Origin of the sequence: Nocardia asteroides, assembly GCF_021183625.1 — a bacterium.
In the GTDB taxonomy this organism is placed as follows: Bacteria; Actinomycetota; Actinomycetes; order Mycobacteriales; family Mycobacteriaceae; genus Nocardia; species Nocardia asteroides_A.
Window position 1 is genome coordinate 6054377 of record NZ_CP089214.1, and the last position, 56191, is coordinate 6110567.

The window sequence follows — 56191 nt, forward strand, 5'->3', positions numbered from 1 at the left end:
GATCACCCGCGGCGCCGACGCCCCCGAGCTCGACCCCGCCGAACCGGTGCGCAACACCGTCGACTCCTTCGACATCACCACCGTCTTCAACGGCCTGCGCCCGCTGCTGAACGAGGCCGACCCCGAGGTCTACAACCGATTCCTCAGCAACGTCGTCGCCCTGATCGACGGCACCGGCGACGACCCCGCGCCGCTGCTCCGCGACGTCGCCGCGCTGGCCTCCTACGCCGCCGACCGCACCGCCGTGATCAGCACCATCGTCGCCGACCTCGACCAGCTCGGCCAGCGGCTGCGCGGGCGCTCGGCGAACCTGGAGAACATCCTGCGGGTCTTCCACTCCATCTTCATGCCGGTCTCCAGCCGGATGGCGGAGTTCCTCACCCTGATGGACAAGGGCTCGGTGGAGATGAGCGAGGTGGTACGCACCGCCGACGCGCTCGCGCTGCTGCTGCTCGGCGCCCGCGACTCCTCCGACTCGCTCACCGAGCGGATGCGGCTCGCCATCCCGGACAGCACCGCCGCGGTGCGCTCGCTGTGGCTGCTGCCCGGGCTGCTGGAGTCGCTGAACGCGCTCATCCCGGCCGAGGAGCCGGGCCGGGGGTGCGCGCACGGCGCCTTCCCGGTGCCGGTCGACGCGACCGTGCTGCTGCACGGCCGGGCCCTCACCGTCTGCGCGGGGGCACCGCGATGACCGTCCGCGAGGGAGGAGCGCCATGACATTCGGCGCCGAACAGGCGACGCCGCGCGCCCAGCTGGTCTGGGCGCTGCTCGGGGTCGTCGCGCTGACCATCGGCTTCGGGACCGTCGGGGTGCTGTACCTGCACCCGCCCGGCGCGGTCGTGCAGCACCTCTCGCTGCCGGAGAGCGGCGGGCTGAAACCCGGCGACGGGGTGCGGATCGCGGGGATCCCGGTGGGCCGGGTGCTCGCGGTGCGGCTGGCCGACGCGCACGTGGACGTCGCCTTCGAGGTCGACGCGGGGCAGCGGCTCGGCGACGCCACCGCGGTCGACGTGCGCATGCTGACCCCCGTCGGCGGGCTCTACCTTGCCCTGCTGCCCGCGGGCGACGGGGTGCTGCGCGGCGCCATCCCGGCCGAGCGGGCGCGGCTGCCGTTCGTGGTGAACGACCTGCTGCCGGAGACGGCCCGGGTCACCGGCCGGGCCGACACCGCCGCGCTGCGGGCCACCCTGGAGGGGTCGGCGGCCGCGCTCACCGGGGCGCCCGGCGCGGTGCGCGAGTCCGTCACCGCGCTCGGCACGGTGGTCGGGGCGCTCGCCGAGCAGCGGACCCAGGTGCAGGAGCTGCTCGCGCTCTCCAACGAGTACCTGGCCACCGTGCACGACAACGAGCAGCTGGCCACCGAGGTGATCCGCGCCTACGCGATTCTCGGCCCGCAGATCGTGGCGGCCCGCGCCGAGGTGGAGATCTTCGCCGACAAGGTGACCGCCGTGGTCGGGCTGCTCTTCGACTTCCTCAGCGGGCCCTACGCCGAAAAGCTGGAGCCGCTGTTCTTCCCGCTCGAGCAGAGCCGCGACCTGAGCGGGCAGCTGCTCGCCGACACCGACCGCATGATCGACGCGCTCACCGGTACGCTGCGGCAGCTCGCCGCGGTGGCCGGGCCGGAGGGGACCGCGCTCATCGACCAGAGCGGGCTCACCGTCCAGCGGCCGGACGTGTGCCTGCCGGTGCCGGGAGCGGGGTGCTGACATGGGCGTGCGGACGGGACTCGGGGTCGTGCTGGTCGCCGCGGTGGCCGCGACCGGCGCCGCGCTCGGCGCCGGCTGGGGCGGCGGCGCGACCAGGGCGGTGTGCGCCGAGTTCGACACCACCTACGGGCTGTACGAGGGCGCGGCGGTGACCATCCGCGGGGTCCCGGTGGGGTCGGTGGCGGCGCTGGAGCCCGCGGGCGACCGGGTCCGGGTGCGGATGCGGATCGCGGAACGGAGGCTCCCCGCCGAGGTGCGGGCCGTCGTGGTGAACGCCTCGCTGCTCACCGACCGGCGGGTCGAGCTGGCGAACGCCGACTACGCGGGCGGGGCGCTGCTGCCGGAGCAGCGCTGTATCGCGAAGGAGCGCACCGAGACTCCGCTGAGCGTCTCGGCCGCGCTGCGCTCGTTCACCGGGCTGCTCGACGAGATGACCAGGCCGGGGCCGGACGGGGTGCCGCCGCTGCAGGCGGTGCTGGCCGGGGCGGACCGGGAGCTCGGCGGGCTCGGGCCGCAGCTGCGCGACCAGTTGCGGGCGCTGGCCGAGCTCACCTCGTCGCCGGAGGTGTTCATGGGCGAACTCGGCGCTGTGCTGGACAACTCCGCCGAGCTGACCACCTTCCTGACCAGGGAGTGGGGCGACATCACCACCACGCTCACCACCTTCGGGCCCGGGCTGGAGCTGCTGGAGAGCAGTTTGGTGATCGTCAAGACGATGGTGGGGAAGCTTGCGCTCGCCGTCGAGCCGATGGATCGGCTGTTCAACCAGCACTTCCCGTACCTGATGGAGCTGCTCGAATCGTCGATTCCGGCGGTGACGCTGGCTCGGGTGCGGGCCGAGGAGTCGCGGGATGTGCTGGACACCGTGCCGGGAGTGCTGGCGATGCTGCGCGCCATGGTCGGGGTGGCCGGGGTCGAGGTCGGGTATCGGGGGCCGGGGGTCGTGGTCGCCGGTGATCCGGCGCGGCTCTGTGCCGGGGTGCCGGAGTGCACGGCGCTCTCCGCGGCGGCGGCGCGCATGCCGCTGCCGCAGGCGGTACTCGCCGCGGTGGGGGGTGCGCGATGACCGGCACGGGTTCCGGGATGTCGCTGCGGCGGGCGGGGATCGCGGCGCACCGGAACCGCGGCGGCGGCTCGCCCGATGGGCACCGCTCGCGGGGGTTCCCACGCACGATCGGTGTGCTGGTCGCGGTGATCGTGGCGCTGCTCGCGGGGTGCGGGTTCGACCCGTCGGACCACGCGCTGCCGGGGACCGGCGTCGACGGGCCGAGCTACCGGCTGAACCTGGAGTTCGAGTCGCTGCTCAGCCTGCCCGCGGGGGCGGTGGTGCGCAGCGACGGCGCCGAGGTCGGCACGCTGCGCGGGATCGAACTCGCCCCGCACGCGGCGATCGCCCGCATCGAGGTGCGCGCGGACGCCCGCTTCCCCCGCGGCACCCGCGCCGAACTGCGCCAGACCACCGTGCTCGGCGACATCTACCTGGCACTGCTCCCACCCGTCGACGGCGGGGCCGAGCCTCTGCGCGACGGCGACACGATCCCGCTCCGCGACACCGATCCCGGCCCCCAGCTGGAGCAGATCCTGGACCGGATGGCCGTGTTCGTCAACGGCGGCAGCCTCACCCGCATGCAGGACGCGATCGACCAGCTCAACGCCGCGCTGCCCGCCGACCCGGCCGAGACCGGCGAACTCGGCGGGCTGCTCGCGGCCGACCTCGGCACCACCGCCGACCACCTCCCCGACCTGGAGCGCATGCTCGCCGCCGCCGACGCCACCACCCGGCGGCTGCACGACATGCGCGACGAGATCGGGTTCCTGTTCTCCGAGACCGCGAAGCGCAGGCTCGGCCGGGTGCCCGAGTTCATGACCGCGGTGCTCAACGTCGTCATCGACGTCAACACCCTCACCACCGGCCTGGACTGGACCATTCCCCGGCTGCCGAACCTCAACGTCGCCCTGGAGCAGACCGCGGGGCTGCTCCGCGAACCCTCCGCCGACCCGCGGGTCTGGGCGGGCAGCGGGGCGCTGCTCCCCGAGCTGCTGTCCGGCAGGGTGATTCCGTTCCTGACCGACCCCGCGATCGACGTCCGCACCCTTCGTATCGAGGGCAACCCCGAGCTCGACGCCGCGGTGCTGCTCCGGCTGATCGGAGCCGCGCCGTGACCCGCATCCCCGCCTGGCTCTCCGGGCTCGTGCTGACCGTGGTGACCACGCTCGGCGGCGGCTACCTCGCCGTCGGCGTGCTCGGCCACGACCCGACCGTGCCGCGGCACCGCGCCGAGGTGCGGATGGCGCACGCCGCCGGGCTGCGCACCGGGTCGGAGGTGGTGTACCGCGGGGTCGACATCGGGGCCGTGCGGTTCGTGGAGAGCGTGCGCGACGGGGTCCGGGTGGGGATCGAGTACGACGCCGGGTACCGGATTCCCGCCGACAGCGCGCTCGCCGTCGAGAACCTCTCCGCGCTCGGCGAACCGGTCTTCGCCTTCCTGCCCGGCGCCGACACCGGCCGCTACCTCGCCGACGGCGCGCGGCTCACCGGCGCCGTCGAGACGCCGACCGCGGTACCGGAGCTGCTCGCGGGCACCTCCACCCTGCTCGACCAGGTCGACTCGGCCGCGGTGCGCAGGCTGGTCGAGACCTTCGCCGTCGCGGTCGACGGCGCGGGCGCGGTGACGCCCGCGCTGGCCCGCGCCGCCGACCTGCTGGCGGGGACGCTGGCCAGGCACCAGGCATCGCTGGAGATCGTGCTGCGCGACGTCATGCGGCTCGTGCCCGAGCTCGGCTGGGTCAAGCCGGTGCTCACCGCGGCGCCGCCGCAGCTCGACCGGTTCGGGGCGACGCTCGGCGTCTCCTACGAGTACCTGTTCGAGGGATCGGTGCTGCTCCGGGGGGAGGAGGTGCTCGGCTCCTGGCGCGCCGAGGAGGCGCAGCTCGTCGACTTCCTGCGCCGCTTCGCCCCCGAGCTCGGCGCGCTCGGCGTCGCCCTGCGCCCCGTCACCACCGCCATCGGCCCCGCCCTCGGCGCCGTCGACATGGCGACCCTCCTCGACCAGGCCCTCACCTCCCTCCCCGGTGACCGCCTCCGCATCACCCTCACCCAGCCCGCTCCCGAAGGACCCAGATGAGCCCCGACCCCCCCGACCCGGCCCGAGCCGACCCGCGCGACGCAGACACGAAGCGTGGGGAGTCCGGTGCGTCCGACACACGCACAACCACGTCGAGCGGCGCGGCAGCGCCAGGCGACATCAGCGCCGAGTCGGCAGCGACCCCGCGTCGACGAGTCCCGCTGAGCACAGTGCTGACGGCCATCGCCACCGCGGCGGCGATTGCCTTCGGAACCCTCTGGGCAACAGACGAATCCGCGCGAGAACTGGCAGATCTGCGAGCCACCCTCGCGACGGACTCCGAAGCGGAACAGGCCGCGTCCCGCTACGCCCTGAACGTCTCCGAGGTCCACCCCACCGACATCGAGAGCTGGCGCACCCAACTGCAGAAGGAGGTCAGCCAGGACCTCGCCCCGAAACTCTCGGCGGCAGTGGACGTCGTCGGCCCCTGGCTCACCCAGATGGAGTACACCTCCACCGCGAAAGTCCTGGCAGCCAAGGTGAGCGGCAGAGAGCAGAACCTCTACACGGTCCAGGTCTTCGTGGACATGACCTCGAAGAGCCGCCAAACCCCCGACGGCGTCACAGCCACCGCCGCCTACACCATCACCCTCGACCGCGACGCGAACTGGACCATCACCGACGTCGGCGGCGTCACCCCCGCACTACCCCGTGGAAAGTAGGAGAACGACCATGACCACAGCCGGTCCCCAGCAGAGCCCCGTCGCCTCGGTGACCCCGATCCACGACGACGACGAGATCGAACTGATCTCCCCGGACTCGCTGACCGCGGAGATGGTCGGCCACTGGACCTACCTCATGATGGAGGCCGCCGCCTTCGCCATGCAGGGGCTGCACCCCGTCATCCGCGACGTCACCGACAGGTACTCGGTCGCCCGCACCGACCCGATGGGCCGCGCGATCCGCTCGGTCGACTCGGTGCTGCGCTGGACCTACGGCGGCCAGGAGGCCATCGCCGAGGGCAGGCGGCTGCGCTCCCTGCACGAACCGCTGCGCATGCGCAACGCCGAGGGCAAGCAGATCAGCGCGCTGAATCCCGGTGCGTACCAGTGGGTCATCGCGACCGCCTACGCCACGACGGCGAAGGCGGGCCCGCTGCTGCTCGGCAGGCACTTCACCGCCGACGAACTGGACGGGCTGCTCGCCGACAACATCAAGATCGCGCGCATCCTGCAGGTGCCGATGAAGGGCTACCCGCAGACCCGCGCCGAGTTCGACACCTACTACGAGCACATGGTCACCGAGGTGCTGAACGCCACCGACCTGCAGCGCCGCGAATACGCCGAGCTCCGCACCGGCGATCTGGAGCAGCTGCGCAGGCTGCCCTTCCCGCTGAACCGGGTCGCCAGGGCCGCGCTCAGCCCGATGCTGCGCTTCAACTACCTGTCGCTGGCCGGGCTGCTCGACCCCCGGCTGCGCGACATGATGGGGCTGACCTGGAGCGACGAGGAGCAGCGCACGCTGGAGCGGATCTACGCGGTGATCCGCCTCGCCTACCGGGTGCTGCCCGAGCGGCTCACCTACTTCCCGATCGCCTACCACGCGCGCCAACACCACCGGGCGATCCAGAAGATGAAGGTGCGCGAGCTGAAGTCGGCCGCCTACAAGGTGCGGCCGAAGCAGGTCTAGCCGGCGCCGGGGTGCGGGAAGAGCAGCGGCGCGAGATACCGCCGGGCGAACTCCCGCGCCGCGTCCGCGTCGGAGAGCGGGAGCACCCCGTGCGGGTTGGAGATGATCGACATGGTGAGCCGGACGAAGAGCTCGGCCACCACGTGCGCGTCGAACCGGCCCAGCTCGCCGCGCTCCTGCCAATACTCGATGTACTGCGCGAACAGCACCCGCCCCTGCTCGATGAACTCGTCGCCGGTGAGGAAGTCGGCGAGCTCACCCGCCGCCGAGGAAACCCGCAGGCTGCGGGTGAGCAGCCGGGGCGCCGTCGCCTCGGTGACGTAGGCGGCGAAGATCTCGGCCAGCCCGCTCACCGGGCCCGCGGAATCCCGCAGCGCCTGCACCACGATCACCCCGACCCGCTGCGACTCCGCCATCAGCGCGTACCTGACCAGCGCGGACTTCGTGCCGAAGCGCCGGTAGACGGTGGCGACGCCGACCCCGGCGCCCTCGGCGATCCGCACCATCGTCGTCTCCTCGAAGCCGACCTCGGCGAAGCAGTCGCGCGCGGCGTCCACGATGCGCCGCGACTTCGGGTCCAGCGCGGAGAGCGCGGCCCAGGAGCGGGCCACGGCGGCGAGCGCCGCCTCGTCCTCGTCGGTGACCGGGACCTCCGGGCTGGCCTTCATCGCCGGAAGCCTACCGGCCGGGCAGGCTCCGGCGGCGCGACCACGATGAGACGGTCTGCCCACCAGCTTCTCACAGTGATAGTCTGAAGGCGTTGAACTATCACACGGTGCCGTACGCGGCCCAGGATCGCCGACGGGGGATTCCATGACGACGAACGCAACGGTGCCCGTTGTCCGGGGCGGCGGGAGCGCGCCATCGGCGCCCCTGGTCCGCCCGGAGATGCTGGCCGAGTTCCGCAAGCACACCGGCAGCGTGCTCTCCGGCGTCTTCGGCGGCGCCGCATTCGACCAGGTGGCGCTGGTGCCGGTCGCCGCCGCGGTCGACCGCACCGGCCGGTTCGCCGAGAACTTCCTCGATCGCGGGATGCGCAGCGGCCTCTCGGCGCTGCTCTCCTTCTGGGGCGACCCGGTCGACCGGCAGGCCGAGGCGGACTGGCTCAAGGAGCGGCACCGCGACGTGCGCGGCCGGGGCCAGGGCGACTACGCCGACACCCGGTACAGCGCGCTCAACCCGCAGACCTGGATCTGGGTCGGGATCAGCGGAATGTTCCTCTCGCTCAACACCTTCACCCCGTGCACCGGGCACGTGCTGCGGCCCGCGGAGCAGGAGGCCGCCTACCAGCTCGTGCGGGAGAGTTTCCGCGGGCTGGAGCTGGCCGCGGCCGGCGGCAAGCTGCCGCCCGACCTGGCCTCGGCCGAGCAGTACTACGAGCACATGGTCGAGCACGAGCTGGCGGCCAGCCCGTTCCTGGTGCGGCAGTTCGCCGGGCTGACCAGGCTGCCGCTGCCGACGCTCGGGATCTCGCCCGCCGCGCGCGCCGCGCTCACCCCGCTCTGGCTGCTGGCCCGGCCGCTGGTCGGGCACGTGATCCAGGTGTGCTCGGCGCAGGTCATGCACCCCGAGGTGCGGCGCATGGTCGGCTTCGAGCTGCTGCCGACCCACGACCGGGAGTTCGCGCTCTACCGCTGGGTGCTGCGCACCGCGTGGCGCCTCCTGCCCGACCGCTCCAAGCTGGTCCCGCTCGCCTACAACCGGTTGCAGTACGAGAAGCTCGTCGCCGTGCACCGGCGGTACGCCCTCGATTCCTTCGCGCCGCCGCCGGAACGCTCCGGCGGGTGCCCGATGTAGCGATAGTGAGGCTCGTGATGTCTATCAAACCGCCCGGGGAGCGCGGGGCGGCGCAGCCCGGTATGCCGGGCCGCATCACCTCCACCGCCGCCGCGGCCCGCCGCTTCAGCGGCCTCGACGGCGAACAGGCCGCACTCGACGAGGGCGCCTCGGCCGCACCTGGGGCTACCCCCGCGCCGCCCGCTTCGCCACCGTCGTCGCCGTCACCGACGGACTCGATCGCGTGCTCCCCGAACGCATCCGCTACCCGCTCTCGTCCCGCACGGAACGAACTACCTGAACCCGGCGAACTCGGGGTTGTGGTCCGCGCGTGGGTCAGCTGCTCGCCGCGCCGGCGAACGGCGTCCCCCCGGCCACCCCGACCGGCCGATTCGGATGCCGCCACAACCCTTTTCGCTCGAGCACCGGCAGCACCCCCTCGCCGAACCAGTACGCCTCCTCGAGGTGCGGATACCCGGAGAGGATGAAGTGGTCGATGCCGAGCGCGGCGTACTCCGCGAGCCGCTCGGCGACCTCCTCGTGCGAGCCGACGAGGGCGGTCCCGGCGCCGCCGCGGACCAGTCCGACGCCGGCCCAGAGGTTGGGCGCGATCTCCAGCCGGTCACTGCTGCCGCCGTGCAGCTCGAGCATCCGCCGCTGCCCCTCGGACTCGCTGCGGCGCAGGTTCGCCTGCACCCGCTCGATATCGGCGGGATCGATCCCGGCGAGCAGCCGATCGGCTTCGGCCCAGGCGGCTTCGGCGGTGTCCCGGCTGATGACGTGGATGCGCAACCCGAAGTCGAGGACCCGGTTCTCGGCGGCGGCGAGCCCGCGGATCCAGTCGAGCTTGGCGGCGACCGCGGCCGGTGGCTCACCCCAGGTCAAGTAGGTGTCGGAGTAGCGGGCGGCGATCGGCCCCGCGGGCTGGGAGGAGCCGCCGAAGAAGACGGGTGGGAGGGGGTCGGGGCGGTTGGCGAGCAGGGCGCCCTCGACGCGGAGGTGTTCGCCGGTGAAGGTGAGCGGCTCGGTGCCGGTCCAGAGCGAGCGCACGATGTGCAGGAACTCGCCGGTGCGGGCGTAGCGCTGCTCCTTGTCCAGGAAGTCGCCGTAGGCGCGCTGCTCGTGCTGCTCACCGCCGGTGACGACGTTGAGCAGCAGCCGCCCCTCGGAGTGCCGCTGGAAGGTGGCCGACATCTGCGCGGCCAGCGTCGGGCTGACCAGCCCGGGGCGGAAGGCGACCAGGAACTTCAGCGTGCGGGTGGTCTCGACCAGCATGGCGGTGGTGAGCCAGGCGTCCTCGCACCAGGCGCCGGTGGGGGTGAGCACCGCCTCGAAGCCGTTGTCCTCGGCGGCGGCGCCGATCTGGTTGAGGTAGCGCAGGCTGGCGGGCCGGTCACCGGACATGAAGGTGCCGTGGCCGCCCGCGACGAGGCCGCGGGAGTCGCCGTAGGTCGGCAGGAACCAGTGGAAGGACAGGCTCATGGGTTGCAGTCTCGCCGGGGGCGCGGCGCGGGCGCACGGGTTGCGCTCAGCGGGGTTTTTTCGAAACCGAGCTAGACGTAACTCTGAATAACACGTACCCTCGGTCACCAGCACCCGGCCGAGGGAGTTCGGGGCGGATGGAGCGGAACGCATGACGCGACACGTCGATGTCCTGATCGTCGGCGCCGGGCTCTCCGGCATCGGGGTGGCGAGCCACCTGGTGCGCGAGGGCGCCGGCCGCAGCTTCCTGATCCTGGAGCGGCGCGCCGCCATCGGCGGCACCTGGGACCTCTTCCGGTACCCGGGCATCCGCTCGGACTCGGACATGTACACCTTCGGCTACGGCTTCCGCCCCTGGAACGGCACCAAGGTGCTGGCCGACGGCCCGAACATCCGCAGCTACATCTCCGACACCGCGCGCGAGCACGGCATCACCGAGCACATCCGGTTCGGCCGCAAGGTGGTGGCGGCGCGCTGGTCGAGCGCGGAGGCGCGCTGGACGGTCGAGGCGGTGGACGAGGCGACCGGCGCGGTCGAGGTCGTCACCGCGAACTTCCTGGCAGGAGCCACCGGCTACTACGACTACGACCGCGGCTTCCGCCCGCACCTCCCCGGCGAGGAGCAGTTCACCGGCCGCTTCGTGCACCCGCAGCACTGGCCCGACGACCTCGACGTGGCGGGCAAGCGGGTGGTGGTGATCGGCAGCGGCGCCACCGCCATCACGCTGGTGCCCGCGCTGGCCGCGCGCGGCGCCCGGGTGACCATGCTGCAGCGCTCGCCCACCTACATCACCGCGCTGCCCGCCGACGACCCGGTCGCGGTCGCGCTGAAGAAGGCCAGGGTGCCGGATCGGATCGCCTACCGGGCCGGGCGGGCCCGCAATATCGCGCTGCAGCGCGCGAGCTACCAGCTCTCCCGCCGCAGCCCGGCGCTGGCGAAGAAACTGCTGCTCACGGCGGTGCGCGCGCAGGTAGGCAAGGACCTGGACATGCGGCACTTCACGCCGAACTACGACCCGTGGGACCAGCGGCTCTGCGTGGTCCCGAACGGCGACCTGTTCCGCGTGCTGCGCAGCGGCGAAGCCGAGATCGTCACCGACCGGATCGAGACCTTCACCCCGACCGGGATCCGGCTCGCCTCCGGCGCGGAGCTCGCGGCCGACATCGTGGTCACCGCGACCGGGCTCACCGTGCAGATGCTCGGCGGCGCCGCGCTCGAGGTGGACGGCGAGCCGGTGGTGGTGCGCGACCGCGTGGTCTACAAGGGCGCCATGCTGGACGGGGTGCCGAACTTCCTCATGGTGCTCGGCTACACCAACGCCTCCTGGACGCTCAAGGCCGACCTGGCCGCCGAGTACTTCTGCCGCGTGCTCGGCCACATGGACGAGCACGGCTACCGGACCGTGGTCCCGGTGGCGCGCGCGGGCGACCGCTCGCCGCACTCGATCATGGGCGCCGCGCTGACCTCCGGCTACATCGCGCGCGGCGACGCGGTGATGCCGCGGCAGGGCACGCGGGGGCCGTGGAAGGTGATCAACGACTACTTCCGGGATCGGGCGTTCCTGCGCACCGGGCCGGTGGACGACGGGGTGCTGGAGTTCAGCCGGGTGCAGTCGGTGCGCCGCGCGAAGGCGCCGGTGAGCTGAGCCGGGCCCGCGCCGACGAGGGGTCGGTGCGGGTGCCCGCGTCTCCCGTTACACACTGTCCGCATGCGCGTGGTGGTGGCGAACAGGGGCGAAATCGCGGTCCGGATCCTGCGGACCGCGCGGGACCGGGGCTACGAGACCGTGGTGCTGCACACCGCGGCGGAGCGCGGCGGGCTGCCGGTGCGGCTGGCGGACCGTGCGGTCGAGCTGCCGGGGAGCGGGGCCGCCGGGTACCTGGACATCGCCGCGGTGACCGCGGCCGCGGCTACCGCGGGGCCGGGGGCGCTGGTGCACCCGGGGTACGGATTCCTCAGTGAGAACGCCGAATTCGCGGCCTCCTGCGCGGCGGCGGGGCTGACCTTCGTCGGCCCGGCGCCCGCCGCGCTGCGCACCTTCGGGGCCAAGCCCGCGGCGCGTGCTGCCGCCGCGGCGGCCGGGGTTCCGGTGGTGCCCGCCACCGAGGCCGGGGCCGACGTAGATGCGGTGGCACGGTTCCTGGCGGGGCACCCCGATGGCGTGATGCTCAAGGCGGTCGCCGGGGGTGGCGGCCGCGGGATGCGGGTGGTGCGCGCGGCCGACGAGATCGCCGAGGCGTACGCGCGGTGCGCGGCCGAGGCGGCGGCGGGGTTCGGCGACGGCACGCTCTACGCGGAGGCGCTGCTGAGCGCGGTGCGGCACATCGAGGTGCAGGTGGTCGGCGACGGTGCGCGGGCCGTCGCGCTGGGGGAGCGGGACTGTTCGGTGCAGCGGCAGCGGCAGAAGCTGGTCGAGATGGCGCCCGCCGTACTGCCCGACGGGCTGCGGGCCCGGCTGCACGCCGCCGCGGTGCGGGTGGCGGCGGGGTGCCGGGGTGTGCTCACCGTCGAGTTCCTGGTGGCGGGGGCGGAGTACTACTTCCTCGAGGTGAATCCGCGGCTGCAGGTGGAGCACACCGTCACCGAGGAGGTGTTCGGGGTGGACCTGGTCGGGGTGCAGTTCGACCTGGCGCTCGGGGCGGAGCTGGACAAGCTGGAGTTGCCGGAGCGGGGGCGCGGGTTCGCGGTGCAGGCGCGGGTCAACGCGGAGTGGATCACCGCGGCCGGGGCGGTGCTGCCCGGAACCGGGGTGCTGGAGCAGTTCGCGCCGCCGACCGGCGCCGGGGTCAGGGTGGATACCGCCGCCGGGCCGGGGCAGCGGGTGGCGGCCACCTTCGACCCCCTGCTCGCGAAGGTGATCGCGCGCGGGGCGACCAGGGACGCGGCACTGCGGCGCTGCGCCGACGCGCTCGGCGAGACGGTGATCGCCGGGCCGGAGACGAACCTCGCGCTGCTGGGCGCCGTCCTCGCCCGGCTCGCCGGGGTCGAGCCGGTGGACACCGGGTGGTTCGAGCGGAATCTCGCCGCGCTGCTCGCCGAAGCGGGGGAGCGCGAGCAATCGCGCACGGCCGCGGCGTCCGGCAACGCCGGAACCTCCGGTGCGGTGGCCGCGATCAGCGGCGCCGCGTGCGACGGCGCCGCGTGCGACGGCGGTGCGGGCGGCTCGACCGCGCGCGGGGAAGGGCCGGACGCGCCGGGGACGGCACCCGGCGACGACACCCCGACCCTCCGTTCCCCGATGGGCGGCACCGTCGTCTCCCTCCCCGATCCTGGCACCATCGTCCCGCCCGGCGGCGAGCTCGCGGTGCTCGAGGCGATGAAGATGCAGCACGTCCTGCGCGCCGAGACCGCCGTGCGGATCACCGAGCTGCGCACCGCGCCGGGCGCGGTGGTCGACCGGGGAACCCCGCTGCTCACCTGGGCCCCCGAGTCCACCGTCGACCACCACACCGAGACCGCCGAACTCGACCTCGACACCATCCGCCCCGACCTCGCCGATGTCCGGGCCAGACAGCACCGCACCACCGACGCCGCCCGCCCGGACGCCGTCGCCAAGCGCCGCGGGCTGAACCGCCGCACCGCCCGCGAGAACCTCGCCGACCTGGTCGACCCGGACAGCTTCGTCGAGTACGGCGCCCTCGCCGTCGCCGCCCAGCGCCTCCGCCGCAGCGCCGATGAGCTCATCGCGAACACCCCGGCCGACGGCCTGATCGCCGGCCTCGCCACCGTCAACGCCGACCGCTACGGCGCCGAGCGCACCGCGGCGGTGGTGCTCTCCTACGACTACACCGTGCTCGCGGGCACCCAGGGCATGCGCAACCACGCCAAGACCGACCGCATGCTGCACCTGGCCGCCGAGCGGAACCTGCCGGTGGTCTTCTTCACCGAGGGCGGCGGCGGCAGGCCGGGCGACACCGACCACGGCGGCATCTCCGGCCTCGACGTCACCACCTTCCACGCCATGGGCGCGCTCTCCGGGAAGGTGCCGCTGGTCGGCATCGTCTCCGGCCGCTGCTTCGCGGGCAACGCCGCGCTGCTCGGCATGTGCGACGTGGTGATCGCGACCCCGGACGCCAATATCGGCATGGGCGGCCCGGCCATGATCGAGGGCGGCGGGCTCGGGGTGTTCACCCCGGAGGAGATCGGGCCGGTCTCGGTGCAGCGCCGCAACGGGGTGGTGCACCTGGTCGCCACCGACGAGGCCGGCGCGGTGCGGCTGGCGCGGCGCTACCTGGCCTACTTCCAGGGCGCCGACGCCGAGTGGGCGGCGCCGGACCCGCGGCTCGCCCGGCACGTGGTGCCGGAGAACCGGCTGCGCGCCTTCGACATCCGCGCGGCACTGGATTCGGTGGCCGATGTCGGCTCGGTGCTTGAGCTGCGCCGGGACTGGGCGCCCGGCGTGGTCACCGCGCTCGCCCGGTTCGATGGCGTCCCCTTCGGTGTGATCGCCAACGACTGCACGCACCTCGGCGGCGCCATCGACGCGCCGGAGGCGGACAAGCTCTCGATGTTCCTGCGGCTGTGCCAGGCGCACCGGCTGCCGATCGTCTCGCTCTGCGACACGCCCGGCTTCATGGTCGGGCCGGAGGCGGAGAAGCAGGCGACCGTCACCCGGTTCAGCAGGCTGTTCGTCGACGCCGCCGCGCTCACCGTCCCGTTCGGCACCGTCATCGTGCGCAAGGGGTACGGGCTGGGGGCGCAGGCGATGGCGGCGGGGTCGTTCCGCTCGCCGCGGTTCGTGATCGCCTGGCCGACCGGCGAGATCGGCGGCATGGGGCTGGAGGGCGCGGTCCGCCTCGGCTTCGCCAAGGAGCTGGCCGCGCTCGCGGACCCCGAGCAGCGCCGCCAGGCGTACGAGAACCTGGTCGCCGCCGCCTACGAGCACGGCAAGGCGCTCACCGCGGCCACCGTCTTGGAACTGGACGACGTCATCGACCCCGCCGACACCCGCCGCTGGATCCGCACCCTGCGCTGACCGCCGACCGGTGCCGGGACCGCGGCCGAAACCCGGCATGGAGGCCCCGGGCGGCGTCCGCACGCCCGCGCCGCCGACACCCGGCCGCGGCTCCGCGCCGGGTGCGGAAAATTCTGCCAGGGTTGTCCGTGTGCGGGGATCGGCTCCGACGTCCCTGACGAGGCGGCACCACCGGGGCGCCGCACGATCGAGGAGAACGCCGTGAAGTACATGATCCTGAGCTACGCCTCGCAGCGCGACTACGACGAGATGGTCGGCAGGAGCGACGGCGCCGCGCCCGAGTGGTCACCGGAGGATTTCGCGAACATGGCCCAGTTCATGGGCGCCTTCAACGAGAAGCTGGCCGCATCCGGCGAGCTGGTGGAGACCCGCGGCCTGCTCGACCCGGCCCGCACCAGGCGGGTCGCGGCCGGGCCGAGCCCGGTGGTCACCGACGGCCCGTACGCGGAGACCGAGGAGGTGCTGGCCGGGTACTGGATCGTCGAGTGCGCGAGCTTCGACCGCGCCACCGCCATCGCCGCCGAGCTGAACGACTGCCCCGCGCCCGAGGCAGCGCGGGCCCGCGCCTACGCCGATGTCAGGCCGATCGCGGAAGACCACGCCGACCTCGGCTGATGTCCGTTCCGGAACCGGTGGGTGACCTGCTGCGCCGATGCGCGCCGCAGGTCCTCACCGCCCTGGTCCGCCGCTACGGCCACTTCGACGCCGCCGAGGACGCGGTGCAGGAGGCGCTGCTCGCCGCCGTCGTCGCCTGGCCGGAGTCCGGGGTGCCGGACGACCCGCGCGCCTGGCTCGTCGCGGTCGCCGCGCGCAAACTCATCGACGCCATGCGCAGCGACTCCGCCAGGGCGCGGCGCGAGGAGCTGCTCTCGCTCCGGACCGGGGCCGCGGCCGCGCAGGCGGTGCGCGACACCGACGACACCATCGAGCTGCTCTTCCTCTGCTGCCACCCGGCGCTCACCCCGGCCGACCGGATCGCGCTCACCCTGCGCGCCGTCGGCGGCCTCACCACCGCCGAGATCGCCCGCGCCTTCCTGGTCGCCGAGGCGACCATGGGCAAGCGCATCACCAGGGCCAAGCGAAAGATCGCCGGGATCGGCCTCGCCCCGCTCACCCCGGCCGAGCAGCCGGAGCGGCTCGCGGCGGTGCTGCACGTGCTCTACCTGATCTTCACCGAGGGGTACGCCGCCACCGCGGGCCCCGCGCTGCACCGCGCCGAGCTGAGCGCCGAGGCGATCCGGCTGGCCCGGCTGCTGCACCGCCTGCTGCCGGACGAGGCCGAGGTCACCGGGGTGCTCGCGCTCATGCTGCTCACCGACGCCAGGCGCGCCGCCCGCACCGGCCCCGGCGGCGAGCCGGTGCCGATGGCCGAGCAGGACCGCACCCGCTGGGACGCCGCCGCCATCGCCGAGGGCACCGCGCTGATCACCGCCGCGCTGCCGACCGGCGTCCCCGGCCCCTACCAGCTGCAGGCCGCCATCGCGGCGCTGCACGACGAGGCGCCGAGCGACGCCGCCACCGACTGGCCGCAGATCGAGCTGCTCTACCGCGAGCTGCGCGCCAGGGCGGACAATCCGGTCACCGCGCTGAACCACGCCGTCGCCGTCGCCATGGCGCGCGGCCCCGCGGCGGCGCTCCCGCTGGTGCTCGCCTGCGCGGCCGATCCGCGGTTGCGCGGCGATCATCGCCCGGACACGGTATTGGGCCATCTCTACGAGCGGCTGGGCCGCCGCGCGGAGGCCCGCGCGGCCTTCCGCCGGGCGGCCGCGCTGGCCCGCACCCTGCCCCGTGAACGATACCTGCTGGCCCGGGCCGCGCGGCTGGCCGAATCGGGCGAATAGGACCCGAAACGCCCGGAAATCCGGGACCGGGTACCTATCGGCATCCGCTGCGGTTATGGCCTGTCACAGACATGGCTCCGACGTCTATCGGGGCCCTTCCCGCCGTTGATACATTGCGCCAACCCATCGACCACACGGCATCATCGAGGACGCGACTTATGCTCGAACCGGTTAATTTCCGCGGCACCACCAGCGTGCAGGTGCTCATCCGGTTGGCCGAGGAACGCGGTATGCCCGCGACCGAGACCCTGGAAGGCACCGGCCTGCGCCCGCTCGCGGCGCTGGAAGCCGCGACGCCGGTCTCGGTCGCGCACGAACTGCGGATCGTCGCCAACGTCGTCTCCCGCTTCGGCCGCGAGCCGGGGCTCGGCATCGAGGCGGCGCGGCGGCGCCGGGTGCCGCTCTTCGGGCCCTGGGGGCTCGCCCTGCTCGGCAGCCGCTCGCTGCGCGAGATCGTCGCGGTGACCAGGTACCTCGACCGCACGGTCAGCTCCACCGCGCTCAGCCTGGAGACCGACGAGCGCGAGGCGCGCATCGTCTTCGACCCGTCGATCACCTCGCCGGTGGTCCGCGCCTTCCTGGCCGAGCGCTACCTGGCCGGGGTGCCCGCGGTGAGCCGGGCGCTCTTCGACCACGTCATCCCGGTCCGCCGGGTGACCTTCCGGCACCCGGGCCCGCGCGACACCGTCCGCTACCGCCGCACCTTCGGCGTCGAGCCGGTCTTCGGCGCAGGCGCCGACTCGCTGGTCTTCGACCGCGCGCACCTGGACATGCCGCTGCCCCGCCCGCACGACTGGGCCCGCGGGCTCTGCGAGCAGCTCTGCCGCGAACTGCTGAACCGGCGCCGGGTGCGCACCGGCGTCGCGGGCACCGTCCGCGACCTGCTGATCCGCGACCCGGCGCGGCTACCGGACCAGACCGCGGTGGCGGGCGCGCTCTTCATGAGCCCGCGCACCCTCTCGCGCAGGCTGAACGAGGAGGGCACCTCCTTCCGGGCGCTGCTCGACGAGGTCCGCGAGGTGGTCGCCGACGAGCTGCTCGCGCACACCCCGATGACCACCGAGCACCTCGCCACCCGGCTCGGCTACTCCGAGGCCGCCTCCTTCATCCGCGCCTTCCGGCGCTGGAAGGGCTGCCCGCCGCAGGAGTTCCGGGCGCGGCTGGAGCGGCCGTCGCCGCGGCTCGCCGTCGCGGGCTGACCCGCCGGGGTCACCCCGGCCGGGAAGCCGCCCTGCGCGGCGCGGACCGGTTCCTGCCGTACTATCGCGAGCAACCGGCCGGGGAGACGAAGGAGGACGGTGTGGACCCTCGTCCACTGCCAGCTGAGGCAGCCGCGGATGTCGCGGGCACACCACCAGCCCCGCCCGCGCGCCGCAGGGTCGCGCTGCCGCCGGAGAACGCCCCGGCGGAGCCGGTGGAAGAGCTGGATTCCGACGGCAATCCGGTGCGCTCCGACGCCGACCGGTTCGCCGCCGACCTCGGCGCCGTCGCGGTGATCACCGACCGCGGCATCACGCACGCGCGCAACGACGACGCGGTCTCCGCCGCGGTGGTGGAGGATCCGGCCACCGGCCGCCCGCTCGCCACCGTGATCGTGGTGAGCGACGGCGTCTCCAGCTCCGACGACCCGCAGGCCGCCTCCGGCGCCGCGGTGCGGGCCGGGCTGGAGGCCACCGTCGCGGTGCTGGAGGCCGGTGGCTCGGCCGCCGAGGCGGTGCCCGCCGGGCTGGAGGCGGCCGCGGCCGCGGTGCGCGCCGTCGGCGTCGACGTGGAGAACGCGCCGTCCTGCACCTTCGTCTCCGCGGTCGTGCACGCCGACGGGCCGGACGCGGTGCTGATCACCGTCGCCAATGTCGGTGACAGCCGGGCGTATTGGCTGCGCGCCGGGGTCGCGCCGAACAGTGCCGCGGTCGCCACCCAGCCGGAGCTCACCATCGTCACCGACGGCGGCGCCGCGCACGCGGTGCCCTCGCAGCGGCTCACCGTCGACGACTCCTGGGCGCAGGCCCTGGTCGACGCGGGCGCCATGGACGAGCAGGCCGCCATGCGCGACCCGCGCGCGCACACCCTGCTGCGCTGGCTCGGCGCCGACACCTCGCCGAGGCCGTGGGCCGACGACTGCGTCCGCACGCTCCGCACCCGCGGGCCCGGGGTGCTGCTGCTCTGCAGTGACGGGCTCTGGAACTACATCTCCGAACCGGAGGCGCTGGCCGCGCCCGCCACCGGCGCCGCGCCCGCCGACGCGGCCCGCGAACTCGTCGAGTTCGCGCTGCGCTGCGGCGGAAACGACAACATCACCGTCGCCCTGGCACCCGTCGCGGGCTGAATCACGCGCCGCGGCCCGAGCGGTGGTCGCGGTCGCGAAGCCGCTTACGCGGTTCGCGGGTCGGAAGTGGTCACGCGCCGCGTTCAGGCGGTTCGCGGGCCGGGAGTGGTCAAACGTGTTCCGCCGGTGCGGGAGCGGGGGTGGGGAGCGGGGTCAGGTCGCTGGTGGCGGGCCCTTCGAGCAGGGTTCCGTCGGCGGCGAAGCGGGAACCGTGCAGCGGGCAGTCCCAGGACTTCTCGGCGTCGTTCCAGCGCACGATCCCGTAGAGGTGCGGGCAGACCGCCGAGACCCGGTGCGTCGCACCGCCGGTGGTGCAGACCGCGGCCGGCCGCACGCCCCGGTGCTCGATCCGCCCCTCGCCCTCGGCGACCGGCTGCTCCGACCCGCCGCGCAGCGTGCGCAGCCACCCGGCGGTCAGCTGCGCCCCGACCTCGACGTTCGCCTTCGCCGCCGCGGGCAGCGCCTTCACCTCGTCGAGCCGCCAGCTGTCCAGCGCCGCGGCCCATTCCGGCAGGCCGCCGGAGATCCGGCCCGCGATCGCCAGCGCGGCGGCGACCCCGTTGGTCAGCCCCCACTTGGCGTAGCCGGTGCCGGTCAGGATGCGGTTGTCGCCGGGGAGCAGCGGCCCGGCGTAGGGCAGCTCGCCGACCGGCATGTAGTCCTGGGCCGACCAGGTGTGCAGCGGCACCGCGCCGGGGTACCAGCGCTTGGTCCAGTCGATCAGATCGTCCACAGCGGCCTGCTCGGAGCCGGTCCGCCCGACCGGGTGGCCGTTGCCGCCGACCAGCAGCAGGTCGCCGCGCGCGCTCGGCGTGTACCGCAGCGAGCGGGTCGGCTGACCCGCGCTCAGGAACATATCCCTGGTGATCGGGCCGTCCACCGCGAAGGCCGCCAGGTAGGAGCGCTGCGCGGTGAGCCGGGCGAAGAAGCCGCCGCGATCCAGGATCGGGATGCCGGTGGCCAGCACCACGGTGCCCGCCACCACCGAGCCGTGCTCGGTCTCGACCACCGTCTCGCCGTCCGCCCGGTGCACCCCGCGCACCCTGGTGTTCTCGAAGATCGGCGCGGCGGCCGCCTCCACGTCCACCGCGAGCGCGGCGAGCAGCTCCATCGGGTCGAGCTGCACCTGCCCGGCCAGCCGGACCGCGGCGCGCGCCGGGAACGGGACGTCGGGGTCGTCGACCAGCTCGGTCGGCAGCCCCGCCGCCGTTGCGATGGTGTGCTCGGCGGTGACCATGTCGACCTCGGCGGCGGTCGGCGCGTAGGTGTGCGCGTCGCGGTGCTCGATCCCGACCCCGGCGCCCGCGGAGTACGCGGTGACCCAGTCCAGCGCCGCGGAATTGGCGGCGACGTACTGCCGCACCGTCTCCGGCGAGTGCTTGCGCGCGATCTGCTGCAGCCGGGTGCCCTGCAGCAGGCTCACCTTGCCGGTGGTGCCGCCCGTGGTGCCCGCGCCCACCCGGCCCGCCTCCAGCACCGCGACGCTCGCCCCGGAGCGGGCCAGCACCAGCGCGGTGACCAGGCCGGTGAGCCCGGCGCCGACCACCACCGTGTCGAAGCGCAGCCCGGGGGTCAGCCGGAGCCGGGCGGGCGTGCGGGTTTCCTGCAACCACAAGGACGTCATGGACGCGAGATAGCCGATGCGGCCGAATCCAATCGTCCTGATTCGGCTCGGCACACCCGGGTAAGCGATTCATGTCCGCGAAGTAGTCGATATGTCGGAGGTTGAGCTTCATGACCGAAAACAAGAGTGGACCCCGCGAGGGAATCGAGGGCGCCGTCGAAGGCGCCAAGGGTGCCGTCAAGGAGGCCGCGGGCTCCCTCGTCGGCCACAACGACCTGCGTGACGAGGGACGGGCCCAGCAGGACAAGGCCGACTCGCAGCGGGAAGCCGCCGAGAAGGAGGCCGCCGCCGAGAAGTCGCGCGCGGAGGCCGATCTCGACGAGCAGAAGCAGAAGGCGTATCAGCAGGGGCAGTAGGTCGCGCTGAACGTGCCGAGCGGGCGCCGGGTCGGACCCGGCGCCCGTTCTCGCGTGTGCCCGGCGAGGGGTGAGCCGCTCAGTGGGTTGCGGCGGTCAGGTGGGTACGGGCGGCGGTCAGCACATCGTCGATCGTGATCGCCAGGAGTCCCGGGGTGGGGGCCGGGCCGTGCGGGTCGGCGATCTCGCCGGACCAGAGCGCGGTGTGCTGCGGGCGGTCGGGGGGCGGGCCCCACCAGGCGGGGGGATTGGGGCCGAAGATCAGGACCGAGCGGGTGCCGTAGGCGGTGGCGAGGTGGCCGACGCCGGTGTCGTTGGTCACGACCAGGGCGGCGCCGGCGACGAGGGCCGCCAGGCCGGCGAGATCGTCGCGGCCCGCGCGGACGGCGTCCGGCGGGAGGTCGGCGCCCACCTCCTCGGCGAGCGCGCGCTCGGCGGCGCTGCCGGTGACCACGACCCGCAGACCGTGCGCGGAGAGTGCGCGGACGACCGCGGCGAACCGCGCGGGCGGCCAGCGGCGCGCCCCGGAGCTACCGCCCGGGTGCACCACGACGCAGCCGGGCACGGGGGACGCTCCAGGCGATTCCAGTGCGAGCGCGCTCGGATCGCAGGGGATTCCGGCCCGCTCGAGCAGCAGGCACCAGCGCCGCACCTCGTGCTCGCCCGCATCCCAGTCCGGGCCGTCGATCCGGGGCCGATCCGGATGACGGTGCGTCACCAGCCTCTCCGGCGCAGGCGCGAGCAGGTCATCGATGCTCCGCGGCCCGCTACCGTGCAGATTCACGGCCAGCGCGGGGGGCGGCCCCGGCCAGCGCAGCGCGCCGAGCCCGGTGGTCGGGTGCACCTCGTCCACACCGCCGGTGAGCTCGGCGAGCGGCCGCAGCCAGGCAGGCGCGGCGAGCACCAGCCGATCACCGGGGTAGGCCGCCCGCAACCCCTTCAGCGCGGGAACGGCGGTGAGCAGATCGCCGAGTCCGAGCGCGCGCAGCGCGAGCACGGTCCCCACGTCAGCCCGCCACCCGGCCCGCCACCGGATCGACGGTCACCCCGACGGCCGCGGCCGCCCCGGCGCCGACGAACTCCGCCGCCGCCCGCACCGCCGCCCGCACCGCCGCGGCGGGGTCGGCCCCGCCGGCCAGCGCGGTGGTCGCGGCGGCGGCGAACCGATCACCGGCCCCGCAGGTGTCGGCGCCGGCCGCCGCGCGGTCCGGCTCCGCCAGCGGGACGGCCCGCACCCCGTCGGCATCGCCGAGCAGCGCCCCCTCCGGCCCGAGCGTCACCGCGACGGCTCGCGCCGCCCACATTCGCAGCAGCTCACGCACCATCCCGCCGGGTTCGGCTTCGCCGGTGCGCGCCGCCGCCTCCGCGCGATTGGGCGTCGCCAGCGTCACCCCGGGAATCGGCGCGGGCCCGCGCGGGTGCGGATCCCACACGATCGGGACGCGCCCGGCCAGCTCGGTGAGCACCGACCGGATCTCCGGGTGCGCCGCGACCCCGCGCCCGTAATCCGCCACCAGCACCGCCCCGGCCCGGCGCAGCGCCGCGCGGGCCTCGGCGGTGAGCGGCGAGCCGGGCACCCGGCCGTCGCCGTGGTCGAGGCGGGTGATCGGCACCGGCTCCGGCCCGCCGCGCCCGGTGCCGCCTGCCCACGGGCCGGTGGCGCGCACCCGTTCCTTGCAGGGGGTTCCACCGCGCAGCGGCAGCGGGAGCACCCGGACCGCGCCGTCGAGCAGCTCCAGCAGCCGGGCGCCGCCCTCGTCGGCGCCGATGCCGCCGAGCAGCAGCACCTCGCCCGCGTCCCCGGCGGCGAGCAGCGCGGCGAGCCCGGCGCCGCCGGGGCGGTAGCTGCGGGAGACGATGTCCACCACGGGAACCGGCGCGTCCGGGCAGCACCGCTCGGCGCGGCCGTCCACATCGATGTCGAGCAGGATGTCCCCGACCACCACCACCGGGCCGCTCACCCGAGCGCCGCATCCAGTGCGCGGCACAGCGAGTGCACGAGCAGCAGGTGCATCTCCTGGACCGTGGAGGTGGACTCCGCCTCGACCGCGAGCGCGTCGTCACAGAGCGCGGCAAGCGGATTGGGCGCCGGGCCGGTCAGCGCCCAGGTGAGCATGCCGACCTCCTTCGCCGCCTTGGCGGCCGCCACCACGTTCGCGCTGGATCCGCTGGTGGAGAGGACGACGAGGACGTCGCCGGGGCGGCCGTGCGCGCGGACCTGCCTGGCGAACATCTCGTCGATGCCGTAGTCGTTCACGATCGCGGTGATGCTGGAGGTCTCGGCGTGCAGCGCCAGCGCCGAGAGCGGCCTCCGCTCGCCCTCGAAGCGCCCGACCAGCTCCGCGGTGAGATGCTGCGCCTCCGCGGCGCTGCCGCCGTTGCCGCAGGCGAGCAGCCTGCCGTCGCGCTCGTAGAGCTCGGCGAGCTGTTCGCCCCAGCGCCGGAGCCGGTCCGCGGCCTGCCCGCCGTTGCGGGTCAGCGCCGCGCCGAGCGCGTCGAAGTGCCGCAGCAGGACGGCGCTCGATGCGGCGGTGTCGGTGTCCGTGCGGAGTTCGGTCACGGCTCGTCCCTTCCGGGTCGGTCGGCCGGCCGCGCGCCGGAGAGCGCGACGGCAACGGCTTCGGTGATATCGGTTGCCACGCGGGCCTTCTCGCGGGCCCGCTCGATCTCCTCCGGCCTGGTGACGGCGGTCGGCACCAGGACAGCCCGCGCTCCGGCGGCGAGCGCGGCGTCCACGTCGGCGCCGATGTCGCCGATCACGACGCAGCGCTCGGCAACGGTGCCGAGCGCGGCCGCGGCGGCCAGGATCATCCCCGGCCGCGGCTTGCGGCAGCCGCAGCCGTCGGCCGGGCCGTGCGGGCAGATCTGCCAGGTGTCGAAGGGGCCGAGCAGCTCGTCCACCCTGGCGACGACGGCGGCGAGCTGGTCGGCGGAGATCAGCCCGCGCGCCACCCCCGACTGGTTCGAGACCACGCCGACCCGGATTCCGGCGGCCCGCAGCAGCTCGAGCTGCGCGGCCGCTCCCGGCACCGGGCGCACCAGCGCGGGGTCGGCGAGGTAGGGCACGTCGACGATGAGCGTGTCGTCGCGGTCGAAGAGCACCGCGTCCGGGGGACGTCGCTGTCCGGTCCGGTCGGCCGTCGTCATCGCCGCTCCCTCCTGTCCGAGCCCGTGGGAAACCCTCCGGGCCGTTCCGGCACGCGGCGTCGTTGCCGCAGGTGCGGGCGGGTGCCGCGGGAGGTGTTCCGACCGCGTTGTGCCCACGCCCGGAACACCGAAACTTCTTCTTCGCCCGCCCCCGCACGCGTCGTTTGACCCGGTGCCGAGCGGGCAGAGCGCGGGGGACGCCGACCGCGAACACGAGGAGAGCGACCATGGCCGACACCGTCGGAGACCTGATCCTGCGCCGCCTGGGGGAGTGGGGGGTGCGCCAGGTCTTCGCCTACCCCGGCGACGGCATCAACGGCCTGCTCGCCGCCTGGGAGCGGGCCGACGACCCGCCCGCCTTCGTGCAGACCAGGCACGAGGAGATGGCGGCCTTCGCGGCCGTCGGCTACGCCAAGTTCGCCGACCGGGTCGGGGTCTGCGCCGCCACCGGCGGGCCCGGCGCCATCCACCTGCTGAACGGGCTCTACGATGCCGCGCTCGACCACGTCCCCGTGGTCGCGCTGGTCGGCCACACCGACCGCACCGCGCTCGGCGGCTCGCACCAGCAGGAGGTCGACCTGCCCGCCGCCTTCGCCGACGTCTGCGCCTACGCCCCGCTCTGCACCGTGCCGGAGCAGCTGCCCGCGCTGCTCGACCGCGCGGTGCGGACGGCGCTCGGGCAGCGTGCGCCGACCGCGGTGATCATTCCCAGCGACGTGTTCGGCGCGGAGTACAGCCCGCCGGAGCACGCCCCGAAGCACGTGCCGTCCAGCCTCGGGCTCGGCACCGCGACGCTCGTGCCCGACCCCGCCGACCTGCGCCGTGCCGCCGACATCCTGAACAGCGGCGAGCGGGTGGCGATCCTGGCCGGGCAGGGCGCGCGCGGCTGCGCCGATGAGCTGGAGCGGATCGCCGACCTGCTCGGCGCCGGCGTGGCGAAGGCGCTGCTCGGCAAGGACGTGGTGGCCGATACCGAGCCGTGGGTCACCGGGTCGCTCGGGCTGCTCGGCACCACCGCGAGCCACCACCTCATGCGCGGCGCCGACACGCTGCTGACCGTCGGCTCCAGCTTCCCCTATGCGGAGTACCTGCCGGAGTTCGGCGCGGCGCGCGGGGTCCAGATCGACCGGGACGCCGGGTCGATCGGGTTGCGCTACCCGTACGAGCTCAATGTCGTCGGCGACGCCAAGGCCGCGCTCGGGGCGCTCATCCCGCTGCTCGAGCGCAAGACCGACCGCTCGTGGCGGGAGCACATCGAGGGCGAGGTGGCGCACTGGTGGCAACTCGCCGGTGAGCTCGCCGAGCTGGATGCCGATCCGGTGAACCCGATGCGGATCGTGCACGAACTCTCCCGGCAGCTTCCGGCGGACGCCGTCGTCACGGCGGATTCCGGTACCGCCACCGACTGGTACGCGCGGCACCTGCGCTTCCACGGAGCGGTGCGCGGTTCGGTCTCCGGCACGCTGGCCAGCATGGGGTGCGCGGTGCCGTATGCCATCGGGGCCAAGTGGGCGTTCCCGGACCGGCCGGTGATCGCGCTGGTCGGAGATGGGGCCATGCAGATGAACGGGCTGGCCGAGCTCATCACGATCGCCAGGTACCACTCGCGCTGGACCGACCCGCGGATGGTGATCGCCGTGCTGCACAACAACGATCTGGCGCAGGTCACCTGGGAGTTGCGCGGGATGCACGGCGCGCCGCGCTTCCCGGACTCCCAGGCGCTGCCCGACGTCGACTACGCGGCCTTCGCCCGCGGGCTCGGGCTCGGCGGGATCGGGGTCGACACCCCCGAGGCGCTCGCCCCCGCCTGGGCCGAGGGGCTGGCGGCCGATCGGCCCGTCCTGCTCGACATCCGCTGTGACCCGAACGTCGCGCCGATCCCGCCGCGGGCCGGGGTCGACCAGATCCGCTCGCTGGCCTCCGCACTGCTCCGCGGGGACGAGGACGCTCGCGCGGTCGTCACCCACGGGGTGAAGCAGAAGGCGCGGCAGTACGTCTCCAAGCTGACGCCCGGCGCCTGACCCCGCGGGCCGGGCGACCGAGCCGTTCGCCGGGCACCCGCCCGCCGAAAGAGTGCGAGGGGGTGGACGCGCGGCGTCCACCCCCTCGCGACACCGCCTCGTGGCGGCTCGGCTACCTCGGAGCGAGAATCCCGCCGAGATCCGCGTCGCGGATGGGCGTCGCGGCATTCGCCTGCGCCCGGCACATGAGATCGATCGCCCCGATGGCGGCATCGACGGTCGTCGCCTCGGGCGCGGAGCCGCGATCGTCCTCCAGGTACTTGGTGACGGTCGTCCGCTTGTCCTCGGTGGACTGCGCGATGTAGTCGTTGCAGGGGGTATCCCCGCCGCGATTCACCGCCTCCTCCACCTGGTCGCAGCCCGCGCCGCCGAGCGCCGCCGCGGTGACGAGGAACGCGATGCCCGCGATCCGGGGCAGCCGGTGCCGAATACTGGTGTGCCGCATGGTGTCCTCGCGAGGGTCAGTTGCCGAAGCCGACCAGGCCGGATGCCAGGTCGGAGATGCCGAGCGCGTCCAGCGCCCGCTGCCGGACGTCGGGGCAGGTCTTGGCGGTGATGGTGTCCACCACCGAGCGGTCCCGCACCACGATGTCGTTCAGCCCGCCGTTGCGGGCCGCCCAGCCCTGCACGGTGGTGTTGTAGGAGAGCCTGGCGCCGGTGCCGCCCTGCGCGGCCCACCCCTCGATCTCGGGGGCGAGCGTGTCGCAGAGGTCGCGCTCGGCGCTCGCGGTGATGGTGTCGGTGTCCGGCACCTCCGCGGTCGTGCCGTCGGCGGGCGGCGGGAAGGTGAGCGTGATGGAGCCGCCGCCGGTCGCGGTGGCCGGTACCGGGTCGACGTCGGGGCCGTCGCCGGAGCAGCCGGCGAGCAGCAGCGCACCCGCCACCGCGAGCGAGCAGAAGTGCAGCGAACGCATGGAGCCGTCCCGTCAGTGCCCGCCGGGATCGGTCAGGTTGCGCCCCTCGAGGGCCTTCACCCGCCGATGCTCCAGCACGATCAGCCCCGCACCGACGACGAGGCAGACGCCGCAGGCGATGCCCGCGATGACCGCCCAGCCCTCGAAGCCGTAACCGGCGGCGACCAGGGTCAGCCCGACCAGCACGATGCCGAGCCCGACCAGGATCATCCCCGGCCAGTTGCGCGCGTCCTCCAGCGCTTCACCCGCGTGCTGCCTGGTGGTGCGCGAGCCGTCCGGGAAGCTGTGCCCGGAGACCGGAACTTCCCGCCTCTCGCCGGGTGTGTTCGGGGCGCTCATATCGAGGTCCTTTCTGCCACGTCGAATGGGGGCCCTCCGGTGATACCCGGCGGCATCGCGGTCAATCGTGCGAGCCGCCGGACCGCCCCGACCACCGCGTCGTCGGTGATGCCGTCCAGGCAGGGGTGGCCGGGCACCGGGCACTCCCGCGCCCGCGTCCCGCGGCAGCCCGCGTGCTGGTCGCCGAGCAGCACCGTCGGCACCCCGTACGGCGCCCAGCGCCGGGCCGGGACCACCGGCGCGAACAGCGAGACCACCGGCGTGCCGACCGCAGCCGCCAGGTGCGCGGGCCCGGTGTTCGGCGCCACCACCACCGCCGCGTCGCGCAGCACGGCGGCCAGCCCGCGCAGGTCGGTGGCGCCGCCGAGATCGGTGCCGCCGCCCGCGGCCGCCGCGGCGGTGAGCCCGCGCTCACCCGGCCCGCCGGTGACCAGCACCCGGTACCCGGCGGCGGTGAGCGCCGCGACGATCGCGGCGCTGCGCTCCGGCGACGGCCGCCGCGCCGGGACCGCGGCCCCGGGGTGGTAGACCACGTAGCCGGGGCCGCCGGTCAGCTCGGTGACGTCCGGCAAATCGGCCCGCACCCGCAGCCGGTCGTCCGCCACCGGGAACCCCGCCGCGGCCGCCAGCGAGAGCGCGCGCAGCGGCTCGGGGACGTCGTCGCGCACCCGGTGCCGCAGATCGAGCAGCGAGCCGGGGTAGTCGTCGCTGATCGCGCCGATCCGCGGCACGCCGGCCAGGCGGAGCAGCAGCGCGAGCGGCAGCGGCGACTGGTGGAAGGAGGTGAAGATCAGCGCCTCGTCGACCCGGGCGGCGCGCACCCGCTCGATCAGCTCGTGCACGTCGGGCGCGCAGAGCGGCGGCGGATCGAGCTCCACCCAGACCGCGCGGAAGCGAAGCAGGTCGTCGACCCCGGGCAGCAGCTCGGCCGCCGCGGCGCCGTTCGGCCCGGCCAGGAAGGTCACCCGCCGCGCCGCGCTCGCCACCGCGCGGACCGCGGGCCCGGTGAGCAGCACGTCACCCGCGCTGTCCAGCCGGGCGAGGAGCACGTGCCCGGTCACCGGGCCGCCTGCGCGAGCAGCGTCTGCCAGCGCCGGACGAAGGCGTCGATGCCGAAGTTGGTCTCCGCCCAGTGCCGCGCCACCTTCCCGGAGAGCGCGGCGAAGATCGGCTCCGCGACGAACTGCCTGATGCCGTCGGCCAGGATCTCCGGATCGGTGGAGACGACGCCCGCCTCCGGCGGGATGGCGGCCGCCGCCTCGGTGGTGCCGACCGCGACCACCGGCATCCCCAGGTACATCGCCTCCAGCACGGAGAGCCCGAGCGAGGTCCAGCGCGGGGTGTGCAGGAAGACCCGGCGCTCGGCGAGTTCGGCGTGCAGCCGCTCGGTCCGGTGGTCGCCGCGGCCGCTGACCCGCTCCGGCGGGCAGCCGAGCGCGGTGTGCAGCCCGTCGGTGCCCATGCCGAAGACGTCGATCGGCGCGGCCGCGGAGAGCGGGGCCAGCAGGTCGGTTCCGGTGATCCGGCCGCGCCGCACCGGCTCGTTGATGCAGGTGGCCGCGTGCGGGATGGTGCCGGTGTAGCGGTGGCCGGGGTCCGGGATGCCGTGCGGCACAACGGCGGTGGGGGCGCGGCCGCAGTCCCACATGAGCCGGTTGAAGTCGGTGACGTGCACCACCGGGATGTCCGAGCGCTCGGCCAGCGGGTGCCGGCTGGTGGCGGCGTGCTCGCGCGGGGTGTTGTGCTCGACGTAGAGCGCGGGCAGTTCGCGCCCCGGTGGCCGGCCGGTCCACTCGGCGGTCAGCCCGATCTCTTCGGGGCGCTGCAGGATCACCACGTCGATCGGCTGCTCCCGCAGGTCGGCGGGGGCGACCTCGACCGCGCGCTCCGGCCACGGCCGGCCACAGCGGCCGAGTGCCCACTGCCCGAGCGCGGGGTCGGTCGGCAGCAGCGAGGTATGGGGGCCCTGCACGAACGAGGTCGTCCAGGAGCCGTGCACGTGCCAGACGAGAACGTTCAGCGGGGCACCGGTACCGCGTGGGTGTTCCGTTGTCGCAGCATCCATGGCGCCGTTGTGCCCGGCGCCGCGCGCGCGAAACCGGTGCTCGTTCGGCCCGCCGCCGGGGCCGGGGTCACGGTCGGCTCAGCCCGTGGCCGCGCTGCGGGCGGTGCCCGCCGCGGCGGGTTCGCGCAGGTCGTAGAGGGCGTAGGCGGTGCGGATCACCGGCTGCGCGACATTGCGCACCCGGATGCCGCCCGGCGTCGTCCCGCGCTCGATGCCCGCGTGCGCGTGGCCGTGCAGCGCCAGCGCGACCCCCGCCTCGTCGATCACCTCGCCGAGCAGGTACGAGCCGAGGAAGGGGTAGATCTCCCGGGGCTCGCCGTGCAGGGTGTCGCTGATCGGGGAGTAGTGCGTGAGCGCCACCGTCGTGTCCGCCTCCAGCCCGGCCAGCGCGGTGCGCAGCGTCTCCGCCAGGTGCACGGTGTGCCCGGCGAAGTCGCGCATCTCGCGCTCGCCGAAGGCGCTGGCGCACTTGCCCGCGAAGCCGCCGCCGAAGCCCTTGGTGCCTGCGATCCCGAGCGTGCGGCCGCCGACCTCGACGGTGGTCGCGGTGCCCTCCAGCACCGTGATGCCGTGCTCGGTGAGCACCGCGGTGATCTCGTGCTCCTGATCGCTGTGGTGGTCGTGGTTACCGAGCACGGCGATCACCGGGACGCCGAGCTCGGCGAACTCGGCTGCGACCACCCGGCCCTCCTCGACGGTGCCGTGCCTGGTGAGGTCGCCCGCCAGCAGCAGCACGTCGGCGCGCTCCGGCAGCCCGGCCAGCACCGGGCGCAGCGTTCCGCCCGACTCGGCCCCGAGGTGGACATCGCCGACCGCCGCGATCCGCATGACGCTCAACCCCTTTCGGCGGGTTCGAGGGTCTCGGCGCCGTCCGGGGCGGCCGGGAGCAGCACCCTGATGTCGTTGTGCACGGTCGCCTCCGGCAGCTGCTCACGGATCACCGCCTCGATCATGTCGCGGCACTCGGCGCTGCTCACCTCGCCGCCGAGCACCACCACCTCGCCGCGGATCGTGACGCCGATGCCGAGCTCCGCGGTGCGCGGATCCTCGGCGAGCGCCCGGCGCAGATGCGCCACCGTGTACTGCGGTCGTTCCATGTCAGCTCACCTTTCTGGTCGCGGTTATCCCGAGATCGTCGATCAGCCCGAGGAAGGCCCGCGCATAGGGCGAGTGCTCGGTCTGCTCCCGCACCGCCGCCCAGTCCACCTGTTCGCGCAGGTCGCGGGCGATGTGCAGGAGCGGGCTCAGGTCGAGCCGGTGCGCGTCGAAGACCAGCAGCTTGTCGACCATGAGGTCGGTGCCGCCGACCACCGGCGCCACGGTGGGGCCGATCCGCATCGGGGTGGCGCGGTCGAGCAGCTCGTCGGTGACCTCGCGGCAGTTGGGCCGGAAGATCAGATCGATCAGGGTGTCGCCGTCGTAGACCTTCATCAGCCAGTCCTCGGCGGGCTCGCAGGCGCGCAGCCCGCTCTGCACCAGCGTGGTCACCGCCCGGCCGACATCATCCGGCTTGAGGAAGAGGTCGACATCGTGGTCCGAGGCCGGGCCGCCGCGCGCGTACACCGCGCAGCCGCCCGCCACCGCGAACCGGATGTCGGTGACCGACAAGGCACTCACCGCGCGGGTGAGCGCGTGCAGTAGTTGCTCGATCGTCGGGGCCATGCCGCCGCACTACCCGTGGCGTTCCCGGTTAACCGCGCGGGTGAGCGGGGTACCCGGGCGGTAGCGGAAGGAGGCCATCGTGCCGAAGACGAACGCCGAGGGCAAGGTGAAGAAGTCGGAGCTGCCCAGCACCGTGCGGCGCTCCCCGGCGAAGGCGCAGCGCACCTTCGCCGAGGCGCACGATTCCGCGCTGGAGAGCTACGACGGCGACGAATCGCGCGCGTACCGGGTGGGGTACAGCGCGCTCAAACACAGCTACGAGAAGGTCGGCGACCACTGGGAGGCCAAGGAGCAGCGCGGCCCGTCGGACGAACACGCCGAGCGCCGCGGGCTGAACACCGGCGGTGCGACCGCCGAGGGCGTGAACGCCAATGCCACCAAGAAACACCTGCTGGAGGTGGCGGGGCGGCTCGGCATCACCGGCCGCTGGCGGATGCGCAAGGACGAACTGGTCGACGCCGTCCAGCGCGCGAACCGGCGGGCCACCGCGGCGGCGCGCGAGTAGCGCCGCCGCGGGCCGGGTCACGGCCAGGAGGTCTCCGTGGAGGCGCAGACCACGAGTTCGCGCAGCTCGGAGCCCTCCGGCCGGGTCATGGCGTACAGGATGGTGTCCGCCACGTTCGCCGGGTCGTTGAGCTTCGCGTCCGGGCCCGGCTTGTACTGCTCCGGCCGGTCGTCGAAGAACGCGGTCCGCATGCCGCCGGGAATCAGCAGCGTCACCCCGATCTCCCCCGCCGTCTCCGCCGCGAGCGCCCTGGTGAATCCGACGACGCCGAACTTCGAGGCGCAGTAGGCGGTGGCGTCGGAGAGCGCGCGCAGCCCGAGCGTGGAGGCCACCGTCACCACCCGCCCGTGCGTGGCGCGCAGCGCGGGTAGCGCCGCCCGCACCACCGCCGCGGTGCCGAGCAGGTTCACCTTGATCACCCGCTCCCAGGTCTCGGTGTCCAGGTCGGCGAGGGTGCCGCAGGCGTCGGTGCCCGCCGCGGTGACCACGCCGTCCAACCGGCCGCCCGCCCGACGCACCAGCGCCTCGACCGCGCTCGCCGCGTCGCCGCTGTCGGCGAGGTCGGCGTACTCCCAGGCCAGCTCGGTGTCGTCCGGCTTGTCCCGGTCGATGATCAGCGGGGTGCCGCCCGCGGCGAGCACGGCCCGCGCGGTGGCGGCGCCGAGCCCTGAGGCTCCGCCGGTGATCAGGACTGTGCCGGGCGAACGGGGGGTGGAGTCGGGCATGAGTTCTCCTCTCGAGGGGTGGGTCAACCGGTGGGGGAGGCGATGTCGGCGGCGGCGCGTGCGGGCACGGCGGCGCGGTACGCGGCGGCGGTGCGCTCGGCCACCCGGTCCCAGCCGTAGCCGTCGCGGGCGCGGCGCAGCCCGGCCGCGCCCTGTCGTTCGCGCAGCGCCGGGTCGGCGAGCAGGGTGCGCAGCGCGCCCGCCAGCGCGAGCGGGTCGCGCGGCGGAATCAGCCGGCCGGTCACGCCGTCCACCACGGTGTCGAGCAGCCCGCCGACCGCGCTCGCCACCACCGGCCTGCCGCAGGCCATGGCCTCCACCGGGACGATGCCGAACGGCTCGTACCAGGGCGTGCAGAGCACCGCGTCGGCCGAGCGCAGCAGCGCGGGCATCTCGGCGCGGTCGACGGTGCCCGCGAAGCGCACCCGGTCGGCGACGCCGTACTCCGCGGCGACCGCGCGCAGCCGGGCCGGCTCGGCCTCGCCCGCCTCGTCCGGTGCGCCGCCCGCGATCACCAGCTCGGTCTCCGGCAGCTCCTGCAGCGCCATGATCGCGGTGTCGAAGCCCTTGCGCCGGACCATCCGGCCCACCGAGACCAGCCGGTGCCGCGCGCCGCGCGCCGCGACCGGGCCGTCCGGGCCGAAGGCGCCGAGATCGACCCCGCACGGCACCACCGAGGTGCGGAACCGCGGCACCCCCATCCTGGCCAGCTCGGTCACCTCGTCGGTGCAGGTGGCGATGATCCCGGTGGCCCTGGTCGCGACCCGGCGCTCCAGCCGGATCCGGGTGCGCGGGCTGGTGTCGGCGAGCCCCTGGTAGCGGCGCTTGACCGTCCCGAGCGCGTGGAAGGTGAGCAGCACCGGCAGGTCGAGCGGCCGGGCCGCGGAATCCGCCGCGATGCCCGACATCCAGAAGTGCGCGTGCACCAGCTCGGGGCGCTCGTCGGCCCAGTGGTCCGCCAGGAATCGGGCGAAGTCGCCGAGGTGCGGCAGGATGTCGTCCTTGGGGATCCGCTCCGCCGGGCCCGCCGGCACGTGCACCACGCGATACCCCGCCCCGGCGACGGTGCTCTCCGGCAGCTCCGGAGCGTCGCGGCGGGTGTAGACGGTCACCTCGTGCCCCTGCCGGGTCAACGCCGCCGACAGCTCCGCGACGTGCACGTTCTGGCCGCCCGCGTCCACCCCGCCGAGCGCGGCGAGCGGGCTCGCGTGTTCGGAAACCATCGCGATCTTCATGCGCTGCTCCGTATCTGCTCGGGCCGGTAAGCCGATGATTCGGCGCCGTACTTCCCGGGCTTCTCGGAGCGAAACTGCTAGAACTGCAGAACCACCGTGGTCACCGCGGCGATCAGGAAGACCGCGACCAGCACCACCCCGAGAATGATGGCGACGACCCCGGTGATCGGGAAGTGATGCCTGGTCGCGGGCTCGGGGGCGGAGAGCCCCGAGGTCTGCGGGGTGTCCGGCGGGGTGTCGCCCGGCCGGACCCCGCCGCCGGGCTCCAGATCGGGGACGCGGGCCGGATCGGGATCCATCGAGGCCATGAGTGCTCCTATTCGGGGTTGCCGGGATTGCCGGTGTTGCGCGCGGTGCCGGGACGCTGCCCGCGGCGCCTGCGCACCAGCAGGACAGCGCCGACGATCAGCGCGATCGCGAGTATCACCAGGAGTTCCATGCGACGCGGCTACCCGTCGCCCGCGCGCCGAATCCGGCCGGTAACGAGCGGCTACATTCCGCGGACGTGGGCGCGGAGCACGTGCCAGACTGGGCCCCTGGTTGAGTTCACAGCCGTGACCACCGCTCCCCACCGGGAGGTCGCTCATGTCCGCAGTAGATGTTCCGCCCCGCCGACGACGCTGGGAGCCCCGGGTACACCGGATGGCCGACTGCCTGGTGGTGCGGGTCGAGGGCGAACTCGACGCCGCCGGATACCCCGAGTTCAGCTCGGTGCTGGAGCGCGCGGTGCGCACCGGCGGCCGCTGCGTCGTCGTCGACCTGCGGCCGACCCGGTTCCTCAGTCTCCGCGCGGCGACCATGCTCGGCTCGGTCAAGCAGCGCAGCTCGGGCAGCGGCTCCGAGCTGCGGCTGGTGGCGGGCCGGGCCGACGTGGAGCGGGCGCTCGAGGTCACCGGCGTGCGGCCGCTGTTCCGCCCCTACACCTCCATGCGCGACGCGCTCGCGGGCTGAACCGCGCCGGACCGCGGCGGTAGCGCCGATAATCGTGCGGTGACGGAAGGCAGGCCGGTACCGCCCGCGGCGGCGGCGGATCGGGTGATCGGCGGGGGAGCGCGGCAGCACGTCGGCAGCTTCCGGTTCTGGTTCGCGACCCAGGCGTGGGAGTGGTCCGACGAGGTCGCGGTGATGCACGGCTACCCGCCGGGCACCCCGGCGCCGGACACCGAGCGGCTGCTCACGCACAAGCACCCGGACGACCGCGAACAGGTCGCCGACCGGCTGGCCAGGTCCATCGCGCACGGCGAGCCGTTCTGCAGCAGCCACCGGATCGTCGACACCGGGGGTGAGGTGCACCACGTCATCGTGGTGGCCGACCGGGTCACCGGCGACGGCGGCGCGGTGCTCGGCACCGCGGGCTACTACGTCGACGTCACCGGCACCCTCGCCGTGCACCGCCGCGAGACGCTGGACGAGCAGCTGCCCGAGCTCTACGCCGCCCGCGCGGTGATCGAGCAGGCCAAGGGCGCGCTCATGCTGGTCTACGGGGTGAGCCCGGAGCAGGCGTTCCGGGTGCTGAGCTGGCGCTCCCAGGAGACCAACGTCAAACTGCGCACGCTGGCGACCCGGCTGATCGCCGACTTCGGCACGCTCTCCCCGTTCTCCGCGGGCGCCCGCGGCCGCTTCGACCACCTGCTGCTCACCGCGCACGAGCGCGTCGAGGAGGAGTGACCGACGGTTTCGCCTGGGTGGCAACGGGTAAGCGATCGGTGATCACCGGGTGGCGAGGTGCGGGCGGTGTGCGGGCCGCACCGCCACCCGGTTCCCCTTATACGTGTACGTGGACCGATGCCGGAGCGGGATGCCGGGTGCGGTCGGGTAGCGTGGCCGCTCGGTCGGCCTCGAGAACAAGGTGGTGGTGGGCAATGGGGGAAAAGACTCCCCGATCCTCGACGGATACGACGACGATCGGGGTGCGCGTCCCGGCATCGCTCGAGCAGCTGACCATGCTGCGGGCGCTCGCCGAGACGGTGGCCCTCATCGCTGATTTCGCCATCGACGAGGTCACCGACATCCGGCTCGCGCTGGACGAGGTGGCCACGTCGCTGATCATGGACGCCGTTCCCGGCTCCGACCTGGACTGCGAGTTCAGCTACGAGGCGGGCCGGATGTTCGTCCGGGTGCGGGCCACCGCGGCCGCCGAGGGCGGCATCGGCGAGTCCGGCTTCGGCTGGCACATCGTGCGCACCCTCACCGAATCCATCTCGTCGGCGCAGGCGCCGTTCGACAGCGCGCGCTCCGGCTACCCGACCGAGGTCGACTTCACCTGGGTCCGCGGCGCCGATGGCGGCTGAGCCGGGCTCCGGCCGGAGATCCGGCGGCTACGAGAACACCGAGCCGCTCTTCGAGGAGATCGCCGCGCTCGGCCCCGACGCGGAGCCGCGCCGCCAGGCGCTGCGCGCGCAGCTCATCGCGACCTGCCTGCCGCTGGCCGAGCACATCGCGCGCAAATTCTCCGGCCGCGGCGAGAACTTCGACGACCTGCTGCAGGTGGCGCGGCTCGGGCTGGTCCAAGCGGTGGACCGCTACGACGTGAGCCGCGGCTCGTCCTTCCTGTCCTTCGCGGTGCCGACCGTCATGGGCGAGGTGCGCAGGCACTTCCGGGACAACACCTGGTCGGTACGGGTGCCGCGGCGCACCAAGGAGATTCAGCTGAGCATCGGCGGCACCGTCGAGGGGCTCTCGCAGAAACTCGGGCGGATGCCGCGGGCGCGGGAGATCGCCGACGAACTCGGGGTCGATGTCGTCGAGGTGACGCAGGCGTTGATCGCGAGCAACGCCTACCAGTCCCAGTCGCTGGATGCCGTCGCGGCCGAAGGGGATTCGGACAACGCACCGCTGCCGCTACTGGCCAGGCTCGGCGCCGAGGAGCCCTCGTACCACCTGATCGAGGACTTCATGGCGGTGCGGCCGCTGATCGAGAAGCTGCCGGAGCGCGAGCGCGCGGTGCTGGTCATGCGGTTCTTCGAGAACCGGACGCAGTCGCAGATCGCCGAGCAGCTGGGGGTCTCGCAGATGCACGTCTCGCGGATTCTCGCCAAGACGCTCGCCGGGCTGCGGGACGAGGTCTTCAAGGACGACGAGGTTTTCAAGGACTGAGCCCGCGTCCCGCCGCGGCTACACCGGGTTCGGTGGGGCGGGGGCCGGTGCCGGGCCGGGGACCGGCGGGAGCGGGCTCGGGATCGGGGCGGGACCGGGTGGTGCGGGAGCCGGGACCGGCTCGGGGGCGGGAATCGGGTCCGGCGCGGGGATCGGCGGGACCGGCGCGGGGTCGGGGACCGGCTCGGGTGCGGGCGCGGGCGGGACGGGATCGCGCCCCGGCCCCGGCGGCGCGGGATCGGGTGCGGGAGCGGGCGGTATCGGGTCGGACCCGGTGGGACCCTGCGGGAACGAGCTCACGGCGACGTCCTCCTCACTGACCGGGCGCGGGGCCCGGACTCGATGCACCCCGGTTGGCTACCCGGTCCGGGTCGGCCGAATCGCCCACCGCCGCGCATCGCCGGTTTGCTCCCCGAGCGGCTCGGGTACCGGGACTGAGTGGGGAGAGCGGTCCCCGCGCCCCCTGGGCCGCACACAGCGAGGAGGTCGCCTTGGACGATCGACCCCGGCCGGGAACCCGCGCCCCGGCCGACCACCCGCAGCGGATCACCTCCCCCGAGCAGCGCCAGGAGCGGCCGGGGCGCACCATGATCACCACCGACCACCGGGTGATCCGCTCCTGGGCCGAGCGCCGCGGCGCCCGCCCCGCCACCATGCCGGGCAGCGTCCTCGACGGCGTGCTCGGCGTGCTGCGCTTCGACTTCCCCGGCTACGGCGGCGCCGTGCTGCAGCGCGTCGGCTGGGACGAGTGGTTCGCCACCTTCGACGAGCGCGGCCTGACCTTCCTCTTCCAGGAGCAGCGCCCGGACGGCAGCACGAGCAACTTCAACCGCCTCGAGCACTCGGCCCCCTGGCTCCGGTGACGCCCGCGCACGGGCTCGGCCCGGTTCTGCCGCCCTTCGACGGCGTCCGCCGGATCGCGGTGCTGCGCGGCGGCGGCCTCGGCGACCTCCTCTTCGCCGTACCCGCCCTGCACGCGCTGCGCGCCGCCTACCCCGCCGCGACCCTGCTGCTGCTCGGCACCCCGCTGCACGCCGCGCTGCTGCGCGACCGGCCGAGCCCGGTGGACGAGGTGGTCACGCTGCCGCCGCACCCGGACGGCCGCCCCGACGCCGACCGGGGGTTCCTGGCCCGCGCCTGCCGGGAGCCGATCGACCTCGGCGTCCAGCTGCACGGCGGCGGCGCGTGGTCCAACCCGTTCGTGCTCGCGCTGCGGCCCCGCTACTCGGTCGGCCCGCGCACGCCGAAGGCGGCGGCGCTCACCCGGAGCCTGCCGTTCCGGTACCACCAGCACGAGGTGCTGCGCGCGCTGGAGGTCGCCGGGCTGGCCGGCGCCCCGCCGGTGCTGCTGCAGCCGGAGGTCGCCGTCACCGAGGCCGATCGGCGAGCCGCCGCCGCGGTGCTCGGCGAGCTACCCGGGCCGGTGCTCGCCATCCATCCCGGCGCCAGCGACCCGCGGCGGCGCTGGCCCGCGGCGCGCTTCGCCGAGGTGGCGAAGCGCGCCATCGCGGGCGGCGCGGCCGTCGTCCTGCTCGGCACCGAGGACGAGCGCGCCCCGCTCACCGAGATCGAGGCCGCGATCGGCCCCGGCCCCCGGCTGCGCACCCTCGTCGGGCAGCCGTTCACCGCCGTGGTCGGGGTGCTGGCGCGCAGCGCGGTGCTGCTCGGCAACGACAGCGGGATCCGGCATCTGGCGCAGGCGGTCGGCACGCCGACCGTCGGCATCTACTGGATGGTGAATGTCATCAATGCCGGGCCGCTCGGCCGGTACACAGATCGGATCCTCATCTCCTTCGTCACGCACTGCCCGAGCTGCGGCGCCGACTGCACCGACGAGGAGCTGCCGCGCTGCCCGCACGACGACTCCCTCGTCGACACCGTCGGCGTGGACGCCGTCTTCGGCGAGGTCGAGAGCCTGCTGCCCTGAGCGCTACGCCCCGCCGACCGCCTCGTACGCCTCGACCTCCCGGTTCTCGACGGTGGTCGGCGACTCCAGGTGTACCGCGCCGCTCGGCAGGATGCCCGCACCGCCGAACCGCTCCATGACCCGTCGCTGCGCGAGCACATCCTCCCCCGCGTGCTCGACCGGCAGCTCCCGCCAGAACTCGAAGCCGCCCGCGAGCAGCAGCTTCTCCCGGTCGAAGAGCACGCACCCGCTGATCCAGGCCACCTTGTAGGCCACCCACTCCCGCCCGGTGCGGGCCAGCAGCGGACGGACGGCATCGCCGAGGTGCGCCGGGTTGGCCGCGTTGTGCAGCGTCCAGCGCTGCCACTCGGGAGTGCCGGGCCGCACCCGCTCCGGCCGCACCCGCCCCGGCCACAGCTCCAGCGGCGCGAGCTCGTGCGGCCGGTGGTCGTCCAGGTAGGAGAGACCCTGCATGGCGCAGCCGACCATGCCGCAGCCGAGCTCGGTGATCGCGGCGTGCAGCAGCCGCACCGTGCCCGGCTCCAGCCACACGTCGTCGTCGAGGAAGAGCACGTACCGCGCGGTGGCAATCCCGAGCAGGTGCGCACGGTGCTCGGCGATGCCGCGCCGGGGCAGGTGCCGCCCGAAGCACACCGGGTGGCCGCGCCTGCCGAGCACCCGCGCCATGGTCCGCGCCGGTTCGGTGTCGTAATCGGGCGCGCCATCGGACTGGTCGCTGACCAGCACGGTGAAGCCGGGGGAGTCCTGCGCGGCGAGCCCGGCCAGCGTGGTGGCCAGCTCGACCGGGCGATTCCTGGTCGGGATCAGGACGTCGATCTCGGCAGCGCTCACGATGCCCCGGCATTGGCCCGGATGCGCTCGATGAGCGCGGTGGTGGAGCGGTCGGCCAGGTAGCCGAGCACCCGGACCTCGCCGCCGTAGCCCCGCACCACCGGCGTCTCCGGCAGCATCTCCGGCCGGTAGTCGCCGCCCTTGACGTAGAGGTCGGGGCGCAGGTCCCGGAGCAGCGCGGCGGGGGTCTGCTCCGGGAAGACCACCACGTGGTCGACGCAGGAGAGCGCGGCCAGCACGGCGGCCCGGTCGGCGGCGGTGTTCACCGGCCGCTCGGGGCCCTTCAGCGCGCGCACGCTGTCGTCCGAGTTCACCGCGACGATCAGCACGTCGCCGAGGCGCTTGGCCTCGTTCAGGTAGGAGACGTGCCCGGCGTGCAGCACGTCGAAGCAGCCGTTGGTGAAGACGATCCGGCGCCCGGCGCCGCGGTGCGCCCTGACCGCCCGCGCCAGCTCGGCCCGGCCGAGCACCGCGGAGCCGGTGCGGCCGAGCCGGTCGCGCAGCTGCGCGGTGGAGCAGACGGCGGTGCCGGTGCGGTGCACCACCACGTCCGCGGCGGCCTGCGCCACCTCGGCCGCCGCGGCCAGCGGGAGGCCGTCGACCAGCGCCAGGGTGAGCGCGGCGACGAAGGTGTCACCGGCGCCTGCGGACTGGCTCTCCGCGACCGGCTCGGCCCAGGTGCGGTGCGCGGGTCTGGCGCCGTCGAGCAGCACCGCGCCGTCCCGGTCCAGGGTGACGACGGCGGCGCCCGCGCCGGTCATCTCGAAGAGCCGGTCGCGGTGCTCGGTGAAGACCTCGACCCGGTTCGCGCCGTCGAGCGGGGCGAGGCCGAGCGCCTCGGCGGCCTCGCCCGCGTTCGGGGTCACCACGTCCGGGCGCAGCTCGCGCCAGCGCGCCGGGTGGTGGGTGTCGACCACGAGCAGCGGAAGGGTGTCGCGCAGCGGGGCGAGTTCGGCGCGCACCCGGTCGGCGACGGCGCCGTCGTAGTCGCAGACCACCACCGCGTCGGCGGCGGCGAGCAGGTCGGGGAGCGGCCGCAGCAGGCGGGCGATCTGGTCGGCGGTGGCGGGGCTGCGGTCGCCGTCGTCGTAGCGGACCAGGATCTGCTCGCCGGAGACCACCCGGCACTTGGCCAGCGTGCTGCGGCCGGGGCAGGCGAGCAGGTGCCGCACGCCGACCCCGGCGGCGGCCAGCGCCGCGCGCAGCGTCGCGCCGCGGTCGTCGGCGCCGGTGAGGCTCACCAGGTCGACGGTGGCGCCGAGCGCGGCCAGGTTGGCCGCGGTGTTCGCCGCGCCGCCCGGCACCGGGGTGCTGCGGTCGATGTCGACCACCGGCACCGGTGCCTCCCGGCAGAGCCGCTCGGAGCGGCCCCAGAGCCACAGGTCGAGCACGGAGTCGCCGAGCACCACCACGCGGGCCTCGGTGCCCGCGAGCCGGTCGGCCACCTCGGGGGTGAGGCCGTCCGCCACCGCGGACCGCGTGTCGTCTCCGGAATTCGCGCTCACGGGCACATCCCTCCACTCGGTCCTTCGTCCTGGCCGCGCCGTTCCACCCGGGCGAAGATCGAAACCGGAAGACAGCGGTACGGCGCGGGCCGGTGTTACGCCGCCGAGGGGAGCAGCCGGGGGAGGACCGCGGCGCCCGCGGTCGCCGCCACCGCCGACCCGGTCGCGACGGTCCAGCCGATCGGGCCGAGCGGCGTGCAGCCGAAGTAGTGGCAGAGCCCCGGCGTCATGACGATGGCGCCGAGCACCGCGCCGCTGGCGGCGGTGGTCACCCAGACCATCGGGCTGCGCCGCCCGGAGAGCAGCGTCTGCCCCAGCTGGGTGCCGATCAGCGCGACCAGCCCGATGGTCGCCGCGCGCTGCTCGGAGGCGAGCACCCGCCCGGTGGTCCAGGCCACCGCCGCCCCGGTCGCGGTGACCGCGCCGCGCAGCGCCAGCGTGCGCAGCAGGTCGTCGCCGAGGTCGGCGGGCGGTATCTCGGCCAGCTGCGCCGCCCGCTTCGCGACGACGGCGGCCCCGTCGGCGCCCGCCTCCGGCCCGGCCTCCGCGCTGCTCGGCGAGAGCGCGAGCGCCAGCGCGGGGAACATGTCGGTGAGCATGTTGACCAGCAGGAACTGCCTGGTCCCGAGCGGCGCGCGGCCGTTCACGGCGGTGCCGTACGCGGTGAACGCCACCTCGCCCGCGTTCCCGCCGACCAGCACCCCGACCGCGTCGGTGACCCGCTGCCACATGCCGCGCCCCTCCACCAGCGCGTGCAGCAGCGCGGTCGGATCCGGGTCGGTGAGCACCAGGTCGGCGGCGTTGCGCGCGGCCGCCGAGCCGTGCGCGGCGAGCCCGATCCCGATGTCGGCGGTGCGGATGGCGGCGGCGTCGTTGGCGCCGTCGCCGGTCATCCCGACCACGTGCCCGCCGCGCCGCAGCGCGGCCACGATCCGCACCTTCTGCTCCGGGTTCACCCGCGCGAAGACCGTGCTGCGCTCGATCAGCTCGTTCTGCTCGCGCTCGGCCAGCCGGTCCAGGTCGGCGCCGGTCGCCACCTCGCGCACGGCGATCCCGAGCTGCTCGGCCACCGCGACCGCCGTCACCGGGTGGTCGCCGGTGATCATCCGGACGCTGATCCCGTTGTCCTGCAACGCCTTCACCAGCGGGACGGTCTGCGGCCGCGGGGTGTCGGCGAGCCCGACGAAGCCGAGCAGGGTGAGCTCGCCGATCGCGCCCTCCACGTCGTCCGGCCGGTCCGCGAGGTCGCGCCTTGCCACCACCAGCACCCGCAGCCCGCGCTCGGCGAGCTCGTGCACCGCGCGCCGCGCCCGCTCGCGCACCGCGTCGGTGAGCTCGACGGCGCCGTCGGCGGTGCGCGCCTTCGCGCAGCGCGGCAGCACCACCTCGGGCGCGCCCTTCACCACCAGCCGCAGCCGCTTCGAGGTCTTGCCGAGCGCGGCGGCGTAGCCGCGGTTCGACTCGAAGGGGATCTCGTCGATCGGGTCCCAGCGGTGCGCCTCGTCGCCGAGCACCTCGGCTGCGGCGTCGAGGACCGCGCGGTCGGTGGCGTGCAGCACCGGGCCGTCGGCCGGGTCGGGGCAGGCCCGCGCTGCCGCGCGCAGCAGCCGCCGCGCGTCGTCGGAGCCGGCGCCGGAGTCCCACCGCCCGTCCAGGTCGGCCAGCATGACCAGGCGCAGGCGGCCCTCGGTGAGGGTGCCGGTCTTGTCGAAGCAAAGCGTGTCCACCCGGCCGAGCGCCTCCACCGTCCGGCTGGCCCGGACCAGCACCCCGTAGCGGGAGAGCCGCCGCGCCGCCGCCAGCTGCGCCACCGTCGCCACCAGCGGCAGCCCCTCCGGCACCGCCGAGACCGCCACCGCGACCCCGTCCGAGACCGCCGCCCGCAGCGTATTGCCGCGCACTCCGCCGAGCAGCGCGACCAGCCCGCCGCCCGCGAGCGTGAAGGGCAGCGCCTTGTCGGTGAGCTTGCGCAGCTGCGCCTGCACCCCGGCCTTGTCCGGCGGCACCGCGCCCGCGGTGGCCCGGCCCGCCTGGGTGTCCTCGCCGACCGCGACCACGACGGCCAGCGCGGAGCCGTTCACCACCGTGGTTCCCTCGAAGACCATGCAGGAACGGTCGGCGGGGGCAGCGCCGGGCGTCGGCGCGACCCGCTTCTCCACCGTCACCGACTCGCCGGTCAGCCCGGACTCGTCCAGCTCGAGGTCGTCGGTCCACAGCAGCCTGGCGTCCGCGGGCACCACCTCGCCCGCGCGCACCAGGATCAGGTCGCCGACGGTGAGCAGCTCGGCGCTGACCTCCTCGGTCGCCGGATCGCGCTCCTCCCGTTCCGCGCGCGCCACCAAGACCCCGGTGAGCTGCTCGTTCTCCATGAGGTGGTGCAGCGCGCGCTCGGCCCGCTGCCGCTGTCGCGCGGAGATCACCGCGTTCACCGCGAGCACCGAGGAGAGCAGTACCGCGTCGCCGGGCGAGCCGAGGATGGCGGTGGCGACGGCGCCGACGCCGAGGATCGGGGTCAGCGGGTCGTCCAGTTCGCGGCGCAGGTGCCCGGCGAAGGCGAAGGCGGGCGCCAGCCGGGCCCGCACCGGGCCGTCCGACGGCGTCCGGGCGACGCGGTCGGCCACCGCGGGCGGCTCCGGGAGCCTGCGCAGCGCCTCGTCGGGCTGCAGCGCGTGCCACGGCAGCAGCGGCGCGGGCGCGCTGCGCGGCTCGACCCGCACCGCCCGCCAGCCGGTGATCGCGCCGTTCAGCAGCCCGGCGCAGTGCGCGGCCAGCATCGGGGTCCCGTGCGCGCCGCGCCCGGGGGAGACGGCGAGCACCAGCCCGCCGAGCGTGGCCGCGGAGAGCGCGAGCGAGCGGCCGCGCTCGCTGACCTCGCGCGCGGGGGCCACCGTGGCCAGCACCCGCTGCACCTGGTCGAGATCCCGGCACACCAGGTCGGCGCCCCACGGCACCTGCTGCGTGCCGACGTCGGCGCCGAGCAGCCCGATGCCGACATCCGCCCAGGCCAGCGCCTTGTGCGCGCGCGGGCTCAAGACCGCGACGGTGCGGCCGTCCGCCTGCAGCTCGTGCACCAGCGTGCTGAAGGAGACGGTGCCGGGCACGAACTCGTCCACCAGCGAGCGCAGCTCGGCGGCGTCCTGCCCCGCGGCCAGCACCACCCGCAGCCCGGCCGCGCGGGCCGCGGTGAGCACGCCGTGCGCCCGCCGGTCGATCTCCCGCCCGACCAGCACCCGGCCCAGCACCCGCTCGCCCGCGCGCAGCTCGCGCCGCACCGGACGCATGGTCGGGCCGCGGTCGGCGGTGCCGGAGTCCGGGTGCACCAGCCGCGGCTGCCCCTTCGGGGTCTTCCGGCCGTGCTCGGCGGTGGCGTCCCAGAGCAGCCGCTGCGCCGCGCTCCAGACCTGCTCGGCGGAGTGCTCGTCGCCCGCCTCGGCCGCCAGCACCACGCGGCGGTCGGTGAGCAGCGCCTCGCCGTCGATCAGCAGGGTGTCGAGCCGGTCCAGCCTGCGCAGCGCGCCGGGGTGCAGGGTGAGCACCCCGGCCCTGGCCAGCAGGGTGGAGACGGTGGTGCTGAAGGCCTCGCGGCTGGCCCGCGCCGCCTTGGGCGCGCCGAGCGCGAGCGCGTCCGCGGTGTCGCCGAACCGGCCGCCCGCCACCAGTGCGGCCGCGCCTGCCAGCGAGCCGCCCGCCGTCTCGTCGGCCACCCGCTCCACCGGCCCGCGCGGCAGCGGCACCGGACGGTCGTGGCCGGGCAGCGGATCGGTGACGCCGTCGGACTCGTGGTGCAGCTCGGCCTCCCAGGCCAGCCAGCGCTGGTGCCTGGCCACCGCCTCGGTCAGCATGAGGGCCCGCTGCGCGGTGTCGACCAGCAGGTTCGGCACGCCGTCGGTGCCGCTCTCGCCGAGCGCCGTCCCCAGCGCGTTGGCCAGCGTGAGCAGCAGGTCGGCGCGCGGCCTGCCGAGCCGCTCCTCCAGCACCAGGCGCACCCGGGGCTGGGTGTCGGCCAGCGCCGCCAGCGAACGCGCCGCGCGCACCGGCGCGCGCAGCGGAAGCAGCGCGGTGGTGCCGGAGGCGGCCAGCGCGGCCAGGTCGCCGAGCACGCCGATGGCGGCGGCGAGCAGCGGCTCCCGATCGCCGGGGTGCTCGTCGCCGCGGCTCCAATCCAGCTCCGCGACCTCGGTGAACTCCTCCACCCGTTCGATCGCCGCGAGCAGCTCGGGCAGGTCGCTCGCGCCATCGGCGAGCGCGACGACCACCCGCCCGGTCACCGCGTTCACCCGGTACCAGTCGACGCCGTCGAGCCGGCCCAGCTGCTTCTCCAGCGCGCGCAGCACCGCCGGGTGCTTGCCGCTGCCGAGGCCGCGCACCTCGACCGTCGCGCGATCCCCGGTCACCGCCACCCTGCGCTGGTGCCGGTCCGGGCGCGGGTCGACGAGCGCGGCGAGGTCGGTGCGCAGGGCGTGCTCCGGGCCGCCGTCCAGCAGCTCCCCGGCCGCCCTTGCGCCGCTCTCCAGCGCGCTCATCGGCGCCTCCGCGATCCGGGTGCTCGCCGCCGCCGCGAACAGCACACCGGTCCGCGCGACCCCCATCAGCACCGAGGCCGGAGCCTCCACCCACCACGACGACAGCGCTCCGCGCACAGATAAAGCCATGGGAGGCGGCTACCCGAGGCGATTTGTCCGAAACGGCGTCGAACACGTCCTCGGACGGGTGGTCTCCGTCACGAAAGGACAGTGGCACCAGTCACACTTCCGTGTCGCGCCCGGCCTCCGGGTCAACCGTCGCGGGCGCGTCCGCGACGGGTCGCCCGTGGCGCCGCCAGATTCGGCGTTACCCCAGTGCGCCGGGGGTTTCCGTGGGGTCGGCTCCGGGTGCCGGGAAGGGTCCGTCAGCCCCCTGAACGACGGCGCCTACCCCGCACACCTACTACTGAACTCAGTAGATGTGCGCTCGTGCCAGTGTTACGAACTGTTTACTGTCGGAGAGGGCAGGGTAACCGAACAACAGCCGGGCGGACCGAAGCTCCAGCCGAGGCGGTAATGCTCGAAGCGCGGGAGAGCCCCGGGGCCGAGGATGCGATTCTCCTCGTCACGGCGGTTCCGTGCCTGTCGGCAGAGGGATGGTAGTGAGCGCGAGATTGATGATCGTCGAGGACGACACCCGGGGGCGGGACGCACTGCGCCTGGCTATGGAGGACGAAGGCTACAACGTCGCCGAGGCCGGGGAAGTGGGTACCGCGCTCGACCAACTGCGTACCAACGGCGTACCAGATGTCATGATCGTCGACCTGATGGCGGACGAGACCCAGGGCTTCGACTGCATCCGTGCGATCCGCAGGGACCACGACGTCCCGATCATCGTGGTCGGTGCCCGCGACGGAACCAACGACGTGGTGGCCGCGCTCGAGGCCGGTGCGGACGACTTCCTGGCGAAGCCGTTCGAGATCAGGGAGATGACGGCCCGCATGCGTGCGCTGTGCCGCAGGGCCGGTTACGCCGCGGAGCGCTCCGGCGCCAGGGAGCTGGTGCTCGACGCCGATCCCGAGCAGCCGCTGGTGCTCGCGCCCGCCGCGGGCGCGGTGCGCAGGGGCGAGACGGAGCTGCACCTGACGCTGACCGAGTTCCGCCTGCTCTGCGAGCTCGCCGAGACCCCGGGGCGCGTGCTCAGCAGGCAGACCCTGCTGGCGAACGTCTGGGAGCGCGGCTTCTACGGCGACGAGCGGATCGTCGACGTCCACATGCGGAGACTGCGCACCAAGATCGAGCGCGACCCCTCCGACCCGAAGGTCGTCGTCACCGTGCGCGGCCTCGGCTACCGCCTGGATCTCCAGCACTGAACGCACGGAATTGCCAACGACTCGACCGGTTCAGCTCACCGATCCTTCGCAAGCCTGGACGAGTACACGAACCCGACGAGGGAGATGTATGTCAACGCCAACCCTGTCCCCGCCGACCGTGCGCGACACCGAGCGCGGCCGGACCGTGCTGCGGGCGCCCCGCGTGGGCGACGCCGCGCAGATCTGGCGGATCGCCAAGGACTCCCAGGTGCTCGACGCCAACTCGAGCTACGCCTACCTGCTCTGGTGCCGTGATTTCCCGGCCACCTCGGTGGTCGCCGAGGTCGACGGCGAGGTGGTCGGCTTCGTGATCGGCTTCGTCCGCCCCAAGGCGCCGGACACCGTCTTCGTCTGGCAGGTGGCGGTCGACCCGTCGCAGCGCGGCCGGGGCACCGGGACCGCGCTGCTGCACAAACTGCTCGACGACACCGCCGCCGCGGGCGTCTCGGTCCTGGAGACCACGGTCTCCCCGGACAACGAGGCGTCGATCGCGATGTTCGGCTCGGTCGCCCGCAAGCGCGGCGCGGAGATGATCAAGCGCCCGCTGTTCGACCCATCGGCCTTCCCCGACGACCACGAGGCCGAAGACCTGTACACGATCGCCCCCAGCACCCCGGAGGAGCACCGATGATCACTGCCGAGACCACCGTGTTCGAGAGCCTCGAGTCCAATGTCCGGGGCTACTGCCGCTCCTGGCCGACGCTCTTCACCACCGCCAAGGGCGCCTGGCTCAAGGACGAGGAGGGCAGGGACTTCCTCGACTTCTTCGCCGGCGCGGGCGCGCTGAACTACGGCCACAACAACGACCTGCTCAAGAAGCCGCTGCTCGATTACATCGCGAGCGACGGAATCACCCACGGCCTGGACATGTCCACCGCGGCCAAGCGCGAGCTGCTCGTCACCATCCGGGACACCCTGCTCGTCCCGCGCGGGCTGGACTACAAGGTGCAGTTCCCCGGCCCGACCGGCGCCAACGCCGTCGAGGCCGCGCTCAAGCTGGCCCGCAAGATCACCGGCCGCAAGACCATCCTGAGCTTCACCAACGCCTTCCACGGCATGACGCTCGGCGCGCTCTCGGTCACCGGCAACGCGGCCAAGCGGGCCGGTGCCGGCGTGCCGCTGGTGCACGCCACCCCGATGCCCTACGACGGCTACTTCGACAACACCACCGCCGACTTCCAGTGGATGGAGCGGGTGCTGGACGACACCTCGTCCGGCTTCGACCGCCCGGCCGCGGTGATCGTCGAGACCGTGCAGGGCGAGGGCGGCGTGAACCTGGCCCGCCCGGAGTGGCTGCGGCACCTGGCCGAGCTGTGCTCCGCGCGCGGCATCCTGCTGATCGTCGACGACGTGCAGATGGGCTGCGGCCGCACCGGCCCGTTCTTCTCCTTCGAGACCGCGGGCATCACCCCGGACATCGTGACGCTCTCCAAGTCGATCGGCGGCTACGGCCTGCCGATGGCGCTCGTGCTCTTCAAGCCCGAGCACGACCAGTGGAATCCGGGCGAGCACAACGGCACCTTCCGCGGCAACAACCCGGCCTTCGTCACCGCGACCGCCGCGCTGCGGCACTACTGGAGCGACGACACGCTGGAGCGGGCGACGCTGGCCAACGGCGACGTGGTCGCCGCCGAGCTGGGCAAGCTCACCGAGCGCTTCCCCGGGCTCTCCACCCGCGGCCGCGGTATGGTGCACGGCCTGGTCTTCGATGATCCGGGCCAGGCCGGGAAGGTCGGCCAGGCGGCGTTCGAACGCGGCCTGCTGGTGGAGACCTCGGGCTCCATGGACGAGGTCGTCAAGCTGCTGCCGCCGCTGACCCTGACCAGCGACGAACTCACCGAGGGCCTCGCCCGGCTCGGCGCGGCCGTCGACAACGTGATGGGAGGATGAGCATGATCGTGCGAACCACCGAGGAGATCACCGGGACCGAGCGTGACGTGGCAGGCGAGGGCTGGCGCAGCAAGCGCATCGTGCTCGGCGGCGACGGCGTCGGGTTCAGTTTCCACGAGACCACCATCGAGGCGGGCTCGACGCACGTCTTCCACTACCTCAACCACATCGAGGCCGTCTGGCTGACCGAGGGCGAGGGGACGCTGCACGACCTGGACAACGACGTCACCTACGAGCTCGGCCCCGGCTCGATGTACCTGCTGAACGGGCACGAGAAGCACCGGCTGGAGGCGCACACCCGGCTGCGCATGCTGTGCGTGTTCAACCCGCCGGTCACCGGGCAGGAGGTGCACGACGAGAACGGGGTCTACCCGCTCGTCGTCGTGAACACCTGAGTTTCCACCGCCGACTCGAGCCGCCACCCCCTCCGGGTGGCGGCTCGAGTTCGTTCACAGGGCTCGGAAGACGGTGAGCCACTGGGCGGGCGTGACCAGCCCCACCGGGGTGTCCGGATCGAGTCCCGCTGTCCCGCAGGCACTCCGAACCCGCGCCCGGGGGTGCTCGCGGGCGAGGGAGGCGCCGAACGAGCCGCCCGCGCCCGCGAAGCCGAGGTGGACCAGGCGCCGGTAGCTCGCCAGGCGCTCCGCCGGAAGCAGCGGCCGGCCGCGGCGGCGTACGAGCAGTACCGCCGCGTCCACGGCGGGAACCGGGTAGAAGCTGTCCCGGCCCACCCGCGGCCCGAGCGCCAGCGCCGTCCGCGGCCAGTGCGTGATCGCCAGCCGGGACCAGCGGCCGTAGTCGCCGCTGTGCTTGCGCGCGAACTCGCGCTGGGTGAGCAGGGTGGCCCCGGTCAACGCGGGGGCGTCGAGGCACCAGCGCAGGATGTCGGTGCTCGCCGCGAACGGGATGTTCGCCACCACCGCGAACGGCTCATCCGGTGGCTCTGTCGTTCGGAAGTCGCTGTGCTGGATGGTAATTCGCGGGTGATCGCGGTAGCGGGCACGGAGCCGTTCCGCGTGGTGCGGGTCCAGCTCGTAGGCGCGCACCCGGTCCGCCGCGCGGAGCAGCGCCCCGGTGAGCGCACCCGCGCCCGGGCCGGGTTCGAGCACGAGATCGGCGGGCGTCAGCTCGGCGGCGCGAACGATCGCGCGCACCGCCGCGGGGTCGACGAGGAAATTCTGGGACAGCCGGGCGCGGACGCGCGCCGGCCGGGAATGGCGAGGCATGGGATCCTTCGGCAGAAGGCGAATCGGGAACCGGGTGATGGCGCCTGACCCATGCCGGGCACGGCTTCGACGGCCTGCTTCAGGCCGTTCGGGAAAGGGGAGTGCGGTGCGCCGGCGGGCCTAGGCGGCGTGGCGCGGGCGTGCGGACGGCACCGAACGCGCGCTCACGACCGCGCTGAACTCGCCGGGGCTGGCTCCCATGCCGGGGACGGTACCGCGCCGGGCCTTTCTCGCGCCATGGGTTTTCACCGCTGCGCGGGCGAGCTCCGTTGTTCGCGCAGGGCTCCGCCGCTGAAGCGGAGCGCTGCCGCTGGGGTGCTGCCGCTGGGGTGCTGCCGCTGGGGTGCTGCCGCTGGGGTGCTGCCGCTGGTGCGGGCGCTGCCGCTGCCGCCGGCTAAGGCGCTGCTGCCGTCCGGTCGGGCTCCGGTCAGTCCTCGCGCAGTTCCTTCAGACTCGCCGCCGCACGCGACTCACCGTGCGCGGCCGCGGCCCGCCACCACGCCTCCGCGCCGGCCCGGTCGCCCTCGTCGCGCAGGATCGAGCCGAGGTCGTAGGCGGCGGCGACGTGCCCCGCCTCGGCGGCCTGGGTCAGCAGGCCGCGTGCGGACTCGGTGTCGCCGCGGCGGTACATGGCGAGGCCGAGGTCGTACAGGGCGCCGCGGTAACCGGGGTCACCGATTATCCCGCCCTGGCCGCGCGGTACCGGCGGAGGGCCGTAGACGCTGCGGCGCGGAGGGAGGGTGTCGGGGTTGTGCTGGAGCGTTGCCGCGCTCCAGCCGCCGAACCCGGTCGGTTCCGCCTCGGGTGCGCCGCCCGCTTGCCGAGGTGCGTCCGGCCCGGCGGCTCGCGGTTCTCCCGGATCTGCGCTCACGTCCGCTCGCCGCGGTGCGTCGAGGTCGGCTTGCTGTGCTGCGTCCTGGTCCCCTCGCTGCCGTGCGTCGAGGTCGGCTCGCTGTGCCGCGTTCTGGTCCCCTCGCCGCGGTGCGTCGAGGTCGGCTCGCTGTGCCGCGTTCTGGTCCCCTCGCCGCGGTGCGTCGAGGTCGGCGCTCAGCGCTGCGTCCTGGTCCGCTCGCTGCGGCGTATCGCGCCCGGCTTGCTGTGCTGTGTTCTGGTCCGCTCGCTGCGGCACATTGCGGTCGACGCGCAGCGCCACGTTTTGATCGGCCACCTGCGGCGCCTGCCGGTCGGCCGGCGCGCTCGCCTCCTGTCGCGTCTCCAGACCCCGCCCGGCCGGCCCCGCGTCACGCTCGGCCTGCCCGTCCGCGCGAGACGTTGCCGTGTTCGCCTCGTGCGGCTGCGTACCGCCGCGCGGCGCGGCCGCGCCGTTCCCCGGCGCGACTCCGTGCACCCGCTGACCGGCGCGCGGGGTGGCTCCGTCCGTGCCCGAGCCGGCCGCCTCGGGCGGTCCGTAGCTGCGCGACGCCGCTGCACCGACGTCGGGCGCGGAATTCTGCGCCCGACGCTCCGTGCGCGGGGTCGCCGTTTCGACCCCGGGGGTGGCCCGCTCCGGGGGCCTTCCGTCGCGCGAGGCCGGTGCACCCGCATCGGGCGCGGTCCGCTTCGGGAGTGCTCCGGCGCGCGGCCCGTTCGCCTGGCCGTCCGGCACGGTCCCACTCGGCTGCCTTCTCGCCGGCGGCGTAGCCGTACTCGCCTCGTGCGACCGCACAATGCCGTGCGGCACGACCGCATCGCCCTCGGGCGCGACCTCTTGTGACCGCTTCTCGGAGCGGGGGGCAACCACGCCGGCAGCGGGCGCGGTCGGCTCCGGCCGCCTACCGGCGCGAGGGGTGCCCGCATCGGGCGCGGCCTGGTTCGAGCGCATTCCGTTGCGCGGCGCGGTGGTGTCGTCTCCGGGTGCGGTCTCTCGCTGCCGCCCGTCGGCGCGTGCCGCATTCGTGCCGGCCCCGGGCGTGCGCCGCTCCGGCTGCGCCCTCGGAGGTAGCGCGGTGCCTCCGGGAGCGGCCTGCCTCGGCTGTCCTCCCGGAGGTGCCGCAGTTGTGCTCGCGGGAGTGGCTTGCCTCGGTTCTCCTGCCGGAGGTGCCGCAGTTGTGCTCGCGGGAGTGGCTTGCCTCGGTTCTCCTGCCGGAGGTGCCGCAGTTGTGCTCGCGGGAGTGGCTTGCCTCGGTTCTCCTGCCGGAGGGGCCGCAGTTGTGCCCCCGGACGTGGCCTGCCTCGGTTCTCCCGGGGGCAGCCCAGTTGTGCTGAGGTGCGGCTGTTCTCCGGGGCGAGGCGCGGTCGTCCCGGCTTCGGGCGGGGTTTGAGCCGGCCGCTCACCGGGGCGCGACGCCGACCCACCGGCGTTGGGAGCGCCATCTTCCGCACGCCCGCCGAGGCGTGGTGTCACCGAGCCGCTCGGTGCGACTTCGCGCGGCGATGGGCCGATCGGCGGCGCGGTTGTGCCGCCCGCGACCACATCCGGTCGAGCGCCGATGCGCGACGTCACTGTGCCGTGCGGTGCGACCTCGCGTGGCCGGGAGTCGACCTGCTCTCCGGCAGCGTCGGCGCCGAGGGCGGCCTTTTCCGGTCGCTCGTCGCTGCTGGACGCTGTCGTGCTCGCGGGTCGATGGTCCGTCCCGCGCCGACCGGTAACCGGCGCAGGACGGTCGAGCGTGCCTTCGCCGCGACCATCGGCGGCGCTCTCCGCCGGGACAAGCCGACGTGGGCCGCCGAGCCGGTCGGCAGGGGCTGTGCCCTGCGCGCCCGGCGCGCGAGCATCCGCAGCGGCGCCTCCGCCGCGCCGCGGCAGGCCACCCGAGCCGCGCGGGTGCCCATCGGGCGTCACTCCCGACCCTGCCTCCGGGTTTCGCGGCGCCGCGCCGCGTACTCCGGTTTCCGTGGCCCGCACAGTCGCGCTGCTCGGTCCCGCCGCCGAGGTTCGGCGCGCGTCACTCGGTTCCGCTGCCGGGGTTGGGCGGATTGCGTCACTCGGTTCCGCTGCCGGGGTTGGGCCGGCTGCGCTGCTCGGCTCCGCTGCCGGAGTTGGGCCGGCTGCGCTGCTCAGTTCCGCTGCCGGAGTTGGGCCGGGAGCGTCACTCGGCTCCGCTGCCGGAGTTGGGCCGGCCGCGCTGCTCGTTCCCGCTTTCGGGGTTCGCGGGGGCGAACCGTTCGACCCCGCCTCCGGAGTTCCGCCCGGCGCTCCGCCGGAGCGATCCGCGCTCCCGGCGCGAGCATCGTCGCCTGGTTCCCGCACTCCGTGCCGATGCGGCTGGGTCGGCGCCGGCCGCTCCCCGCGCAGCGCCTGCAACCGCGCGGCGAAACTCTGCCGCCGCTGGTCCGACTCGTCACCGCGCATGCCGTGCAGCCCGGCCGCCAGGTTCGCCCCGGCCGCACTCGGCTGGGCACCGGTCGACGTCGGCCGGTTCTGCCTGGCCTGCCCGTGCCGCCCGGTCAGCTTCTCGCCCGCCGCTGTCGGCCGCTGCCCGTACCGCGACTCGCGGATGTCCGGCCGCCGCCCCGCTCGCGTCGGCAGCGCATGCTGGCCGCCGGTCCGCGCGGGCGGTTGCCCGTCCTTTCGCGGCTGATCCCGACCCGGCTCGTCGCCCGGCCGCCCGGGCCCTGCCGTCCGGTCCGGCTCGCCGACCCGGCGCTCGGATGCCGCCGGTCGGCCCGATCCGTCGGCCTGTTGCCCAGATCCTGCCGTCCGGTCGGGCTCGTCGTTCCGCCGCTCGGGTCCCGGCGTCCGGTCGGGCTCGTCGTTCCGCCGCTCGGATCCTGCCGTCCGTTCCGGCTCGCGACCCCGCCGCTCGGGTCCCGCCATCCGGTCCGGCTCGTTGTTCCGCCGCTCGGATCCCGGCGTCCGGTCCGGCTCGTCGTTCCGCCGGACGGACCCTGCCGTCCGTTCCGGCTCGCGACCCCGCCGCTCGGATCCCGCCGCCCGGTCGAGCTCGCCTGCCCGCCGCTCGGATCCCGCCGCTCGATCCGGCCCGTCGTTCCGCCGGACGATTTGCGCCGCTCGGCTCCGCGCGTCGGCCGCCCGCTTGGACCCGCTCGCACGGCTCTGCTCCGCAACCTCCGCACCGGATTCCACCGGCCGCTCGGCTCGGCCTCCGCCGCGCGCCGGCTCATCCGCGGACCGAGCCGGTCCCGCGTGCTCACTACGCACCCCGTCGGCCGGAGCCTGCTCGCCGACGCCCCGCTGTCCTGAGCCGGTGTTCGCCGCCCGCGGCTCCTCGACCACAACCCCTTCCGAACGGACCCCCGGCCCGAACGGCGCCTCCTCCCCGAGCCCCTCGGGAACCGGCGGCAACTCCCCGCTGGGCCGCCGGACGGGGGCATCCTCCGGCGCCTGCCGATCCCACCGCCCCGCCGACCCGTCCGCGGGCGGCGCGTAGTCCCGCCTGCTCACCCACCCGCCTGCACGCCGCGCGACCTCCCCCTTCACCTCGGGCACGGCGCCGGTGTCGACGAGCACGACCCGTCCACCGTCCGGCCGCTCGGCCCGGTAGCGAACGGGCAGCGTGACGTACTGGTCGTCGAGTAGCTGCGCCTCGTTCTCCCGCGGTGCGGCGGGCTCGGCGTCGAGCGCGGTGGTGGCGATCTCGACCACGAGGTTGGCGAAGTTCGGCGGCCCCTCGCCGACGCTGCACCAGAGCGTGACGCGCCCGTCGGGCAGGTGCTCGACGAGGATGCCGTAGTTCCCCTCCCAGGACTTCTGCACGCCGCGGTCGTCCACCCAGACCGGGGTGAGGGTGAAGAGCGCCTCGGCGGAGTTACCGGCGAGCTCGACGCTGAGCCCGGTCGCGAGCGCGTCGCCCCAGACGTCGATGCCGCCGAGCCGCCTGCCGTCGAAGCGGACGTGCCCGTCGAGCACGGAGAGCCCGATGCCCCAGCCGCGCAATCCGGCGGGCGGCGCGGCGGAAAGTGCTGTCATCGCCAGCCGCGCGCCGGGCGCCCCGAACTCCTCGGAGTACATGGGGTAGACCAGGCTGCCGTTGTAGCGGATCGGCTCGGCGCTGGTGTATTGCGTGGCGAGGATCTTCCCGGGCGGCGAATGGCGTTCGTACCATTGCGAATACGACTCGGTCATGTCGCCACCCTTTCCTGGTCTCGCGCCGGGCCCCGATCGCGCGCGGTGGCCCGCTCCACCGTACTAGGCGCGGGCGCGGTGGTCGCGGCATCGCGGGCCGGTCCGGACACCCGCCGGGCGTACCGTGACGCCCATGAGCGAGCGACTGGTGGTGATCGGCGGGGACGCGACCGGAATGGCCGCGGCGTCGCAGGCACGGCGGCTGAAGGACGCGGGCGAGCTGGAGATCGTGGTCTTCGAGCGCGGGCATTTCGCCTCGTATTCGGCCTGCGGCATCCCGTACTGGGTCGGCGGCGCGGTGCTCGAGCGGGACGAGCTGATCGCCAGGACCCCGGCGGAGCACCGCGAGCGCGACATCGACCTGCGCTTCGGCCACGAGGTGCTGGAGCTGGACCCCGCGGGCCACCGGGTGCTGGTCCGCGACGACGGCGGCACGGAATCCTGGACCGGATACGACAAACTCGTCATCGCCACCGGCGCCAGGCCGGTGCGCCCGCCGCTGCCAGGCATCGACGCCCCCGGCGTGCACGGCGTGCAGACCCTGGACGACGGGCAGGCGCTCATCGACACCCTGACCGGCCAGGAGTCCGGCGACGCGGTGGTGATCGGCGCCGGGTACATCGGCGTCGAGATGGCGGAGGCGCTCATCCAGCGCGGCTACCGGGTGACCATGCTGCACCGCGGCGCCGAGCCCATGTCCACCCTCGACCCGGACATGGGCGCGCTGGTGCGCGAGGCGATGGACGGCATGGGCATCACCGTCGTCAACCACGCCGACGTGACCGCGATCCACACCGCCCCCGACGGCCGGGTGCGCGCGGTCGGGACGGCCGACGGCGAGTACCCGGCCGACGTGGTCGTGCTCGGCCTCGGCGTGCGCCCGGCCACCGAGCTGGCGGCCGCGGCCGGGCTGCCGCTGGGGGCGGAGGGCGGGCTCCTCACCGACCTGGCCATGCGGGTGCGCGGCCACACCGACATCTGGGCCGGCGGCGACTGCGTCGAGGTGCTCGACCTGGTGTCCGGGCGGCTGCGGCACATCGCGCTCGGCACGCACGCCAACAAGCACGGGCAGATCATCGGCACCGGGGTCGGCGGCGGGTACGCGACCTTCCCCGGCGTGGTCGGCACCGCGGTGAGCAAGGTCTGCGCGCTGGAGGTCGCCAGGACCGGGCTGCGCGAGGCGGACGCCACCGCGGCCGGGTTGCAGTTCGTGAGCGTCACCATCGAGTCGACCAGCCGGGCCGGGTACTACCCGGACGCCACTCCGATGACGGTGAAGATGCTGGCCGAGCGGCGCACCGGCCGGTTGCTCGGCACCCAGATCGTGGGTCGGGAGGGCGCGGGCAAGCGGGTCGACATCGCCGCCGTCGCGCTGACCGCCCGGATGACGGTCGAGCAGAT

Annotated in this window: 52 protein-coding genes (2 of these 52 cut by a window edge); 28 read left to right on the plus strand and 24 right to left on the minus strand. The window is 74.4% G+C overall.

The features are described 5' to 3' along the window. The 7 genes from LTT61_RS27935 to LTT61_RS27965 all read left to right on the plus strand — a co-directional run. On the plus strand, positions 1-691 hold the 3' portion of the coding sequence (locus LTT61_RS27935; RefSeq protein ID WP_233016984.1) for an MlaD family protein. 326 nt of this gene lie to the left of the window's left edge; only the last 691 of its 1017 coding nucleotides appear in the window; its start codon lies off the left edge, out of view; it ends in the stop codon at positions 689-691. A 22-nt stretch (positions 692-713) separates the two neighbouring features. Continuing rightward, entirely contained in the window at positions 714-1706 is a 993-nt protein-coding gene (locus tag LTT61_RS27940) for an MlaD family protein (protein ID WP_233016985.1), read from the plus strand. A gap of 1 nt (position 1707) precedes the next feature. Continuing rightward, entirely contained in the window at positions 1708-2772 is a 1065-nt protein-coding gene (locus LTT61_RS27945; RefSeq protein WP_233016986.1) for an MlaD family protein, read from the plus strand. Continuing rightward, the gene (locus LTT61_RS27950) at positions 2769-3869 is read left to right on the plus strand and encodes an MlaD family protein (RefSeq protein ID WP_233016987.1); all 1101 of its coding nucleotides are present in this window, start codon (positions 2769-2771) and stop codon (positions 3867-3869) included. Before LTT61_RS27945 ends, LTT61_RS27950 begins: the two co-directional genes overlap by 4 nt. Further along, a complete protein-coding gene (locus tag LTT61_RS27955) occupies positions 3866-4831 on the plus strand; it encodes an MlaD family protein (protein WP_233016988.1) in 966 nt (321 codons plus the stop codon). Before LTT61_RS27950 ends, LTT61_RS27955 begins: the two co-directional genes overlap by 4 nt. A gap of 170 nt (positions 4832-5001) precedes the next feature. Then, positions 5002-5493, plus strand: a complete 492-nt coding sequence (locus LTT61_RS27960) for a hypothetical protein (protein ID WP_233016989.1) — start codon at positions 5002-5004, stop codon at positions 5491-5493. A gap of 10 nt (positions 5494-5503) precedes the next feature. Continuing rightward, on the plus strand, positions 5504-6460 hold the full coding sequence (locus LTT61_RS27965; protein WP_233016990.1) for an oxygenase MpaB family protein: 957 nt from the start codon (positions 5504-5506) through the stop codon (positions 6458-6460). Here the strand turns inward: LTT61_RS27965 and LTT61_RS27970 are convergent. Then, positions 6457-7128 (minus strand): TetR/AcrR family transcriptional regulator, encoded by a 672-nt coding sequence (locus LTT61_RS27970; protein ID WP_233016991.1) that lies wholly within the window; start codon positions 7126-7128, stop codon positions 6457-6459. The two genes, LTT61_RS27965 and LTT61_RS27970, sit on opposite strands and share 4 nt — an antisense overlap. Positions 7129-7273: 145 nt before the next feature. On the opposite strand from LTT61_RS27970, the gene LTT61_RS27975 reads away from it, so the two are divergent. Beyond that, a complete protein-coding gene (locus tag LTT61_RS27975; protein ID WP_233016992.1) occupies positions 7274-8257 on the plus strand; it encodes an oxygenase MpaB family protein in 984 nt (327 codons plus the stop codon). Positions 8258-8572: 315 nt separating this feature from the next. On the opposite strand, the gene LTT61_RS27980 is transcribed toward LTT61_RS27975, so the two are convergent. Further along, positions 8573-9718: an LLM class flavin-dependent oxidoreductase gene (locus LTT61_RS27980; protein ID WP_233016993.1), complete on the minus strand. Its 1146-nt coding sequence runs from the start codon at positions 9716-9718 to the stop codon at positions 8573-8575. A gap of 151 nt (positions 9719-9869) precedes the next feature. Between LTT61_RS27980 and LTT61_RS27985 the strand changes: the two genes are divergently transcribed. From LTT61_RS27985 to LTT61_RS28010, 6 genes are all read left to right on the plus strand, one after another. Next, positions 9870-11363, plus strand: coding sequence for a flavin-containing monooxygenase (locus tag LTT61_RS27985; protein ID WP_233016994.1), 1494 nt, complete (start codon positions 9870-9872; stop codon positions 11361-11363). Between the two features lie 63 nt (positions 11364-11426). Beyond that, positions 11427-14693 (plus strand): acetyl-CoA carboxylase family protein, encoded by a 3267-nt coding sequence (locus tag LTT61_RS27990; RefSeq protein ID WP_233016995.1) that lies wholly within the window; start codon positions 11427-11429, stop codon positions 14691-14693. Positions 14694-14903: 210 nt separating this feature from the next. After that, positions 14904-15308, plus strand: coding sequence for a YciI family protein (locus tag LTT61_RS27995; RefSeq protein ID WP_233021236.1), 405 nt, complete (start codon positions 14904-14906; stop codon positions 15306-15308). Continuing rightward, positions 15308-16534, plus strand: a complete 1227-nt coding sequence (locus LTT61_RS28000) for an RNA polymerase sigma factor (RefSeq protein ID WP_233016996.1) — start codon at positions 15308-15310, stop codon at positions 16532-16534. The genes LTT61_RS27995 and LTT61_RS28000 overlap by 1 nt, the downstream gene beginning before the upstream one ends. A gap of 158 nt (positions 16535-16692) precedes the next feature. Next, positions 16693-17733, plus strand: a complete 1041-nt coding sequence (locus tag LTT61_RS28005; RefSeq protein WP_233016997.1) for an AraC family transcriptional regulator — start codon at positions 16693-16695, stop codon at positions 17731-17733. A 101-nt stretch (positions 17734-17834) separates the two neighbouring features. Then, positions 17835-18860: a PP2C family protein-serine/threonine phosphatase gene (locus LTT61_RS28010; RefSeq protein ID WP_233016998.1), complete on the plus strand. Its 1026-nt coding sequence runs from the start codon at positions 17835-17837 to the stop codon at positions 18858-18860. Positions 18861-18969: 109 nt separating this feature from the next. Here the strand turns inward: LTT61_RS28010 and LTT61_RS28015 are convergent, their stop codons facing one another. Then, complete coding sequence (locus tag LTT61_RS28015; protein WP_233016999.1) at positions 18970-20484, minus strand: FAD-dependent oxidoreductase; 1515 nt, start codon at positions 20482-20484, stop codon at positions 18970-18972. Between the two features lie 110 nt (positions 20485-20594). Here LTT61_RS28015 and LTT61_RS28020 point away from each other — a divergent pair, with 110 nt between their 5' ends. Further along, positions 20595-20840 (plus strand): CsbD family protein, encoded by a 246-nt coding sequence (locus LTT61_RS28020; RefSeq protein WP_233017000.1) that lies wholly within the window; start codon positions 20595-20597, stop codon positions 20838-20840. A gap of 79 nt (positions 20841-20919) precedes the next feature. Here LTT61_RS28020 and LTT61_RS28025 read toward each other — a convergent pair whose 3' ends face one another. The 4 genes from LTT61_RS28025 to LTT61_RS28040 are packed head-to-tail and all read right to left on the minus strand — an operon-like array spanning position 20920 to position 23987. Then, a complete protein-coding gene (locus tag LTT61_RS28025) occupies positions 20920-21846 on the minus strand; it encodes a glycosyltransferase family 9 protein (RefSeq protein ID WP_233017001.1) in 927 nt (308 codons plus the stop codon). Between the two features lies 1 nt (position 21847). Further along, positions 21848-22801: a PfkB family carbohydrate kinase gene (locus tag LTT61_RS28030; RefSeq protein WP_233017002.1), complete on the minus strand. Its 954-nt coding sequence runs from the start codon at positions 22799-22801 to the stop codon at positions 21848-21850. Further along, the gene (locus tag LTT61_RS28035; RefSeq protein WP_420094837.1) at positions 22798-23352 is read right to left on the minus strand and encodes a D-sedoheptulose-7-phosphate isomerase; all 555 of its coding nucleotides are present in this window, start codon (positions 23350-23352) and stop codon (positions 22798-22800) included. The genes LTT61_RS28030 and LTT61_RS28035 overlap by 4 nt, the downstream gene beginning before the upstream one ends. Before the next feature lie 44 nt (positions 23353-23396). Then, on the minus strand, positions 23397-23987 hold the full coding sequence (locus LTT61_RS28040; protein ID WP_233017004.1) for a D-glycero-alpha-D-manno-heptose-1,7-bisphosphate 7-phosphatase: 591 nt from the start codon (positions 23985-23987) through the stop codon (positions 23397-23399). Between the two features lie 227 nt (positions 23988-24214). Here LTT61_RS28040 and LTT61_RS28045 point away from each other — a divergent pair, with 227 nt between their 5' ends. Beyond that, a complete protein-coding gene (locus tag LTT61_RS28045) occupies positions 24215-26008 on the plus strand; it encodes a thiamine pyrophosphate-requiring protein (protein WP_233017005.1) in 1794 nt (597 codons plus the stop codon). A gap of 112 nt (positions 26009-26120) precedes the next feature. On the opposite strand, the gene LTT61_RS28050 is transcribed toward LTT61_RS28045, so the two are convergent. The 8 genes from LTT61_RS28050 to LTT61_RS28085 form a co-directional block, all read right to left on the minus strand. Further along, complete coding sequence (locus LTT61_RS28050; protein ID WP_233017006.1) at positions 26121-26453, minus strand: hypothetical protein; 333 nt, start codon at positions 26451-26453, stop codon at positions 26121-26123. Positions 26454-26469: 16 nt separating this feature from the next. Next, complete coding sequence (locus LTT61_RS28055; RefSeq protein WP_233017007.1) at positions 26470-26922, minus strand: hypothetical protein; 453 nt, start codon at positions 26920-26922, stop codon at positions 26470-26472. Positions 26923-26934: 12 nt separating this feature from the next. Then, positions 26935-27261: a hypothetical protein gene (locus LTT61_RS28060; RefSeq protein ID WP_233017008.1), complete on the minus strand. Its 327-nt coding sequence runs from the start codon at positions 27259-27261 to the stop codon at positions 26935-26937. Beyond that, positions 27258-28322 (minus strand): glycosyltransferase family 9 protein, encoded by a 1065-nt coding sequence (locus tag LTT61_RS28065; protein ID WP_233017009.1) that lies wholly within the window; start codon positions 28320-28322, stop codon positions 27258-27260. Before LTT61_RS28065 ends, LTT61_RS28060 begins: the two co-directional genes overlap by 4 nt. Continuing rightward, complete coding sequence (locus LTT61_RS28070; protein ID WP_233017010.1) at positions 28319-29326, minus strand: glycosyltransferase; 1008 nt, start codon at positions 29324-29326, stop codon at positions 28319-28321. The genes LTT61_RS28065 and LTT61_RS28070 overlap by 4 nt, the downstream gene beginning before the upstream one ends. Before the next feature lie 78 nt (positions 29327-29404). Beyond that, positions 29405-30154, minus strand: coding sequence for a metallophosphoesterase family protein (locus tag LTT61_RS28075; protein WP_233017011.1), 750 nt, complete (start codon positions 30152-30154; stop codon positions 29405-29407). A gap of 5 nt (positions 30155-30159) precedes the next feature. Continuing rightward, positions 30160-30423: a BON domain-containing protein gene (locus LTT61_RS28080; protein WP_233017012.1), complete on the minus strand. Its 264-nt coding sequence runs from the start codon at positions 30421-30423 to the stop codon at positions 30160-30162. A gap of 1 nt (position 30424) precedes the next feature. Then, entirely contained in the window at positions 30425-30988 is a 564-nt protein-coding gene (locus LTT61_RS28085) for a hypothetical protein (RefSeq protein WP_233017013.1), read from the minus strand. A 79-nt stretch (positions 30989-31067) separates the two neighbouring features. Between LTT61_RS28085 and LTT61_RS28090 the strand changes: the two genes are divergently transcribed. Beyond that, on the plus strand, positions 31068-31493 hold the full coding sequence (locus LTT61_RS28090) for a ChaB family protein (RefSeq protein WP_233017014.1): 426 nt from the start codon (positions 31068-31070) through the stop codon (positions 31491-31493). A 17-nt stretch (positions 31494-31510) separates the two neighbouring features. On the opposite strand, the gene LTT61_RS28095 is transcribed toward LTT61_RS28090, so the two are convergent. The 4 genes from LTT61_RS28095 to LTT61_RS32740 form a co-directional block, all read right to left on the minus strand. Continuing rightward, positions 31511-32218 carry an SDR family oxidoreductase gene (locus LTT61_RS28095; protein WP_233017015.1) on the minus strand — a complete coding sequence of 236 codons (708 nt, stop codon included), beginning with the start codon at positions 32216-32218 and terminating at the stop codon, positions 31511-31513. A gap of 23 nt (positions 32219-32241) precedes the next feature. After that, a complete protein-coding gene (locus tag LTT61_RS28100; protein ID WP_233017016.1) occupies positions 32242-33453 on the minus strand; it encodes a glycosyltransferase in 1212 nt (403 codons plus the stop codon). 77 nt (positions 33454-33530) lie between these two features. Then, on the minus strand, positions 33531-33761 hold the full coding sequence (locus tag LTT61_RS28105) for a DUF6480 family protein (RefSeq protein WP_233017017.1): 231 nt from the start codon (positions 33759-33761) through the stop codon (positions 33531-33533). Positions 33762-33769: 8 nt separating this feature from the next. After that, positions 33770-33892 (minus strand): hypothetical protein, encoded by a 123-nt coding sequence (locus LTT61_RS32740; RefSeq protein WP_269821807.1) that lies wholly within the window; start codon positions 33890-33892, stop codon positions 33770-33772. Between the two features lie 203 nt (positions 33893-34095). On the opposite strand from LTT61_RS32740, the gene LTT61_RS28110 reads away from it, so the two are divergent. The 6 genes from LTT61_RS28110 (at position 34096) to LTT61_RS28135 (ending at position 38476) form a co-directional block, all read left to right on the plus strand. Continuing rightward, entirely contained in the window at positions 34096-34404 is a 309-nt protein-coding gene (locus tag LTT61_RS28110) for an STAS domain-containing protein (RefSeq protein WP_233017018.1), read from the plus strand. A gap of 39 nt (positions 34405-34443) precedes the next feature. Next, positions 34444-35121 (plus strand): PAS and ANTAR domain-containing protein, encoded by a 678-nt coding sequence (locus LTT61_RS28115; protein ID WP_233017019.1) that lies wholly within the window; start codon positions 34444-34446, stop codon positions 35119-35121. A gap of 194 nt (positions 35122-35315) precedes the next feature. Further along, positions 35316-35744: an ATP-binding protein gene (locus LTT61_RS28120; RefSeq protein ID WP_233017020.1), complete on the plus strand. Its 429-nt coding sequence runs from the start codon at positions 35316-35318 to the stop codon at positions 35742-35744. Further along, positions 35734-36549, plus strand: a complete 816-nt coding sequence (locus tag LTT61_RS28125; RefSeq protein WP_233017021.1) for an RNA polymerase sigma factor SigF — start codon at positions 35734-35736, stop codon at positions 36547-36549. Before LTT61_RS28120 ends, LTT61_RS28125 begins: the two co-directional genes overlap by 11 nt. Before the next feature lie 491 nt (positions 36550-37040). Next, the gene (locus LTT61_RS28130) at positions 37041-37412 is read left to right on the plus strand and encodes a hypothetical protein (protein WP_233017022.1); all 372 of its coding nucleotides are present in this window, start codon (positions 37041-37043) and stop codon (positions 37410-37412) included. After that, positions 37409-38476 carry a glycosyltransferase family 9 protein gene (locus LTT61_RS28135; protein WP_233017023.1) on the plus strand — a complete coding sequence of 356 codons (1068 nt, stop codon included), beginning with the start codon at positions 37409-37411 and terminating at the stop codon, positions 38474-38476. Before LTT61_RS28130 ends, LTT61_RS28135 begins: the two co-directional genes overlap by 4 nt. Before the next feature lie 3 nt (positions 38477-38479). Here LTT61_RS28135 and LTT61_RS28140 read toward each other — a convergent pair whose 3' ends face one another. From LTT61_RS28140 to LTT61_RS28150, 3 genes are all read right to left on the minus strand, one after another. Beyond that, positions 38480-39307, minus strand: a complete 828-nt coding sequence (locus LTT61_RS28140; protein WP_233017024.1) for a glycosyltransferase family A protein — start codon at positions 39305-39307, stop codon at positions 38480-38482. Continuing rightward, positions 39304-40812: a D-glycero-beta-D-manno-heptose 1-phosphate adenylyltransferase gene (rfaE2, locus tag LTT61_RS28145; protein ID WP_233017025.1), complete on the minus strand. Its 1509-nt coding sequence runs from the start codon at positions 40810-40812 to the stop codon at positions 39304-39306. Before rfaE2 ends, LTT61_RS28140 begins: the two co-directional genes overlap by 4 nt. A 95-nt stretch (positions 40813-40907) precedes the next feature. Further along, positions 40908-45464, minus strand: coding sequence for a cation-translocating P-type ATPase (locus LTT61_RS28150; RefSeq protein WP_233017026.1), 4557 nt, complete (start codon positions 45462-45464; stop codon positions 40908-40910). A 473-nt stretch (positions 45465-45937) separates the two neighbouring features. Here LTT61_RS28150 and LTT61_RS28155 point away from each other — a divergent pair, with 473 nt between their 5' ends. From LTT61_RS28155 to LTT61_RS28170, 4 genes are all read left to right on the plus strand, one after another. Beyond that, positions 45938-46648 carry a response regulator transcription factor gene (locus LTT61_RS28155; protein ID WP_233017027.1) on the plus strand — a complete coding sequence of 237 codons (711 nt, stop codon included), beginning with the start codon at positions 45938-45940 and terminating at the stop codon, positions 46646-46648. Between the two features lie 88 nt (positions 46649-46736). After that, entirely contained in the window at positions 46737-47279 is a 543-nt protein-coding gene (ectA, locus tag LTT61_RS28160) for a diaminobutyrate acetyltransferase (protein ID WP_233017028.1), read from the plus strand. After that, positions 47276-48538, plus strand: a complete 1263-nt coding sequence (gene ectB / locus LTT61_RS28165) for a diaminobutyrate--2-oxoglutarate transaminase (protein WP_233017029.1) — start codon at positions 47276-47278, stop codon at positions 48536-48538. The genes ectA and ectB overlap by 4 nt, the downstream gene beginning before the upstream one ends. Before the next feature lie 2 nt (positions 48539-48540). Then, the gene (locus LTT61_RS28170; protein ID WP_233017030.1) at positions 48541-48933 is read left to right on the plus strand and encodes an ectoine synthase; all 393 of its coding nucleotides are present in this window, start codon (positions 48541-48543) and stop codon (positions 48931-48933) included. Positions 48934-48987: 54 nt separating this feature from the next. On the opposite strand, the gene erm is transcribed toward LTT61_RS28170, so the two are convergent. Both erm and LTT61_RS28180 read right to left on the minus strand, forming a co-directional pair. Beyond that, positions 48988-49764, minus strand: coding sequence for a 23S ribosomal RNA methyltransferase Erm (gene erm / locus LTT61_RS28175; RefSeq protein WP_233017031.1), 777 nt, complete (start codon positions 49762-49764; stop codon positions 48988-48990). Between the two features lie 427 nt (positions 49765-50191). After that, positions 50192-54790 carry a hypothetical protein gene (locus LTT61_RS28180; protein ID WP_233017032.1) on the minus strand — a complete coding sequence of 1533 codons (4599 nt, stop codon included), beginning with the start codon at positions 54788-54790 and terminating at the stop codon, positions 50192-50194. 133 nt (positions 54791-54923) lie between these two features. Here LTT61_RS28180 and LTT61_RS28185 point away from each other — a divergent pair, with 133 nt between their 5' ends. Further along, a protein-coding gene (locus LTT61_RS28185; protein WP_233017033.1) for an FAD-dependent oxidoreductase crosses the window boundary here: on the plus strand, positions 54924-56191 show its 5' portion. 106 nt of this gene lie beyond the right edge of the window; only the first 1268 of its 1374 coding nucleotides appear in the window; its start codon is at positions 54924-54926; its stop codon lies off the right edge, out of view.

Bases quoted from the DNA above. Each gene is read 5' to 3' on its own strand.
- LTT61_RS28100 (WP_233017016.1), bottom strand. From the start codon at position 33,453: ATGAAGATCGCGATGGTTTCCGAACACGCGAGCCCGCTCGCCGCGCTC.
- LTT61_RS28170 (WP_233017030.1), top strand. From the start codon at position 48,541: ATGATCGTGCGAACCACCGAGGAGATCACCGGGACCGAGCGTGACGTG.
- LTT61_RS28005 (WP_233016997.1), top strand. From the start codon at position 16,693: ATGCTCGAACCGGTTAATTTCCGCGGCACCACCAGCGTGCAGGTGCTC.
- LTT61_RS28060 (WP_233017008.1), bottom strand. From the start codon at position 27,261: ATGAGCGCCCCGAACACACCCGGCGAGAGGCGGGAAGTTCCGGTCTCC.
- LTT61_RS28105 (WP_233017017.1), bottom strand. From the start codon at position 33,761: ATGGCCTCGATGGATCCCGATCCGGCCCGCGTCCCCGATCTGGAGCCC.
- LTT61_RS27975 (WP_233016992.1), top strand. From the start codon at position 7,274: ATGACGACGAACGCAACGGTGCCCGTTGTCCGGGGCGGCGGGAGCGCG.
- LTT61_RS28080 (WP_233017012.1), bottom strand. From the start codon at position 30,423: ATGGAACGACCGCAGTACACGGTGGCGCATCTGCGCCGGGCGCTCGCC.
- LTT61_RS28050 (WP_233017006.1), bottom strand. From the start codon at position 26,453: ATGCGGCACACCAGTATTCGGCACCGGCTGCCCCGGATCGCGGGCATC.
- LTT61_RS28015 (WP_233016999.1), bottom strand. From the start codon at position 20,484: ATGACGTCCTTGTGGTTGCAGGAAACCCGCACGCCCGCCCGGCTCCGG.
- LTT61_RS28075 (WP_233017011.1), bottom strand. From the start codon at position 30,154: ATGCGGATCGCGGCGGTCGGCGATGTCCACCTCGGGGCCGAGTCGGGC.
- LTT61_RS28045 (WP_233017005.1), top strand. From the start codon at position 24,215: ATGGCCGACACCGTCGGAGACCTGATCCTGCGCCGCCTGGGGGAGTGG.
- LTT61_RS28020 (WP_233017000.1), top strand. From the start codon at position 20,595: ATGACCGAAAACAAGAGTGGACCCCGCGAGGGAATCGAGGGCGCCGTC.
- LTT61_RS28110 (WP_233017018.1), top strand. From the start codon at position 34,096: ATGGCCGACTGCCTGGTGGTGCGGGTCGAGGGCGAACTCGACGCCGCC.
- LTT61_RS28120 (WP_233017020.1), top strand. From the start codon at position 35,316: ATGGGGGAAAAGACTCCCCGATCCTCGACGGATACGACGACGATCGGG.
- LTT61_RS27980 (WP_233016993.1), bottom strand. From the start codon at position 9,718: ATGAGCCTGTCCTTCCACTGGTTCCTGCCGACCTACGGCGACTCCCGC.
- LTT61_RS28085 (WP_233017013.1), bottom strand. From the start codon at position 30,988: ATGGCCCCGACGATCGAGCAACTACTGCACGCGCTCACCCGCGCGGTG.
- LTT61_RS27965 (WP_233016990.1), top strand. From the start codon at position 5,504: ATGACCACAGCCGGTCCCCAGCAGAGCCCCGTCGCCTCGGTGACCCCG.
- LTT61_RS28000 (WP_233016996.1), top strand. From the start codon at position 15,308: ATGTCCGTTCCGGAACCGGTGGGTGACCTGCTGCGCCGATGCGCGCCG.
- LTT61_RS27940 (WP_233016985.1), top strand. From the start codon at position 714: ATGACATTCGGCGCCGAACAGGCGACGCCGCGCGCCCAGCTGGTCTGG.
- LTT61_RS27945 (WP_233016986.1), top strand. From the start codon at position 1,708: ATGGGCGTGCGGACGGGACTCGGGGTCGTGCTGGTCGCCGCGGTGGCC.
- LTT61_RS28040 (WP_233017004.1), bottom strand. From the start codon at position 23,987: ATGACGACGGCCGACCGGACCGGACAGCGACGTCCCCCGGACGCGGTG.
- LTT61_RS32740 (WP_269821807.1), bottom strand. From the start codon at position 33,892: ATGGAACTCCTGGTGATACTCGCGATCGCGCTGATCGTCGGCGCTGTC.
- LTT61_RS28070 (WP_233017010.1), bottom strand. From the start codon at position 29,326: ATGGATGCTGCGACAACGGAACACCCACGCGGTACCGGTGCCCCGCTG.
- LTT61_RS27985 (WP_233016994.1), top strand. From the start codon at position 9,870: ATGACGCGACACGTCGATGTCCTGATCGTCGGCGCCGGGCTCTCCGGC.
- erm (WP_233017031.1), bottom strand. From the start codon at position 49,764: ATGCCTCGCCATTCCCGGCCGGCGCGCGTCCGCGCCCGGCTGTCCCAG.
- ectA (WP_233017028.1), top strand. From the start codon at position 46,737: ATGTCAACGCCAACCCTGTCCCCGCCGACCGTGCGCGACACCGAGCGC.
- LTT61_RS27950 (WP_233016987.1), top strand. From the start codon at position 2,769: ATGACCGGCACGGGTTCCGGGATGTCGCTGCGGCGGGCGGGGATCGCG.
- LTT61_RS28125 (WP_233017021.1), top strand. From the start codon at position 35,734: ATGGCGGCTGAGCCGGGCTCCGGCCGGAGATCCGGCGGCTACGAGAAC.
- LTT61_RS27970 (WP_233016991.1), bottom strand. From the start codon at position 7,128: ATGAAGGCCAGCCCGGAGGTCCCGGTCACCGACGAGGACGAGGCGGCG.
- ectB (WP_233017029.1), top strand. From the start codon at position 47,276: ATGATCACTGCCGAGACCACCGTGTTCGAGAGCCTCGAGTCCAATGTC.
- LTT61_RS27995 (WP_233021236.1), top strand. From the start codon at position 14,904: ATGATCCTGAGCTACGCCTCGCAGCGCGACTACGACGAGATGGTCGGC.
- LTT61_RS28055 (WP_233017007.1), bottom strand. From the start codon at position 26,922: ATGCGTTCGCTGCACTTCTGCTCGCTCGCGGTGGCGGGTGCGCTGCTG.
- LTT61_RS27990 (WP_233016995.1), top strand. From the start codon at position 11,427: ATGCGCGTGGTGGTGGCGAACAGGGGCGAAATCGCGGTCCGGATCCTG.
- LTT61_RS28150 (WP_233017026.1), bottom strand. From the start codon at position 45,464: ATGGCTTTATCTGTGCGCGGAGCGCTGTCGTCGTGGTGGGTGGAGGCT.
- LTT61_RS28180 (WP_233017032.1), bottom strand. From the start codon at position 54,790: ATGACCGAGTCGTATTCGCAATGGTACGAACGCCATTCGCCGCCCGGG.
- LTT61_RS28095 (WP_233017015.1), bottom strand. From the start codon at position 32,218: ATGCCCGACTCCACCCCCCGTTCGCCCGGCACAGTCCTGATCACCGGC.